General features: G+C 63.3%; 52 protein-coding genes (2 of these 52 running past the window's edge). 24 read left to right on the plus strand and 28 right to left on the minus strand.

Features of this window, described 5'->3' with window-relative positions; genetic code table 11:
* The 3 genes from O6W96_RS13920 to O6W96_RS13930 form a co-directional block, all read right to left on the minus strand.
* A protein-coding gene (locus O6W96_RS13920) for a hypothetical protein (RefSeq protein WP_353470132.1) crosses the window boundary here: on the minus strand, positions 1–397 show its beginning. Its footprint begins 626 nt before the window's first position; the window shows 397 of its 1,023 coding nt (coding positions 1–397); the start codon lies at positions 395–397; its stop codon lies beyond the left edge, outside the window.
* Entirely contained in the window at positions 394–1,689 is a 1,296-nt protein-coding gene (locus O6W96_RS13925; RefSeq protein WP_353470133.1) for a hypothetical protein, read from the minus strand. The genes O6W96_RS13920 and O6W96_RS13925 overlap by 4 nt, the downstream gene beginning before the upstream one ends.
* A 226-nt stretch (positions 1,690–1,915) precedes the next feature.
* On the minus strand, positions 1,916–2,653 hold the full coding sequence (locus tag O6W96_RS13930; RefSeq protein WP_353470134.1) for a hypothetical protein: 738 nt from the start codon (positions 2,651–2,653) through the stop codon (positions 1,916–1,918).
* A gap of 82 nt (positions 2,654–2,735) precedes the next feature.
* Here O6W96_RS13930 and O6W96_RS13935 point away from each other — a divergent pair, with 82 nt between their 5' ends.
* Complete coding sequence (locus O6W96_RS13935) at positions 2,736–3,305, plus strand: hypothetical protein (RefSeq protein ID WP_353470135.1); 570 nt, start codon at positions 2,736–2,738, stop codon at positions 3,303–3,305.
* Positions 3,306–3,441: 136 nt separating this feature from the next.
* Here O6W96_RS13935 and O6W96_RS13940 read toward each other — a convergent pair whose 3' ends face one another.
* Complete coding sequence (locus tag O6W96_RS13940) at positions 3,442–4,059, minus strand: hypothetical protein (RefSeq protein WP_353470136.1); 618 nt, start codon at positions 4,057–4,059, stop codon at positions 3,442–3,444.
* A 326-nt stretch (positions 4,060–4,385) separates the two neighbouring features.
* Here O6W96_RS13940 and O6W96_RS13945 point away from each other — a divergent pair, with 326 nt between their 5' ends.
* Entirely contained in the window at positions 4,386–4,712 is a 327-nt protein-coding gene (locus tag O6W96_RS13945; RefSeq protein ID WP_353470137.1) for a helix-turn-helix domain-containing protein, read from the plus strand.
* A 284-nt stretch (positions 4,713–4,996) separates the two neighbouring features.
* Here the strand turns inward: O6W96_RS13945 and O6W96_RS13950 are convergent, their stop codons facing one another.
* The 5 genes from O6W96_RS13950 to O6W96_RS13970 form a co-directional block, all read right to left on the minus strand.
* On the minus strand, positions 4,997–5,701 hold the full coding sequence (locus tag O6W96_RS13950; protein WP_353470138.1) for a hypothetical protein: 705 nt from the start codon (positions 5,699–5,701) through the stop codon (positions 4,997–4,999).
* Positions 5,698–7,185, minus strand: a complete 1,488-nt coding sequence (locus tag O6W96_RS13955) for a TM0106 family RecB-like putative nuclease (RefSeq protein WP_353470139.1) — start codon at positions 7,183–7,185, stop codon at positions 5,698–5,700. The genes O6W96_RS13950 and O6W96_RS13955 overlap by 4 nt, the downstream gene beginning before the upstream one ends.
* Before the next feature lie 22 nt (positions 7,186–7,207).
* Positions 7,208–7,888, minus strand: coding sequence for a sensor histidine kinase (locus tag O6W96_RS13960; RefSeq protein ID WP_353470140.1), 681 nt, complete (start codon positions 7,886–7,888; stop codon positions 7,208–7,210).
* Positions 7,889–8,440: 552 nt separating this feature from the next.
* Entirely contained in the window at positions 8,441–8,641 is a 201-nt protein-coding gene (locus tag O6W96_RS13965) for a hypothetical protein (protein WP_353470141.1), read from the minus strand.
* A gap of 452 nt (positions 8,642–9,093) precedes the next feature.
* A complete protein-coding gene (locus tag O6W96_RS13970; protein WP_353470142.1) occupies positions 9,094–10,068 on the minus strand; it encodes a DUF2971 domain-containing protein in 975 nt (324 codons plus the stop codon).
* Between the two features lie 314 nt (positions 10,069–10,382).
* On the opposite strand from O6W96_RS13970, the gene O6W96_RS13975 reads away from it, so the two are divergent.
* The 5 genes from O6W96_RS13975 to O6W96_RS13995 all read left to right on the plus strand — a co-directional run bounded on the left by O6W96_RS13975 (position 10,383) and on the right by O6W96_RS13995 (position 18,040).
* On the plus strand, positions 10,383–11,165 hold the full coding sequence (locus O6W96_RS13975; RefSeq protein ID WP_353470143.1) for an oxidoreductase: 783 nt from the start codon (positions 10,383–10,385) through the stop codon (positions 11,163–11,165).
* A 114-nt stretch (positions 11,166–11,279) separates the two neighbouring features.
* Positions 11,280–15,629: an NACHT domain-containing protein gene (locus tag O6W96_RS13980; RefSeq protein WP_353470144.1), complete on the plus strand. Its 4,350-nt coding sequence runs from the start codon at positions 11,280–11,282 to the stop codon at positions 15,627–15,629.
* A gap of 214 nt (positions 15,630–15,843) precedes the next feature.
* Positions 15,844–16,170 (plus strand): hypothetical protein, encoded by a 327-nt coding sequence (locus O6W96_RS13985; protein WP_353470145.1) that lies wholly within the window; start codon positions 15,844–15,846, stop codon positions 16,168–16,170.
* A gap of 164 nt (positions 16,171–16,334) precedes the next feature.
* A complete protein-coding gene (locus tag O6W96_RS13990; RefSeq protein ID WP_353470146.1) occupies positions 16,335–16,772 on the plus strand; it encodes a MarR family winged helix-turn-helix transcriptional regulator in 438 nt (145 codons plus the stop codon).
* Positions 16,766–18,040, plus strand: a complete 1,275-nt coding sequence (locus O6W96_RS13995) for an MFS transporter (protein ID WP_353470147.1) — start codon at positions 16,766–16,768, stop codon at positions 18,038–18,040. Before O6W96_RS13990 ends, O6W96_RS13995 begins: the two co-directional genes overlap by 7 nt.
* Here O6W96_RS13995 and O6W96_RS14000 read toward each other — a convergent pair whose 3' ends face one another.
* On the minus strand, positions 18,041–19,228 hold the full coding sequence (locus O6W96_RS14000) for an RES family NAD+ phosphorylase (RefSeq protein WP_353470148.1): 1,188 nt from the start codon (positions 19,226–19,228) through the stop codon (positions 18,041–18,043).
* 206 nt (positions 19,229–19,434) lie between these two features.
* Here O6W96_RS14000 and O6W96_RS14005 point away from each other — a divergent pair, with 206 nt between their 5' ends.
* A complete protein-coding gene (locus O6W96_RS14005) occupies positions 19,435–20,208 on the plus strand; it encodes an SDR family NAD(P)-dependent oxidoreductase (protein ID WP_353470149.1) in 774 nt (257 codons plus the stop codon).
* A gap of 43 nt (positions 20,209–20,251) precedes the next feature.
* Here the strand turns inward: O6W96_RS14005 and O6W96_RS14010 are convergent, their stop codons facing one another.
* Together O6W96_RS14010 and O6W96_RS14015 are read right to left on the minus strand one after the other, a co-directional pair.
* Positions 20,252–20,707 carry a M13-type metalloendopeptidase gene (locus O6W96_RS14010; protein WP_353470150.1) on the minus strand — a complete coding sequence of 152 codons (456 nt, stop codon included), beginning with the start codon at positions 20,705–20,707 and terminating at the stop codon, positions 20,252–20,254.
* A complete protein-coding gene (locus tag O6W96_RS14015; protein WP_353470151.1) occupies positions 20,637–20,801 on the minus strand; it encodes a M13-type metalloendopeptidase in 165 nt (54 codons plus the stop codon). Before O6W96_RS14015 ends, O6W96_RS14010 begins: the two co-directional genes overlap by 71 nt.
* 218 nt (positions 20,802–21,019) lie before the next feature.
* Between O6W96_RS14015 and O6W96_RS14020 the strand changes: the two genes are divergently transcribed.
* Together O6W96_RS14020 and O6W96_RS14025 are read left to right on the plus strand one after the other, a co-directional pair.
* Positions 21,020–21,445 (plus strand): cysteine hydrolase family protein, encoded by a 426-nt coding sequence (locus O6W96_RS14020; protein ID WP_353470152.1) that lies wholly within the window; start codon positions 21,020–21,022, stop codon positions 21,443–21,445.
* A 316-nt stretch (positions 21,446–21,761) separates the two neighbouring features.
* Positions 21,762–22,052, plus strand: a complete 291-nt coding sequence (locus O6W96_RS14025; protein ID WP_353470153.1) for a putative quinol monooxygenase — start codon at positions 21,762–21,764, stop codon at positions 22,050–22,052.
* 134 nt (positions 22,053–22,186) lie between these two features.
* Here the strand turns inward: O6W96_RS14025 and O6W96_RS14030 are convergent, their stop codons facing one another.
* The gene (locus O6W96_RS14030) at positions 22,187–22,474 is read right to left on the minus strand and encodes a hypothetical protein (RefSeq protein WP_353470154.1); all 288 of its coding nucleotides are present in this window, start codon (positions 22,472–22,474) and stop codon (positions 22,187–22,189) included.
* Between the two features lie 107 nt (positions 22,475–22,581).
* Here O6W96_RS14030 and O6W96_RS14035 point away from each other — a divergent pair, with 107 nt between their 5' ends.
* Positions 22,582–23,190, plus strand: coding sequence for a hypothetical protein (locus O6W96_RS14035; protein ID WP_353470155.1), 609 nt, complete (start codon positions 22,582–22,584; stop codon positions 23,188–23,190).
* A 226-nt stretch (positions 23,191–23,416) separates the two neighbouring features.
* On the opposite strand, the gene O6W96_RS14040 is transcribed toward O6W96_RS14035, so the two are convergent.
* A complete protein-coding gene (locus O6W96_RS14040; RefSeq protein WP_353470156.1) occupies positions 23,417–23,830 on the minus strand; it encodes a hypothetical protein in 414 nt (137 codons plus the stop codon).
* Between the two features lie 58 nt (positions 23,831–23,888).
* On the opposite strand from O6W96_RS14040, the gene O6W96_RS14045 reads away from it, so the two are divergent.
* Together O6W96_RS14045 and O6W96_RS14050 are read left to right on the plus strand one after the other, a co-directional pair.
* The gene (locus O6W96_RS14045; RefSeq protein WP_353470157.1) at positions 23,889–24,914 is read left to right on the plus strand and encodes a hypothetical protein; all 1,026 of its coding nucleotides are present in this window, start codon (positions 23,889–23,891) and stop codon (positions 24,912–24,914) included.
* A 24-nt stretch (positions 24,915–24,938) separates the two neighbouring features.
* Positions 24,939–25,136: a hypothetical protein gene (locus O6W96_RS14050; protein ID WP_353470158.1), complete on the plus strand. Its 198-nt coding sequence runs from the start codon at positions 24,939–24,941 to the stop codon at positions 25,134–25,136.
* 192 nt (positions 25,137–25,328) lie between these two features.
* Here O6W96_RS14050 and O6W96_RS14055 read toward each other — a convergent pair whose 3' ends face one another.
* Entirely contained in the window at positions 25,329–26,636 is a 1,308-nt protein-coding gene (locus tag O6W96_RS14055; RefSeq protein ID WP_353470159.1) for a tyrosine-type recombinase/integrase, read from the minus strand.
* A gap of 1,256 nt (positions 26,637–27,892) precedes the next feature.
* Between O6W96_RS14055 and O6W96_RS14060 the strand changes: the two genes are divergently transcribed.
* On the plus strand, positions 27,893–28,636 hold the full coding sequence (locus tag O6W96_RS14060; protein ID WP_353470160.1) for a hypothetical protein: 744 nt from the start codon (positions 27,893–27,895) through the stop codon (positions 28,634–28,636).
* Between the two features lie 1,871 nt (positions 28,637–30,507).
* Here O6W96_RS14060 and O6W96_RS14065 read toward each other — a convergent pair.
* The 3 genes from O6W96_RS14065 to O6W96_RS14075 all read right to left on the minus strand — a co-directional run bounded on the left by O6W96_RS14065 (position 30,508) and on the right by O6W96_RS14075 (position 32,688).
* Positions 30,508–31,029 carry a hypothetical protein gene (locus O6W96_RS14065; protein ID WP_353470161.1) on the minus strand — a complete coding sequence of 174 codons (522 nt, stop codon included), beginning with the start codon at positions 31,027–31,029 and terminating at the stop codon, positions 30,508–30,510.
* A 230-nt stretch (positions 31,030–31,259) separates the two neighbouring features.
* Positions 31,260–31,826 (minus strand): hypothetical protein, encoded by a 567-nt coding sequence (locus O6W96_RS14070; protein WP_187502673.1) that lies wholly within the window; start codon positions 31,824–31,826, stop codon positions 31,260–31,262.
* 625 nt (positions 31,827–32,451) lie between these two features.
* Positions 32,452–32,688 carry a YozE family protein gene (locus tag O6W96_RS14075; protein WP_187502589.1) on the minus strand — a complete coding sequence of 79 codons (237 nt, stop codon included), beginning with the start codon at positions 32,686–32,688 and terminating at the stop codon, positions 32,452–32,454.
* A 135-nt stretch (positions 32,689–32,823) separates the two neighbouring features.
* Here O6W96_RS14075 and O6W96_RS14080 point away from each other — a divergent pair, with 135 nt between their 5' ends.
* The 4 genes from O6W96_RS14080 (at position 32,824) to O6W96_RS14095 (ending at position 38,594) form a co-directional block, all read left to right on the plus strand.
* On the plus strand, positions 32,824–33,027 hold the full coding sequence (locus O6W96_RS14080; protein WP_187502590.1) for a hypothetical protein: 204 nt from the start codon (positions 32,824–32,826) through the stop codon (positions 33,025–33,027).
* 3 nt (positions 33,028–33,030) lie between these two features.
* Positions 33,031–33,507 carry a LexA family protein gene (locus O6W96_RS14085; RefSeq protein ID WP_214654922.1) on the plus strand — a complete coding sequence of 159 codons (477 nt, stop codon included), beginning with the start codon at positions 33,031–33,033 and terminating at the stop codon, positions 33,505–33,507.
* Positions 33,504–34,772: a Y-family DNA polymerase gene (locus O6W96_RS14090; protein ID WP_187502591.1), complete on the plus strand. Its 1,269-nt coding sequence runs from the start codon at positions 33,504–33,506 to the stop codon at positions 34,770–34,772. The genes O6W96_RS14085 and O6W96_RS14090 overlap by 4 nt, the downstream gene beginning before the upstream one ends.
* A 1,374-nt stretch (positions 34,773–36,146) precedes the next feature.
* Complete coding sequence (locus O6W96_RS14095; RefSeq protein ID WP_353470162.1) at positions 36,147–38,594, plus strand: alpha/beta hydrolase family protein; 2,448 nt, start codon at positions 36,147–36,149, stop codon at positions 38,592–38,594.
* 206 nt (positions 38,595–38,800) lie between these two features.
* Here the strand turns inward: O6W96_RS14095 and O6W96_RS14100 are convergent, their stop codons facing one another.
* The 4 genes from O6W96_RS14100 to O6W96_RS14115 form a co-directional block, all read right to left on the minus strand.
* Positions 38,801–39,859 (minus strand): NAD(P)H-dependent flavin oxidoreductase, encoded by a 1,059-nt coding sequence (locus O6W96_RS14100; RefSeq protein ID WP_353470163.1) that lies wholly within the window; start codon positions 39,857–39,859, stop codon positions 38,801–38,803.
* A gap of 243 nt (positions 39,860–40,102) precedes the next feature.
* Complete coding sequence (locus tag O6W96_RS14105) at positions 40,103–40,756, minus strand: TetR/AcrR family transcriptional regulator (RefSeq protein ID WP_353470164.1); 654 nt, start codon at positions 40,754–40,756, stop codon at positions 40,103–40,105.
* 68 nt (positions 40,757–40,824) lie between these two features.
* Positions 40,825–41,598, minus strand: a complete 774-nt coding sequence (gene fabG, locus O6W96_RS14110; protein ID WP_353470165.1) for a 3-oxoacyl-ACP reductase FabG — start codon at positions 41,596–41,598, stop codon at positions 40,825–40,827.
* The gene (locus O6W96_RS14115; RefSeq protein ID WP_353470166.1) at positions 41,595–43,289 is read right to left on the minus strand and encodes an AMP-binding protein; all 1,695 of its coding nucleotides are present in this window, start codon (positions 43,287–43,289) and stop codon (positions 41,595–41,597) included. Before O6W96_RS14115 ends, fabG begins: the two co-directional genes overlap by 4 nt.
* A gap of 245 nt (positions 43,290–43,534) precedes the next feature.
* On the opposite strand from O6W96_RS14115, the gene O6W96_RS14120 reads away from it, so the two are divergent.
* The gene (locus O6W96_RS14120; protein ID WP_353470167.1) at positions 43,535–45,151 is read left to right on the plus strand and encodes a flavin-containing monooxygenase; all 1,617 of its coding nucleotides are present in this window, start codon (positions 43,535–43,537) and stop codon (positions 45,149–45,151) included.
* Positions 45,144–46,088 carry an alpha/beta hydrolase gene (locus O6W96_RS14125; protein ID WP_353470168.1) on the plus strand — a complete coding sequence of 315 codons (945 nt, stop codon included), beginning with the start codon at positions 45,144–45,146 and terminating at the stop codon, positions 46,086–46,088. The genes O6W96_RS14120 and O6W96_RS14125 overlap by 8 nt, the downstream gene beginning before the upstream one ends.
* A 1-nt stretch (position 46,089) precedes the next feature.
* On the opposite strand, the gene O6W96_RS14130 is transcribed toward O6W96_RS14125, so the two are convergent.
* Genes O6W96_RS14130 through O6W96_RS14155 form a run of 6 tightly spaced genes read right to left on the minus strand, consistent with a single transcriptional unit; the run spans position 46,090 to position 51,948 of the window.
* Entirely contained in the window at positions 46,090–46,851 is a 762-nt protein-coding gene (locus O6W96_RS14130) for an SDR family NAD(P)-dependent oxidoreductase (protein ID WP_353470169.1), read from the minus strand.
* Positions 46,852–46,861: 10 nt separating this feature from the next.
* Positions 46,862–48,055, minus strand: a complete 1,194-nt coding sequence (locus O6W96_RS14135) for a lipid-transfer protein (RefSeq protein ID WP_353470170.1) — start codon at positions 48,053–48,055, stop codon at positions 46,862–46,864.
* Positions 48,052–48,462, minus strand: a complete 411-nt coding sequence (locus O6W96_RS14140; RefSeq protein WP_333929795.1) for a Zn-ribbon domain-containing OB-fold protein — start codon at positions 48,460–48,462, stop codon at positions 48,052–48,054. Before O6W96_RS14140 ends, O6W96_RS14135 begins: the two co-directional genes overlap by 4 nt.
* Before the next feature lie 5 nt (positions 48,463–48,467).
* Positions 48,468–48,989 (minus strand): MaoC family dehydratase, encoded by a 522-nt coding sequence (locus O6W96_RS14145; protein ID WP_353470171.1) that lies wholly within the window; start codon positions 48,987–48,989, stop codon positions 48,468–48,470.
* Entirely contained in the window at positions 48,986–49,435 is a 450-nt protein-coding gene (locus O6W96_RS14150; protein ID WP_353470172.1) for a MaoC family dehydratase, read from the minus strand. Before O6W96_RS14150 ends, O6W96_RS14145 begins: the two co-directional genes overlap by 4 nt.
* Positions 49,435–51,948 (minus strand): TonB-dependent receptor, encoded by a 2,514-nt coding sequence (locus O6W96_RS14155; protein ID WP_353470173.1) that lies wholly within the window; start codon positions 51,946–51,948, stop codon positions 49,435–49,437. Before O6W96_RS14155 ends, O6W96_RS14150 begins: the two co-directional genes overlap by 1 nt.
* 188 nt (positions 51,949–52,136) lie before the next feature.
* Between O6W96_RS14155 and O6W96_RS14160 the strand changes: the two genes are divergently transcribed.
* From O6W96_RS14160 to O6W96_RS14175, 4 genes are all read left to right on the plus strand, one after another.
* The gene (locus O6W96_RS14160; RefSeq protein ID WP_353470174.1) at positions 52,137–53,297 is read left to right on the plus strand and encodes an acetyl-CoA C-acetyltransferase; all 1,161 of its coding nucleotides are present in this window, start codon (positions 52,137–52,139) and stop codon (positions 53,295–53,297) included.
* A 487-nt stretch (positions 53,298–53,784) separates the two neighbouring features.
* The gene (locus tag O6W96_RS14165) at positions 53,785–54,936 is read left to right on the plus strand and encodes an amidohydrolase family protein (RefSeq protein WP_353470175.1); all 1,152 of its coding nucleotides are present in this window, start codon (positions 53,785–53,787) and stop codon (positions 54,934–54,936) included.
* Positions 54,929–55,279 (plus strand): metal-sulfur cluster assembly factor, encoded by a 351-nt coding sequence (locus tag O6W96_RS14170; protein WP_353470176.1) that lies wholly within the window; start codon positions 54,929–54,931, stop codon positions 55,277–55,279. Before O6W96_RS14165 ends, O6W96_RS14170 begins: the two co-directional genes overlap by 8 nt.
* Positions 55,280–55,311: 32 nt before the next feature.
* On the plus strand, positions 55,312–57,192 hold the 5' portion of the coding sequence (locus O6W96_RS14175; protein ID WP_353470177.1) for a TonB-dependent receptor. Its footprint extends 495 nt past the window's final position; 1,881 of the gene's 2,376 nt are visible here — the first part of the coding sequence; it begins with the start codon at positions 55,312–55,314; its stop codon lies off the right edge, out of view.

Here is a 57,192-nt window from a genome sequence, read left to right on the forward strand (position 1 = left end):
CCGCACCGGCCCACACGAAACAGAGTCTCCGCATGCGGCGGTAGTGCTGGAACTCCGCGTGAATTCGCGGCGCTGGCACCCGCTCCACCCACGCGTCGAAGTAGTCTGCAAGGTCCCGGTCGATGTCGAACAGCACGAAGTTGTACCAGTCGTCGCTGTGCTCATCGCACCGTTCCAGCACCCCCGCATCTATCAGGTGGTGTATCGAACGCTTGCAGGAACCGGTCATGGCGGCCAGCGTGTTCATCGAGATCGGGATCGAGCGACCCCGGTACGGTGAGATGTCGAGCTTCACGGACATGTGGACGCCGCGGCGCGATGCGAGCGGTAGCGCGCCCGCAGGCACGACGATCGGGCCGAACGCCCGACACGCGGCACGGGAGATGATTTGGGTCATGAGAGCTCCGCCAAGCGACGTTCGGTCGCGGACATGGTTTCGGTGTCGGGAGAACTGGCGACGTCGCCCTTCTTGCGGGCCTGCCGGGCGTCGGATCTCGTCACCTTCATGAGTTCCGAGCGCTTCTCCTTGAGAGGCCCGACATACCTCTTGAGGGCTGACTTCGACTTGATCGACACGTCACCGCGGAGATTGTCCTCGTCGACCTCGATTTCGCGATCCGTCCGGTTCGGACGGTAAATGTGATCTGCCTCCTCTTGGATCCGCGCATGGCGCAGGCGGTGCGCAGTCGCCCGAGAGATGGAGGTTTCGGACCTGATCGTCACGTCGCCTGCTTCCATCGCAGGTCGGAAGTAGTCGTTGTTGAACGTGTGGTAGCAGTAGGGTCGCCCCTGCCTGCTGGGAAACAGCGGTATCGCCTCGAGCGCTTTCCAGTCCCTGGCCGCGAGAAGACGCTCCAATTCGGCGAAGTCCGGCCGGTCCGGATCGTCATCGAAGCTCTGCTTCAGCTGGGCGACGGTCTCGAGCGTCACCATGATCTTCTTCACCCGGACGCCGTCGGATCCCTTGTTCGGCGCCATCAGCGTCCGGCCGTACCTCGACGCCAGCGCCCAGTCGGCCGCGGTCAGGTCGTAGGTGTCAACCCAGCGCCCGCCGTCGTCGTCCATCACGGTCACTTGGTCGTAGATCGCGGGGGGCCAGCCGAAGGCCCGTCCAGCTGCGAGCACGAGCGCGCCCAGGCCCAGTGCGTCTTCCATCCTCACCGCGTAGCTTGGAGCGTCGGTGATGACGTATCGCGAGCCGGCGTAGTTGTGGTGCTCGGCCAGATTGCTTCCCAGGCTCTCCTTCATGTCCCTCCGGGCCTCAGGCGACATGGTGTGCCAGTTGTCGATTTTGCCGGGGTTGGCCTTCGGGCGCAGGAGCTTGACCGCGAGGCGACGGTAGAATTTGCCGAGTGCCTTGAGCTGGCAGGCGAGCGCCGACATGCTTCCGGCATCGCCGATTTTCACTAGCATCGCCTCATCCTCGCGGTCTCCCTCGATTACCTCGAAGCCAAGAGCCTCGAGGAATGCCTCGATCCGTTCGCACGCGATGTGGATACGCTCCGCGACGAACGCGTCGTGCGGCTCGCCCTCGAAGCATTCGAAGTTGAAGAAGCGCTCGAAGAACAGTGCCACTTTGCGCTGGGTCGACAGCGCCTTCCTGCGGATCGCGCGGCGGAACGCGTCAGTGAGGTCGGGATCACGACGCCTGCCGTAGATCACAAACCATTGGCTGCCGATGCGGGCCACTCTGTACTGAAATCTAACCATCACGAGCTTCTGGGAGATAACCAATTATCTCCAAAGTGGTTTCGTGCGGCTGGGTCGATTATTATGCCAGCGTGTTGTTTCGGAATGAGATTTTCAGGATGGCTGAACGACATCTGATAGTGCCAGATGCCAGAGGCCCACGGGATGGCGAGCTTTCCGTGGGGGTTCTGGCATGTGGGACTACCAGATAGTCACCACCATCAGGTCAGTCGGACCGCCCGCGACCCAGCGGGTGCCGCCTGAACTGCGCGAGGTGCTCCCCGAGTGGTCCGGCGCGGCGAATGTGATCGCCCAGAGCGCGCCAACCCTCCAGCACCGGGCCGGCCTCCGAACGGCGATGCGCGAGATCGTGGAGGAACACAAGGAACGTGACGGCGACGTCGACCTCCCCTTTCCGCGCGGATCGCGACCCGGTGCCGATGCCTGCGTTGGCGACCTCGTGCGCGACGGGGATCCCGAGGCCGGCGGCAACGTCCCTGAGCTTGAACCATTGCCCGCCGGCGGCGATCGATTCCGTCATCAGATCGCGGTGCTTGATGCGCGCGAGCGCCGCTACACCCTGCAGTTCGAACATCATGTGGGCCGCAGCGCGCATACGGATCATTACTAGGTCATGGCGGTTTCCATTGTAGGTGATGAGCGTGCCGCCGCTTTCGGATATCGCCAGGATCGCCTTGTCGATAGCGATGATCACGTCGATCTCGTCGAGATCGTCGCTGATGCGGACCGATCCGACGGAGGCGACGCGCCATCCCCCCGTGGTCAATTCGTCAGCCTTGAGCATTGAAGCGACGGCGATCCGGTGGGTTGCCGACGAGCCCTTGGTCCGCTCGCGCGGCGCGAGGAGGCGCAGTGCCATCGGATCGGGTGCGGTCTCGAGGTCGAGCACGAGGACGTTGCCCAACGGGCGCTCGGTGTGGCCATTCACGGTGGCTTCTTTCATGGTGCTTACCTCGCTAGGCAGGTGTGGACTTGGGAGATGAGAGCTGACGACGTTCGGGATCGATGAGCTGGCGGAGATCGTCGTGACGACCTTCGATCTGGGCGCTGCGCAGACGCACACCGTCCGCTCGCGGGTGAAGCACATGCAGCTGCTGGGCTTTCCGAAGAAGGGCGTGGGCAAGGGGTTCAAGGCGAGCTACTCGATCGAGGACGTGATGAAGGTCGTGGTGGCGTTCGCGTTGCTGGAGGCGGGGATCCCTTCGGTCCGGGCACACGAGCTGGTTACCTCGGCTTGGCCAGAAGTGGCTAAGGCAATGGCGACGGGAGACACCGACGGGCCGGGGGCCGGCGCAGATCGCAATCAGTGTCTGATCGTCGAGCCGCATGCCCTATCTTCGCTGGGTCGGCCGATCACTGCCGAGCAGATTAGACGGGAGCAGGTCAGCGTTGGGTCGCGGCCAGCGGAGCCGCGGCTGAAGGCTTATTCGGCGACCGCGGTCACCGTCGATCTGCCCCCACTCTCGAGGCGACTGTGCGAAGTGATGTCGGGAAAGGTGCCGGCGGCAAGGAGGACCGATCACTTGGCTTTGCCGGAGCGGACGCTGGTCCCGGGAGAGCGATATTGGACCGAGGCTCGCCTTCTCGTCCGGTAGATGCCGATCCCGTGTTTGCGATCCCTGCCGAATTGACGTCAGGATGGTTTCCGGCTCGCCTCGAAAAGCTGCTGAGCGCTAGCACTGGGCTGACGCCAGGTAGGCGCGGGCGGCCGCGGACGCCCGCCCGCGCCGGTCACGCGGCGAGCCGTAGCGGTCGCGTGAATATCTCCTGCCCGACGTTGCTCACGACCGTCGCGAAGCCGCGCTTGGGCGCGGGGTCCGCCTCGGCCGTCTTCAGCAGACGGTCCATGCGGGCCTGCGTGCGGCGCAGGCCTGCGATGAAATCGCCAGGAAGCGGCCCCTCGACCCGGCGGAACGGCTGACCGCGGCGGAATGCGAAGTATCCCGCGTGCTCACCGCCCTTGGTGGGCACGAGCAGGGCGCGACCATCGCCGAGCGGCGACCAGAGCTTGCACAGCCCGTAGCAGGCGACGTGGTCACCTTCCTTCCGGAATAGGCCGGTCCCGATCGGCGGACCCTGGGCGTCGTCGATGTCGAACGCGATGTATATGCGCTCGATACCGTCGCGACGCGGCAAGGCCGCTAGCAGCCTCTCCTCACCATCGACGAGGCGAAAGCCGGCGCCGACGAGCGGCTCACTTGGAGAAGCGTCGATCCCTGGGCGCCCCGTCAGGAGCTTCGTGAATGCGGCCACGTGCCGCAATATGTTCGCCTGCGCGAGCGGATCGGACGCGGACAACGTCTGCAGTCCGTGCCGTGCTTCGCGCATTTCTTTCGTCGCGTTGATCATTTCTTAACTCCTTGCTGGTTAGGCGAAGCCTGCGGGGCCGGGCCTGGCCTCCGCCTTTTCCTCTCCCACTTGCTTCGCACCTGCTCTTCAGCTGGAGTGTCTGCGCCTCGCCGTGAAAGGCGGGCCTCGCCGCTCGCCGGCGCTCGGTTCCGGTTTATGGCTGAATATGGGGCATTCTGACGCACCCAACCGCAGAGCCGAGGCGATGACGTGACTGGCACGAAACCACTGCTGCGCTGCTGGTTCGACCACCGCATGGTTTCGGAATCGATAGACGGTCGCCCGTTTGGGTTGGCGGTAGGGCATCGCCATCCTACAACCGCCAAATGCCCCGAACACAGACGAAGACCGAAACGTCGACCGACCCGCTGTCGCAGGCGTTCGGCCGGCGCGTCAGTGAGTTGCGCACGCACGAGCCGATGATGACGCCGCAAATCCTGGCCGAGCGGCTCGGGGTTTCGGTCCAGTATCTCTGGCGCATCGAGACGGGTCGCCAGAACGTCAGCTTGCGAACGGCGGCGCGGATCGCGACTGCCTTCGAAATCACGCTTGCCGAACTTTTCGAAAACGTGGAGATGCCGGAAGTGGCCTTGGAAAACAGGCCTTACACGAAAGTGGCCGACGACGCCGGGACCGCGCCGCCGAGTGCCTAGTGGGTAGTGGGTAGAGTTCAGGCCGGCATAGGCTCTCCCGTCACGGCCTCGTTTTCGCCTTTGATGGATGATCGTCTGGTTCGACCGCGAGACGTCGACGCGCTGAATGCGCATCCCGTATCTGAAGAGCTGATGACCCAGAACGGTCGACTGGGACCTGCCCGTAAGCACGTTGCTGCTGTAGAGATTTCTCCAACCATCGCGCCCTTGACGCGTCATACCGCTGAAAACGAATGGGGTTGAGGCGTGAACCCATTAGACGAGGTCTACAACGGTGGTGGGCATCAGCCCCTGCCTGCGGTTCCGACCCCAACCACGAGATCGCCAGCGACGATGGCGGCTTTGCATTCAACCGTACCGGTCAAGAAGCTGATGCCAGTCCATCCCTCGTCGAACTGCTCGACCGCGGTCACTACATAGTGTCCCTTCAGCAGTGGGTGTGAGACGATCTGCCCGATCGTCGCGCCAGGCATGGCCGCTGCTACGGTCGCCGGGATTGTCGCGTCGAACATGAGGTGTGCGTTCGCTCCCGCGGTCCAGAGGACGTGGTCGCCGATGGAAACCTCGACATTGAGGCAGCCAGATCGCAGGCGGATGCCGAGGCGGCCTAGCGGATCGGTGGGCCAGCGCTCGATCACTCCGAGCCTCCGGTGTCTCAGGCGGAAGGCCCGCGCGTGCTCGCTTGGACTGGGCGGGTCGGCGGACGTTGGAGAGGGCGTAGCCCACCACGGCTTGGGCTTCGGTTGGCGTTCGAACGGCGGGTTCATCCAGTTTAGCGTGAAGGAGAGGTCGAGTCCGCTCTCGCAAAGCGCGGCGACGATGGGCGAGGCCGCCTTGATGGCGGGCGCAAGATGGCGACGGAACAGGGCGAGATGCTCGGATGACTGCTCGCAGATCAGCCTGCTTCGTGCCTCTGCATAGCCGGGCAGATCGGCACCGTGCTCAGACTGCCGTGCCGCACCCTGCCGGGGAGGATGATGGCCGGTCACATCCGCGACCCCGTCGGAGGCCAGGCCGGCGGCGGCATGACCGGCAGCGCGATCAGACCGTCGAGCACCGCGGCGGAAGCGCGGACGTCGTCCATGTTGTAGATGACGATGCGCTCGCGGATCGCGGGATCGCCGGAGCGTATATAGTCGTCATACCAGACTATCGACGATGCTCCGGATGCATCGACGTCGCGCCAGTCGAATCCGACATAGCGCGCCAGCGTCTTGATAGAGACGTTGGAGGTCGGCCATTCGGTATGCGGCATGATGACGTCGAACAGCAGGTCGATCGCGCGCTTCGGATCGAATAGACGCTCGATGTCCTCCGGCGAGCAGACCTCCGGATAGCGCGACTGCAGCAGGCGGAAGGACGTGCGCTCGTATTTGCTGTAGTAGTAGATCATCGCCGACTGGTCGGCGGTCAGGAAGTCCATCGTCGCGGCGAACGCGTCCCGTTCGCCGGTGGGACCGTCGGCGAAGAACTGGACGTATTCCTCTGTCTGGCCGTCGGGGCCGAGACGCCGGTCGAGGATGCCATGCAGATATATCAGGTTGTCCCTCGACGGATCGGCCTCGATGTCGAAGTGCAGCTCCCGCGCCGCACGCGCCAGTCCTAGCGGCCTGCGGGCGTATGGCTGCGCGCCCGGCGTGAGGAGAAGTCGCGCCCGGTCCTGGAACCTGCGCAGGCGCTCAATTCCGACGCCGGCCACCGGGCTCTTCGCCGTGGCGGCTGCGGGGATGTCGAGGTCTGCGAGCGCGCGCACCGAGGGTGCGATCGGCAGAAGCGCGTCGCGGACGCTCCGGCCGACGCCGGCGATGAGCGTGGCGTCGCCCGCCTCCTTCAGCTCGGCCTTGCAGACCGTCTGCCAGTGGCAGAGCTTGCAGATCGCCGACAGCGCCCCGCGGGACTCCGAGTTTCCGTCGCGGATGCCGCGCGCCCGGTCGGCCAGCGTTGCCGTGATGTCTGTCAGCGACGCGCCGTCGCGGCGCCATCTGGCCGAGAGGTCGTAAAAGGTGCGTTCGCCGTCGCGCCCGATCACGAAGCCGGCGTTGGGCGAGCCGTGTCCGAGATCCGCGAGCAGCTCGGCGTAGTGCGCCACCTGGACCGCGTATTCGAGACGCGGCCGCTTGCCGTCCGCGTCGAGCGCGCAGCCGGACTTCACGTCGCCTGCGACCCACTCGCCGTCGTCGCGCTCGATGATGTCGGGCAGGCCCAGCCGGTCGTCGACCTCGAGCCGGCCGCCGAGGATGATGCGTGCGTCACTCTCCAGCGCGTCGATGGTGGCGACGAACCTGTGATCGGGATCCGCCAGATCGCGAAGGTCGACGACGCCTTCACCAATGGCGGCGAGAACGACCTCCTCGTGCTGGCGGCCTCCTTCCCAAAGGAGCTGGACGAATGCCGAGACCGGGTCCCGTCCGGCGGGGTCGCCGTGGAGGTCGTGACGCGCGCGCCGCTCGCAGATGGCGACGTCGCGGATCATGGATCCCGTGATCCTGACCGGCTCAGTCACGGGCGCACCGGGCTATCACGCTCGGGTCGAAGGGGAGCGACACGTGGATCGTGGAGCCGTGGGGACTCGAATCGCACTCCATAGAGCCGCCGGCTCGTGCGATGATGTCAGAGACGATGCCGCTGCCGAGACGGGTGCCGGCCGTGCGGGAGGACGCGAAGCCCGGCCCGTCGTCCGCGACGGTGAGGACGAGGTTGTCGTCGAGCCGCTCGAGGACCACTTCCAGGCTGCCTCCGCGGCCATCGAAGGCGTGCTTGAGCGCGTTGTTGACCAGTTCGTAGCAGACGAGCTGCATCCGGTGGACCGCTTCGCCAGGCGCTTCCAGCAGCGGCAGCCGGAGAGTGACGTGGGTCGGAGCGTTGGCGGTGCGGGCGGCCACCACCGCGCGGCAGAGCGCCTCTATCGCGGCGCCGGCGTCGGCGATGGCGGGAATGCGGGCGGAAAGCAGTCGCTGGGTCTCGCCGAAGCCTTCGAGACGATCGATCGCGGTCTCGATCAGACGGCGACGCACCTCCGGACTGCGGTTCGAACTGGCGAGGCGCATGGCGGCGAGCGCGGCGGCGACCTCGTTGCAGGTGCGATGCCGTTCCTCGTCGAGCAGCAGCCGCTCCTCACTGCGGCGCGGGACGATGCCGTCCCCCCGGTGCCCCCCGTCTCCTTGCATCAAAGTCATGTCATGTCTCCCTGGCCGGACCGGCACGCGGACTATCTAGGAATGCCGCTTTATACTTTAAAGTATAAAGATGAAATGTCACGCGTCATCGGCGCCCCACCGCTCCGCTTCGGGTCGCACTTGGCATCGGTTGATTGACAGTCTTTCGGTAACGGGATCGGTTTACGGACCTCGACTGGTTCACGCCGGCGTAGCTCCAACCTTTTCGCCGTCCTAAAAGTTTTGACTAAGGATCCTGCGTCGAGATCTTGGCGAATGGGCGATGGCGAACGGCTGGTCGCCCTATCGTCCGTTGCAGGATTGGATCGCGGCAGCGCGACGGACGCCGTACCCGCACCTGGAAGATTGTCCCGCGGATGAGGGCGGTACTTGTGCAAGGATCGCGGCGAACGCGTTCCCGACAGAAGGTGCCAGCCCGTCTCTGACACCCCGGACCTGCCTGAAAATGTCAGCCCTTCACGGGTGGGGTGGCCAGCAGTTCGGGGAAGGGCAGACGTGGCTACAGAAACGTCCAGATACGCTGTTCCGCCGCAGCGCGCCCATGTCCGCAGACTATGCGGAAGCGGCCGTCTGCTCCTCCACGGCCTCGTTACGCGCCTTTACGCATAGGTCGTGGAAGGCCGGATGGAGTAGGCGCAGTGCGAGGCCGACGCCCCATCCGTAGGAGATGCCGAACGTGTATCGCAGCGGACCGTGCGTGAGCGTCGAGCCGAGGAACTTGGTCAATCCCGTCCGAGGTGAGAAGTGGGTCATCAGTCCGCCATGGGCTGCGTGTTCTGCGTCTCCGGTCCCCTCACACCAGAAGCGGTACTGAGGATCCTCGCCCAGCGCGACCGTAACCGGGTTTGTATCGGAGCGCCCGATGGCGAAGTCCGTGAGGGCTGCCATGCGGGGTTGCATTCGCCGCAGATGCGGGAGTGGAAGTGGAAGGCCTTCGATGTGGAACTCTGGACCCGGCAAGGCCTGCTTTGTCCATCGAACGTCCCGACCACCATCGGCTCGCCCGAGAAGAGCGATCGGATCGCGGATCCCTCGACCTCGTGCTCGCCCGTCAGGTCGTCGATCGATCCGCACAGGCTTCACCGATCCGGGTGTTCGTCTCCAAAGGATTAGCCATCTGATACGTCCCCCCAGCTTCGATGTCGGCATGTCCATCTCTCTCACGAACGACTGGCTACTCGCGCCGTGTCGGAGGGACCGCCTGCCTACACGCTTCGAAAAGGTATCCCGCAGCTTACGACGCGATCCTTGGCACGCAGGATCCCAGCTCCCCCAAGTAGGTCCACCAACCGCTCGATGGTCTCACCGGAATTGGCGACCGGTCCCACGATGATGCGATCGAGCGCTTCGTTGAGTGTCGAACCCCAGATCCCGGCCTTCTCGTTGTTTTCGAGCTGAAGGTGGTAGACCAGCTCCTCCTTGCCGTTGACCGTCACCTTTTCCGATGGTGGGTCTGGGCGGAAGTCGCTGTGCTGATGGATGATCCTCCACTCGACCTCCTCGTGGAAGCCGCGATGCTTTGTCGACAGAACGGCGAATTCCATAGCGCGCACTATATCGGCTTGGACTACGGCGGGGTCGAGCGATGACAGCTGTCCGGCACATCGTTCGAGGCGCTGGATGAGCGCCTCGAACTCTCGCTTGAATTCGGCGGCTCCGCCGTAAAGGACGGGGCTCAGCACCAGTTCCCAAGCGGTCTGGTAAGTCAGGAACGGCTGCGTGTTGAAGACCAGACAGACGTTCTGAGGCAATCCATAGGCGCGCCACATCGAGAGCTTTCCGGATAGCGCCTCCTCTCTCGAGTGCAGCGAGAGGGACGTCAGATAGGACCGATCCGCGAGATATGCGCCCGACATCATCATCGGAACCATGATCTTAGCACTCATGTCCGGGTGGATGGCGTTCAGGGCCCGCTCGAAGCGCCCATTCAGACGCCAGTCGTCGAGCGCGTCGTTCAGGCAATCCAGTCCGTGACTCACTTCGGAGAAGTCGTTCATGCCCTGCGAGTTGCGCAACCACAGGTTCCTGGGCACCAGCTCGGTCTCAATGATCTTCTCGGCGACCGCGAGGCTGGTGTAATGTGCAAACCGGTCGTCGGGCCTGATCTGCCTAGTCCGCTCAATCGAATAGGCGAACAACGCCTCGTTGAGCATTCCCGAAGCGAGCTGTTGTGCGAACATGGCGCCGATCTACCGTGTCGGCGTCATCGCAGCCAGCACTAGGTCATCGAATATTCACCTGGGCTTTCCACGATCGTGGATCGCCATCGGAATACGCCGCCGTCTCGAACTTGTTCTCTAATGTCCCATCATAGAGGATCAGGCGCCTGGGTCCGCGCGGAAGTCGTCGACACAAACCCATGTATAGGAAGATGCGCGCGCTCCCAGGTCGCATCGATTGGTCAACGGTCCACAGCCGACACGCTGTCAATCGAAGCCCGGAGCGTCCGGGTGGGATCCGGGAGCCAACCACCATGAGCGCAGATGATCGGATGATGACCCACGCGACCGGCGCCCCGGTCGGCGCGGCGATAGCGGTCCGTCTGAGCGCGAATGGCTACCAGGTGTTCGGCACCAGTCGCAGTGGAGTTCCCGAAGGAGCCCGGTTCGAATTGCTCCGGCTCGACGTAACGGACGATGCGTCAGTCACCGCGTGCGTCGGCGATGTCCTGCGCCGGGCCGGACGTATCGACGTCCTGGTGAACAACGCCGGTGTCAGCATGATCGCCGCCTTCGAGGATGCAACGGTGGCGCAGGCGCGTGCGATGTTCGAGACGAACGTGTTCGGCGCCATGAGGATGACCGCCGCCGTCCTTCCGTCGATGCGGGAGCGGCGTTCGGGGAGGATCGTAAACATCAGTTCGGTCGCCGGACTGATCCCGACGCCGTTCTGCAGCCTTTATGGTGCGACCAAGCACGCGCTCGAAGGATTTTCGGAATCTCTCGATCACGAGCTGCGCTCTGTCGGCATCCGCTCGATCCTGATCGAGCCCGGCTTCACCAGGTCACGAATCCAGGAGAACGCCTTGCGCCCCGATGCGCCGCTGGACTTCTACGCCGAGGACCGTCGCAACATGGAGGAGGTGTTCTCGGACCTGATGGCGAAGGCACCGGATCCGGACGTGGTGGCGTCGACGGTGCTCAAGGCGCTCGGCGATCGAGATCCCTCGGTCCGCTACCCGGTCGGACGCGAGGCGGCGCTTCTAGCCCGGCTGCGCCGCTTTCTGCCGACCTCGGTGTTCGAGCGGTCCTTCAGGAAGCAGTTCCGACTGGATTGACGAGCCGGCCGCGGCGAAGCCAGGATCGGCGCGGCGCCGCCGTCAGCCGATGTCCTGCCCCCCCGAGGCTGGTCTGTCGGATTCCTCCACCGGGCGCGCGGAGTCCTCTGTCGCATGCCTTCCAGATACATCCCCCTAGCTCGCCGCTTCACGCCGCTCGACGCGAACAGCGCCTTCGCGATCACCGACCAGGACTATCTGGGCCTCGGACTGTCGAAGGACCTCGCCTGGCCCGACCTTCTGGCGCGGCGCAGGGTGGTGGTGCTGGCAGAAGCGTCGGCTGGAAAGAGCCGAGAGTTCCAGGAGCAGCGTGCCGCGCTCGCAGATGGAGGCAAGTTCGCCTTCTTCATCACTCTGGAGGCGCTTGCCGCGACCGGCTTCGACGGATCACTGAACCGCCAGGATGGAAGCGCCTTCGAAAAGTGGCTCGCCTCCGGCGAGGAGGCTTGGTTCTTTCTCGACTCGGTCGACGAGGCGCGGATCAACCGCCGGGATGTCGAGGTCGCACTCAACCGCTTCGCGCGGGAGATCGACCGGGGATTTGATCGGGCCCACGTGCTGCTGTCGTGTCGGGGAACGGTCTGGGACGGCGCGGATGACCTGGCGCTCGTCCGCCGGGCCCTGGGAATTCCCACCAGGCCGACGACGACGCGGTCCGCCGATGACGCGCTGTTCGAGGTTAAGGCCGACCGCGCTGTGGTGGAGGAGGACAAAATGGTCGAACCGGACGTGACCGTTGTCGCGCTCAATCCGCTCAATCTGGCACAGCGTGCCACCTACCTCGTCCAGTCGAAGGTCAAGGACGTGGAGAGATTCGAACAGGCTCTGTTCCTGCAGAACCTCAACCAGTTCGCGCAGCGTCCCGGCGATCTCGCGATGCTTGTTCGCTACTGGCTCGCGCACCGTCGGTTCGATGGCCTTAGGGAGATGATGCAGCTCGGCATCATCACGCGCCTCGAGGAGGTGAGCCAGGCCCGTCTGACGATATCCAGGCTGTCCCTCGACCAGATTCTTGCCGGAGCTGAGCGTCTCGCCGCTGCCATGACGCTGGAGCGAACGATGGACCTTCTCCAGCCCGACCGGTTGGAGGAGCAGAACGGGGTCGATCCCTTTGCGGTGCTGATGGACTGGCCGCCTGCCGAGGTCGAGGCGCTGCTGCAGCGGGGGTTGTTCGTACCCTCGACTGAGGGTCTGGTCAGGTTCTTCCACCGCTCGGCGCAGGAATATCTCACGGCCGGCTGGTTCTCGCGCATGGGCGACCGTCTGACGGACTTCGAACTTCTCCGGGTGTTCGAGTCGGAGGCGTTCGGCGTCGCCACGATCCCGCCGTCGCTGAGAGCTGCCTCGGCATGGCTCGCGCTCGACCGCCCGGTTCTGCGGAACCGCATACTCGAGCGGGAACCCATCGTGCTCCTGCAGCATGGGGATCCGGCGAAGTTGTCGCTCGTCGACAAGGAGCGGCTCCTCAAGGAGTACGCCTGCCGACAGCACGCCGGTGAGATCTCCTACGCCCGTATCGACGCCCGATCGTTATGGATGTTCGCCCAGCAGGAGCTGGCGCCGGCGATCAACGCCGCGATGACGCAGAACGCCAACCGAGACTTCCAATACGAGATGCTCACCCTGATCGAGCAGGGCCGAATTTTCGAATGCAGAGCTCACGCTCGCGCGACCGCCGCCGACGGGAACGCCTACAAGTACAGTCGCATCGTCGCTGCCCGGGCGCTGAAGGCGATCGGCGACGCTGAGGGTATGACGGAACTCGCGGACGCACTTCTGAGAGCGCCGGGGGATCTCGAGCCCGAACTCGCCCCCCACATCGTCGAGCCCTTGTTCCCCGACCATCTGACCGTCGAGCAGCTGTTGAGGCTGGTGAGTGAGAGCACGCCGGCGCGAGAGCATCACACCGAAGGCTTTGCGCCAATGCTGCCGGACCTGTTCGAACGCTGCAGGACGTCCATGAACCGCCTGGCCTTCCTGGCCGGGGTTGCCGACCTGGCGGACGTTGGTCCCTTCGAGGACTGGCCGCAGGTCTCGATCCGGTATCGCGAGTTGCTGAAGGGTGCCGGGCCGCTCGCCGCCGCCGCCATCACGGCCGGAGACGCCGCCCATCATGCGGAGGTGGTCCGGCTTCTTGCGGTGGCGGAGCGCATCGGAAGCGATCGCATCCGCGACGAGACGCCGAAACTCGAAGAGCTCGTGCCCTCGATCCCGGAACTCAACAGGGCCCTGTTCTGGAAGGATGTCCGGATCGCAATGGACGAGGATCGGAAGGTGCGGATCAGCTCGGTGCGACAGATCCTGATCGGCGCTAACACCTTCTGGCGCATCACCGAGCGCGACCGGCCTTGGATCGAGGAGGCGCTAACCCGGCCTGACAAGCAGGAGGCGGCGATCGCGCTCAGCGTCCTGGTCCAGCTTGCCCGCGCAATGCCCGATATGGATGCGGAGCTGGCGCGGCTGGAGGGCCTCGTGGCTGCCGATCCGCAACTCTCGGCCGATCTGAGCTCGGAACGACCACCGGAGACCGACCCTGAATGGCTCGTCAAACGTCGGACGCGCGAGGCCGAACAGGCTCGCACGTCGGAAGCCCGCGAGGAGGCGAGGCGACGTGACCTGGTAGAACTTCGAGACCGCCTCCAGGCGGACCCGTCGACGCTCAACGAGGTCGGGCATCTCTCCGGACCGATGGGCTTCCGTGATCTGAGGCTTCTCACCAAGTGGCTGGCGAAATCCCAATCCACCTCGTTCACGGAAGGTGGACGCCATTGGAGAAGGCTCGAGGAGGCCTTCGGTCCTGTGACGGCGGCGGCGTATCGGGAGGGAATGACGACCATCTGGAAGGTCACCGCGCCTGAGGCACCCAAGGTCGACAAGGATGGCCGGCGTACGGTCAAACATGCCTCGATGCTCTCCGAGGCGGGGCTCGCACTGGACGCGGAGCAGCCCGGATGGGCGGCTGGGCTCACCTCCGAGCTGGCGCAGCGGGCCGTCGAGCACGCCTTCATCGACGACTTCGGCATTCCGGCATGGCTCGGCGATGTCATCGATGCCCATCCGGCCATCGTCACGCCGTTCGTACTCGCCACGCTGGACCGGGAATGGTCTGCACCCGCCCAGGCGTATCGCCCGCTCATCGAGCGCTTCGCCCACACTTTCCCGATCCCGCCGGCGGTCCGCAGCGCGCTCCTCGACCACATCGGGGGCGCGGCTGCGGCGCGCGTCGACATGGCGGACAGCGTCGCCCTCATCATAGGTAGGCTCGAGCTCGACGACGCTGAGCGCCTGACGCTCGCGGCCGTCGTCGACTCCCGCATCGACGCCTTCCTCGCCGCCCGGCAGATCCCCGCCGCAGTCAGCTCTCTGGCCGGTCTCTTCGTCATCGATCCGGACAGGGCCGCCGGCAAGCTCGAGGCTTGCATCAAGACTGAGCGTCGCCGGCGGCACAGGTCGGAGGCCCACACGCTGATGCGGGGCCTGTTCAGCCGGCACCGCGGAGCGGTCGGGAACCTAGGCGACCTCTCCGTGGACCGGCTCGCCCACATCATCCGGGCAGCGTATCGGGAACGGGACAAGCCGCTCGTGCAGCTGACGGCGCGCGGAGACGAGGACGGCTATGTCGCCGACCGGTTCGACGAAGCCGGGGGAAGCGCACTGTCCGCGCTGATCGACGACGATGGCGAGCCAGCGTTCACCGCCATGGTCGAGCTCGCGAAGGATCCTGCGGTCGGCTCAAGTGCGCGGCGGTTGCGCGAGCTTGCCCATCAGATGGCCGAACGGCAGTCGGAGAAGCCTGCCTGGCCGCCGGCGAAGCTGATCGCCTTCGAGGCGAGCGCGCTCGCGCCGGCGAGCACCGGGCATGATCTCTTCCAGCTGATCTCACGGCTCCTCGCCGACATCGCGGCGAGCTTCCAGAACCTCGACATGTCCGCTCAGGATGTGGTCGAGACGGCTCCCGACGAGGCGGCGGTGCAGAATTGGCTGGGCAACGAGCTCAACCTCCGAAGCGGCGGGCGCTTCCACGCCCACAAGGAGCCGCAGATCGTGCACAACGACAGGCCGGACATCTTGATTTCCTCATCGACGTCGTCCGCCGAGCTGGCGATCGAGATCAAGCACGGCGGGAAGAACTGGACGTTCCCCGACCTGGCTTTCGCGCTCTCTGATCAGCTTGCGACGCGATATCTCCGCACCCCGGTGCGCCGGCATGGCATCCTGGTCATCAGCAACCACCGCGAGACCAGATACTGGCGTGACAAGGCGTCCGGAGTGACGATGCGCTTCCCGGCCGTCATCGACGCTTTGAAACGACAGGCCGAGACCATCTCGGCGAACGATACCGGCCAGATCGAGGTCGGCGTGTGCGGCATCGATGCGAGCGCGAGACGCTCGAGGCGGTCGGTCAGGGAGGGGAGCAAGTCCGATCCCGAACATCAGGTCGAACCGGGTACCGCGGATCGGTGAAGGGACCCGAGGTTGGCCTGTCTCACCTTCATTCGCGCTCGACCCTGGCGAACGTGATCGCGGAGCTCCGAGCCTTGCGCGCAGGTAGGCCACGTCAGTCATGACGGCATTCGCGCGGGCACCCGCGGGGTCGAAGCCAGGCTAGCGCCTCGAAGCCCGTGAGCAAGGCTTATTCAACGTCTTACCCCCAAAGCGGGTGAAAGGGAGATTCATCGTGACGATTTCGATTAGCGGCATCACTGGGGTAGGTGTCTCCAGCCTTTCCTCGAAAGTGTCGGGTGCCGCCCCGACTTCGGATTTCGACAAGATTCTCGCCGACTTCCAGAAGTTGGCGAGGCAGACGCCGGCGGAACGGGCCCGCGAAGCCGTCCTCAAGAAGCACAACCTGTCTGAGGACAGCTATAAAAGTCTACAGGGACCCGCCCGAGAGGCGATCGACAAGGAGATCGTCGAAGCGGTTAGGCAGACGCTCAAGGTTCACGGCCAGGATCAGGCACGTGCTCAGGGCGTCACCATGACTGCCGGCCTCAAATTCGGCTGAGTCGACGATCGGGACCACTGCGGGTCGGCGAGTTCTGGTCTGCGCTGTGCGATGGGGACCGGACGAAACCGTCGACTTCCAGCAACGGACCATTCAAGTTCGCTGTCTGGGGAGAAGGTCCGAATTGGATTGTCTGCGCCAGTTGATGTATATACATCAACTGCATGCCCGATGCCAGTCCCTGTGTATGCACCGCTCTTCGAAAGGCCTCGCGCGCCCTCACGCGTCGCTATGACGAGCATCTCGCCGACAGCGGCATGACGATCACCCAGTTCGCGCTCCTGCAGAACATAGCGCGGGCTCCCGATCTGCCATTGAGCCGGCTCGCGGACGAGCTCGTTATGGAACGAACCACTCTGTATCGCACGCTTGCGCCCCTCGAACGGCAAGGTTGGCTATCGCTTACGACCTTGGGCACGACCCGGGTGAAGACCGCGGCGCTCACCGACGCCGGCCGCGAAGCGATGCAGGCCGCCGTTCCCGCTTGGAAAGCCGCTCAGGCCGAGATCGTGAAGGGGATGGGCGAAGCGGATATGCAGATGCTGGCGATAGAGCTGCGCAACCTGGCGGCACTGTCTGAAGGCTTCGTCTTCCGATGCTGACGGTCGTCCGGGTTCTGCCTCGCCGCTCCATCGCTCTGCTCGTCGTCGCCGTGACCTTCGTGGCGCTGCTCATTTCCGCCGGCATGCGGGCCACCCCGGGCGTGCTTATGGTTCCGCTCCAGATGCACTTCGGCTGGAGCCGGGCGACGATCTCGTTCGCGGCGGCGGTCGGTATCTTCCTGTACGGTCTGGTCGGCCCGTTCGCGGCCGCCCTGATGGTGTCGTTCGGCATCCGCCGGACGATGATGGTTGGCCTTGCATTGATGTCGCTCGCGACCTTCTCCAGCCTATGGATGTCGCAGGCGTGGCAATACGTCCTGACATGGGGGGTGCTGTCGGGCGTCGGTTCCGGGTGTGTTGCATCCGTGCTCGGCGCCGCCGTCGTCAACCGCTGGTTCGCCACTCGGCAGGGCTTGGTGATGGGACTTCTCAGCGCCAGCACCGCGACGGGGGCCCTCATCTTCTTGCCCCTGCTGGCCTGGTTGTCCCGCGAGGGCGATTGGCGGCCGACCGTCCTCGCGGTCAGCATCGCCTGTGCGGCGCTGCTGCCACTGGTGGCTTTCCTCATCCCGGAACGTCCGGACGACGTCGGGACGGTCCGGTTCGGCGAGACGGCCGAGAGCGCCCCGAGTCCCCCGCTCAAGCAGGCATCGACTGCGACGCTTGCGTTCACGGTACTTGCCCGTGGTGCAAGACAGCCGACCTTCTGGCTGCTGTTCGGCTCGTTCTTCGTCTGCGGACTGACGACCAACGGCCTGATCGGCACGCACATGATCGCGTTCTGCGGTGATCACGGCATCGCGCCGGTGGCGGCCGCCGGTCTTCTGTCGACCATGGGCTTCTTCGACCTCATCGGCACTTCGGCCAGTGGTTGGCTCACCGACCGCTACGACCCACGTAGGTTGCTTGTCATCTACTACGGACTGCGTGGCCTTTCACTGATAGCCCTGCCCTTCATCGACTTCGGCCCGGTCAGTCTCGGCGTCTTCGCGATATTCTACGGGCTCGACTGGATCGCCACGGTGCCGCCGACGCTCAAGCTGTCCAACATTGCGTTCGGCGAACGTGACGCGCCGATCCTATTCGGATGGATCATGGCGGGCCACCAGCTCGGTGCCGCCACCGCGGCCTTCGGCGCAGGGTTGGTGCGCGAGCAGACGGGTAGCTACTTGCCCGCGTTCGTAGTGGCGGGTGCGATGGCCGTCGTCGCCGCCGTCGTGATCTCCCGCACCCGGACCGCCGGCCCGGGCATGCCAGCGCCTGCCTGATCAGGTGCTGGTTGGCGATGGGTTGAGTTCCTGGTCGCCGGGTCCGGGCACCAGGAGCGACGGCACCACCGGGTCGGCGTACGTGACGCTCTCTATGAAGTGCACTTCCGAATGCCCTCCGACGAACCTGCCCGCATTGGGGTTGAACAGGCATATGTTCACCCCGTCGGACACCGAGCTGCGATACCGGACGCCATGGAAGCCCCGACCCTGCAGGACCTCCGCGAGCAGCTGGGTGACCAGATATCCGGACTTGTCGTCCGGTGTGACGGGCGTGCTCATCAACCGATCGAACGCCTGGATCACGGCGTAGAGTTCGAGGCGGAGGTCGTTCGCCGAGAACAGCGCGATGTCGGGATCGAAGTCCGCCATGCGGAAGTCGGAGACCGTCTCGAACCCGCCGATGGATACGTAGTGGCCGGGATGCGGTCTGATCTCGGCGAGAGCGGTGTATGCTTTCGATGCCAGGTATAGGACCGGCAGGCCTGCGCGGTTCAGCCGGCCCAAGCCCGCGATGCTCGCCGGCGGCGCACCGATGTCCAGCTGGGTGTAGGGCTGACGCACGATGATGGTCTCCCAGCCGTCCGACCGCTGGTACAGTTTCTCGACGCCCGTCCGCGCGCGCAGCCAGGTTCCGCCGGCCGGCAGCACGAATTCGATGTCCGGAAGGAACGGGTCGATCAGCGCCTGGACCGCTGGGGCGACCGCGGCGAAGTCTTCGGTGAGCAGGCGGGCCCGGATCTCGCGCAGGCCGCCGGGCTCGCTCCTCGATGTCTTGAACTGTACGTGCCTAATGCCTTCCTCGTCGTTGCCGGCGTACAGCGCGATGCCCTTGTCGATGTCAGGATAGACCGGCTCATCGAGAAGGAAGCCGAAGTCGTCGAGGTAGGTGTCGGCGACGGGCGGATTTACCACGGGGTTGTCGGCGTCCGCGAACAGGTCGAGGACCGAGTTGCCTCCCCAGTGCGGGTTGTACTCGAACTCGTCCCAATTGACGCGGATCAGCGCCCTGATGAGCATGACCATGGGCTCGGCGTCGTCGGGATCCCGCACGACGACGTCCTCACGGCAGCAGAACGCGCAGACGCCGGCGACGCTCTTCTCTTCGATGACCTGCTTGAGGCTCGGATGGCGGGCGCAGTTGATGCACACGCTGACCTTCACCTCTTCCTCGACGCTAGTGACCATCAGACCCTCGACCCCGTTGTTGTTGTCCGCGTTCGTGGCGCCGGCTCTTAACGATCACAAAGCCGCGGCGCGCCCTACGCTTCGATGCAACGCGCATCAACTCATACCAAGAGCTGAATTTTTACCAGAACCGGCAGTGTGCGAAGGTCCCGCGTGGTCCAGCACATCTGGAGGGACAAACGGGCGCCCCCCGTCGGAGACAATATATGCGCTTTTCAGGCAGAACCGTCCTCATCACCGGTGGCAGCAGCGGCATCGGAATCACGACCGCGCGCATGATCACGCGGGAAGGTGGCCGCGTCGCGATCACCGGTCGTGACCAGGGCAAGCTCGATGACGCCGCCAGGGAGATCGGCGGCGACACGGTCGCGATGCGTGTCGACATGCTCGACCCTTCATCCATCGAACGCATGGCGGCAACGATTGAAGATCGTTTCGGCTCACTCGACGCGGTGTTCGCCAACGCAGGCATCTCGGGCCCGACCCCGCTCGGCACCACCACGGCCGAGGCGATCGATCTGATCCTCCGCACCAACGTCACCGGTGTGTTCCTGACGGTGCAATCCGTCCTCCCCATGATGCGCGAGGGTGGTGCCGTGATTCTCAACGGATCGGTGATGCGTCAGTTGGGCAATCCCGGCGGGTCCGCCTATGCGGCTACGAAGGGCGCGGTCACGGCGATGGCGAAGGTGTTCGCGTCCGAACTCGCGCCACGAGGCATTCGTGTGAACACGGTGATCCCGGGTGCGACGCGGACGCCGATCTGGACGACCGGCGCGCGGGCGAACATTCCAATCGAGGAGACGCTTCGCTCCATCAATCTCAGCATTCCGATCGGTCGGATTGCCGAGCCCGAGGAGATCGCCGAGGCCGTCATGTTCCTGGCGTCCGATGCGTCCCGGGGGATGACGGCCGCAGAGATCGTCGTCGACGGCGGAACGACCGGCGCTCCGTATGGCGCACCCGCCTACCGGAAGTGAGCGGCGCAGGGACCTGCGGATGCGGGTCGACGCGCTAGATGCACTAGGGCGACGACCTGGTACGCCATGGACCCGTAGCTTCCGGCTCCACCCACCAGATCTTCACCCTGTCATCCGCCGGTTTGTAGAGTTTGTCAGTCGGTTTGATATCGAAGGCCCGGTACCAGGCATCCATGTTACGAACGATGCCGTTGACGCGGAACTTCTCCGGGCTGGGGAAGTCCGAGACCACCTTCTTGCGGGCGGCCACCTCTCGGGTCTTCACCCGCCAGATCTGCGCCCAGCTCAGAAAGAAGCGTTGATCCCCCGTGGTGCCATCGATCACCGGAGCGGCACGGCAACCCAGGCTTGCGTGATAGGCGTCGAGGCTCAGGGCTAGGCCACCCGCATCGGCGATGTTCTCCCCAACGTCGCCTTTCCCTGCACGTTCAGGCCGGTGCGACCTCGTAGGTGTCGAACTGATCGGCGAGCTTGGCGGCCCGCGACTGGAACTGAGCATCGTCCTTTGCGGTCCACCAGTCGCGCATCAGCCCGCTGGCGTCTGCGTTCGGGCCCTGGTCGTCGAAGCCGTGCGTCATCTCGTGACCGATCACGGCGCCGGTGCCGCGCTGGAGATCCGATGCGAGATCTGGCGAAAGGCGCGCCGTCGCGGGATCAGACCTAAAGATAGGTTGTTTGGAGGCCCGCTCAGGACGAACTCCTTGGTTGGTTCGGCGGCGTGGCCGGTCCGACCTACGGTGCGGAGCTGCGATCGTTCCCCATACTGCCCGGACGTTAAGGATATCCGGGACGTCAAGGAGATACCGACGTCATGAGTGCGTCCGCCGATACTACCGCTCTGCTGCTCCTGGATCCCTACAACGACTTCATGAGCGAGGGCGGCGAGCTTTATGGCTGGCTGAAGGACGTGGCCGATGCGGTCGACTGCTGGGGCAACCAGCGCAAGGTGCTGGCGGCGGTCCGGGCAGTTGGCATCCAGGTGTTCGTCGTTCCGCACCACCGCTGGCGCGAGGGGGACTGTGCCAACTGGAAGGCAATGAACCCCTCGCAGATCATCAGCGACGACATGCAGGTGTTCGCCGCCGGAACCTGGGGTGGCGAGTGGCATCCGGAATTAGCGCCGAAGCCGGGCGACGTCGTCATCACCGAGCACTGGTCGCAGTCGAGTTTCGCCAACACCGATCTCGACGCTCAGCTGAAACAGCACGGCATCCAGAAGATCGGGTCGTCGGCATGATCGCAACACATGTATCGAGAGCACGAGCCGGTTCGGCATGGAGCTTGGGCATGGCGCGGCGCGGCGCGGCGCTGAGTTAATTTCCGGTCCTATGCGTCCGGGAAGCCCCGACCTCCTCGACCCGGCTAGCACGGTCCATCGTACGCGAGGCGTCAGGACGCTCGGCAGCGTTCGGAGACATCCGCCGGAGGAATGCCGAGTGCTTGGATGTGCGTGATGCGGACGTCTGCGCCCCGGCGGTTCCGCGAACGGCATTGTGCATTCGTCCGGGCGGGCCCACCTCGAAACATCAGCGTTCCAGGAGAGTCGCACGCCCGTGAAGGTGGTTGCATTGGTTTCGGTGAAGCCCGGTCAGGACGAGGCGTTCGTCGAAGCGGCGAGGATCTGCGTCGCCGCTTCGCGGGCTGAGCCCGGCGTGATCCATTACGAGCTGTGGCAGGAGGCCGAAGGCGAACGGAGGTTCGTGTTCAACGAACTCTACGTGGATGACGCGGCGGTGGCGAGCCACATAGCCTCGGATCACTTCAAGGCCTTCGGCCTCGCGGTCCGCGATCTGGCATCGGCTAGGCCGACGATCATACCGACCAAGCCGGTCGACATCGGATAGGCGGACGTCGCCGGCCGGCGACGGAGATGGGGGTTGGCCCGGAACAGGATCGTGGACACGTTGGGCCAGCGGCTCGCATGGCTCATCATGAGTGGTGGGCCGGCGGCGTGGCCATGGAGCCGCGCGGCTACCGATCATCCGAAGTCGCTGGTCGCCAGATGGGTATGCCTCTCCTCCCAGTCGAGCAGATCGGACAGGCGGTACCTCACGCTGCCGAACTTGACCCTCTGTATGTAAGGCGGGGAGTCGATCCCCGAGGACCGACGCTTCTCGAGAAAGCCGGGTGCCCGCTTGATGAAGTCGTTCGCCTCGGCGGAGGTGAGCAGCCGTTCGCCCCCCTGACCTCCGCGTCTGTCGGCGGAGGCCGGCGCGATGCTGGCCGGCGGGATCGGTCGCTCGCTGATGGACGTCCCACGGATCATTTACGCGCCTCTCTAAAAGTTGACCAATCAAGCAACTTTAATTCTGTTGCCATCTGTTTCCTTATGCGTCAAGCGAAAGTGCCTGATCGGTCAACTTCGGAGGGTGTGTGCCGGAATTCCTGTTTTCGCGTGCGACGGCGTTCAACATGCTGTCGTTTGCGTTCGACATTCCGCAGGACGGGTTGAAGGCGATGACCCCGCGCGTACGGGTGCTTTCGACGCTTGGCGTTCCGAGCAAGCCGCGAAGCGATCCGAACGTCCACTTCAAGTACGGTCTTAGGGAAGTCTCGGAGCTCGCCGTCGCGTTCGCTCTCATGGACGCGCATATGCCGCCGACACTGGCGGCCCGCTATGTCACCGAGGCGTGGGACCAGTTTAGGGTGTTCACGCTCGAAGGGATTAGAAACGGCCTCCCGGACCACATCGCGGGCGAGTATGAGCAGTCGAGCAAGGCTGGGCCGATCGCCGTGGTGGCAGGGAATGCGATCTCCTCGCTGGGCGTCCGGGCGGTTCGGGACAGCAGTTCGGCCCTGAATCTCGCTCCGGTGCTCCTCTTCGCCGATGCTGTCGGTGCGGCTGAAGCGATGACCGCGCCATCGTCGATCGTCCTGAACGCCAGGTCGTTTATGACCAAGATCATCGGTGCTGTCCTGACGTTCACCCCGGAGGACGAGGAGCTGCGAGCCTCTCTGGACCGTCTTTGCGGCATCGGTTGAGTGTTCCAGAATGCTCACGCGGAATCGGGCATGGTGTCTGCAATGAAGTCGGTACCTAGGTTGTTCGTAGAGAAGTCGACGCCCAGTCCCCGACTGACTTGCATGTGGCAGAAACACATGAAGAATCGAAGGGACCTCCCGCCTGCGCAATGCGATCTGCAGGATTGATGCGGCTACGCCGAAGCGGCGTAATGATCATATCTGTACCTATACTTCTTCATACTGGTCACGAGCCGCTTGCGCGCGGGCTGATTCCGTAACAGACTGACGCTCTGATCTGTGCATTCGGGGGGGATGACGTGATGATCCGGCTTTTGATGGTGGCGTCTGGCACCCTGATGCTTTCGAGTTGCGCGTTTCCGACCCAGGTCCAGCGGTTCGGCGTCGAATACAACGAGGCCCTTGCCTCCATGGCGAACGAACAGGCTCTCCTCAACATACTGCGTGCCAGCAGGGGGATGCCGACGCATTTCACGTCGGTTAGCAGGTTCACGGGAACGCTGTCCTTGAAGGCCACGGGCAGCGCCAACGGGCAGTTCCGTGGCTCAGGGCTGACGCGGACCGCAACGAACGGCGGCAGCCTTTCGACCGCGACCACCGTCGGCACGAGCGTCGCCCCCGTCGGCACGACGGCGAGCAACAGCGTGGTGTCGACGCCGGGTTCGTCGAGTTCGATCGTCGAGGCGGTCGCTGAGGGCGTGGACCTCTACACGCCGCAGGTCGGGGGGGAGCTCAACTCGGGAACGGCCTTCGACGTGCAGGTCTTCGACCAGCAGAAGTTCTACCAGGGCATCCTGAGCGGGGTGAAGTTCTCCACGGTTGAGATGCTGATGAACCAGGGGTTCGAAGCCGACCTGATCGCCAACCTGCTGATCGCCCGCGTCGACTTCTATGAGAAGGATGCCGCGACGAAGGGCAAGATCGGAGACGCCGTCGCGAGCTATCGGAATGACGCGAGCGACCGGGTCCGCTTCCAGAACCTCGTCGACTGCAACGCGCTCGACGTCGCGGAGACCCGGTCGCCGGACACGAAGATCGCGCCGGTGTCGCGCCTCGAGTTGAACAAGGACGCAGCCAGGGGTCGCGTCTCGCTCGCTGACCTCGCGCTCTTCGACGGCGGCAAGTTCGGCCTTTCGGGGGGCCAGGGCATCAGCCCGGACGGCTCGACCGATTCGAAGGTGTTCGTCGTCAAGCCAGGCACGACGAGTCGGATTCCGCGCCTGATCGGGCGTAGCTGCCCAACTCCTAGCGCTCCAAGAACTCCCGGTGGGATCGCCTTCGAGGGCGTGTATCTCAACAACGAAAAGGCATACGTCGGCAAGCCGGACGCTCACGGCGTGATGGCTGCGGTTCCGACGGACGTGATCATGGAGATCACGTTCCGGTCGCCGGAGGCGGTGATCCGGGCCGTTGGCGACATCGTTCGACTCAGGCCCCCTGTTGCTTCCTCGACGGTCTCCCCGCGGCTTCCGCGCCTGGCCGTGTGCTCCGATGGCGGCACTCTCTGCAAAGCCGTGGCTAAGCACTACGAGCCGGTGTTCGAAATAGAGGCGGTGCGCGATCGCGCGGCGCTGCTGAGCACCCGGTTCATGAACACCGACTACAGCGTTCCAGCCCGCAGCTTCCGGTCGATGCAGGTGATCTCGATCATCGAGCAGCTGATCAACCTGCAGAAGGAATCGTCCGAAAACGCACTCAGCATCCCCGTGCGCGCAGTTCCGTGAAGCCCTTTCCGATTGGAGCGACCGATGACCCAGGATGTATCCACGATTGATGTCGAGACGCTGAAGACCAAGGAGCTGCATGACCTCATGCTGGCCATGCCGGTGATGGACGACCAGTGCCGGTTCTACGGCGGCTACGTCCTCAAGGGCCACAAGGCGCGGTTCCCGGATGGTACGATGCACACGTGCATCGACACGGAGACCTGGGACCCAGCGGAGTAGGAAGCGCCTCGGGCGCGGCGATACCCACGCGGCGCACGCGGTCCAGCCTCCAAGCGCCGGCAGCACGAGCACAGGTCCCGTGCTGAGTAGGGCGCTACGTTCCCACGGCCACGAGTGTACGTGATGCCATCGTCGGCACACCGACCGCCGATATCCCGTAGAGGCTTGCCTGCGGTGGAACGTCTGGCACGATTATGGAAACGGCACTGCGTGCTTCTTCATGATCTTCTCCAGTCGCTTCTCCCACTTGGTCAGCGCCTGCCGCTTCTCCTTTGCGTACTGATACAGCCAGTACGTACCGGCGACGCCGTCCAGCGTGCCCGACACGTGGTTAAGGAGAGCCTCCGCATGGGCGATCGGGATGCTCATCTCGCCGCACATCGTCGATAGGGTGCGGCGCGTGTCGTGCCGCACCCACGGCGCGAACGGCCCATGGCTACGCCAGCTGTTCTCGCCGAGGGCGGCGGCGATCAGCCCGTCGATCTCCGCCTTCGACTTGCTGAACCCGGACACGGCGGTCCTCCCATTGGATGTGAGGAGCAGTCCTGACCTGAGCTCGGGGTTCGGCTCGATGGTCGTGAGCAGCCGCTCGAAGACCGGAAGGATCGGTACCAGGTGATCGCGCTTGTTCTTCGTCCTCGCACCCGGGATGATCCACTCCTTGCGCTCCAGATCGATCTCCTCCCAACGGATGCCGCTCACCTCTCGCAGCCGCAGGCCTGTGAGGATGAGGATCCGCATGTGCATGGCGAACTGCCAGGCGAGCTGCGGAAGCACCGACCAGAGAAGCGCGATCTCCCACTCGGCGAAGGTTCGCGTGCGCTTGCCCTCCTTGAAGGGCCGCTTGAGCCCCAGCATCGGTGACGACTCCAGACCGTCATGCTCGATGCCCCACATGAGCGCGGCGTTCAGCCACTTGTGCGCCTTGTTGGCGGCCGACTTGCTGCGCAGTCCGATCTGCGAGCGCAGGTCCTTGCAATCCTGCTTGGTGATCTGACGGACTGACTTGCCCTTGAAGAAGGGTCGCAGGTCCCGATCGAATGTGCCTTGGATGTCGGAGAGGCTCCGCAACTCGTTCGCCTTCACGTGCTCCTCGATGTAGCGGTCGGCGAACGCGTCGAACTCATAGTGGCGCTCCTCCAGCGCGGCCTGTTCCGCCGCCACCTCCGCAGTGCGCCTCTGCGCGATGGGATCGATGCCGCGATGGACGAGGTCGAGTAGCGAGCGGGCCTCTTCGCGCGCCGCGTCGGGCGACCAGGGCGAGCCGTACTTGCCGATGGTGTATGTCTGCGTCTTGGCGCCCTTCGCCTTCATGCGGTACTGCACCACGAAGACGACTGTGCGGTTCGGATTGACGCGGATGCCGAAGCCCTTGAGCTGCTTGTCCCACTGGACGCGCCGGCCCTCCTCGCTAGAGGGGAAGGTGATCTTGTTGACGAACCCCTTGTTGATCGTGACGGTCTTGTCGACCTCGGGCTCGTGGGTCTCGGGTGCTGGCAATGGCTTCGTCCTGGCAATCATCTGGCAAGCAGCTGAATGGAAATCAGCGGCAAGCCAGGGAAACAGAACGTCCATCTAAATGACGGTTTTCCGCGGGAAAACCCAGCCACGGTAACACACGGTAAGGGACAGAAACCGCAATCCGATTATTGGTAAGGCTGAGGTCGTGAGTTCAATCCTCACCGGCAGCACCATTTTCTCCGTTGTTTCAGTTCGTGGGCGATCCCACCCCTCAGGGGGCGTGGCGCCGTAGCGCGGGCATCACGGCGCATCACCAAACTAGCAATGGTAAGGCGTCAGCTATGTGACTGCGCGGCCGATGGTTACGTCGAGTTGCCCACAGAATGCCTCGTATCGATCGTTGGGCGGGACCGACCATTGCGTGTCGCGCATTGCGCCTCTTGTCCCGATCTGAACGGTCGAAAATCTCCCGCTTTCCTAAGGCGTGAGATAGGTCATGCGCAGCCCCGCCAAGCCCCGGGCCACACACCGTAAAACATTGGAGAGCACCGCTCCCGCAGATCGCTAGGCAACATGGCTAGAGACTGACCAGGGCTCGACCGAGATCCCGCGCCGAGGCCTTGGCTACCGCGTCCGCCGCACGCTACGGGTCCGCGGGCGACCACATCCTCTGCGGCAATCGCAATGTCGACAATGCCGGCTATCCCGCGGCCGGCGTTGTGAGCGGCAGTCGCCAGGTTTGTCGTTAGCGCAGCACGGGTGCCGGCACCGCCCCTTCGCCCAAGTCATCGAGTCTCTGGCCGCCCACCGATCAATTCGGCGACAGAGTTCGACTGATGCCCCGGCCGCGATCCCGGAACGCGCGTGAATTGCATTCGTACCAACCCACGCGCGACCGGCCGCCGGCCATTTCGCGCGACTGGACTGGCCTGCGAGACGGTGGCTTCGGCATCACAGTCCGCGACCTATCATGACCCAATACGCTCTGGTGCGCTACTTGGCCAACTACAGGTATAATACTTGGAAAATGGTGCCGCTTACAGGACTCGAACCTGTGACCCCCGCATTACGAACGAAGCCGTTAGCCCGGTATTCCAACGTTTTTGCTCGGGAAACAATTGAGGCCCACAGCTTCTAGCCCGCAGAATTCCGTAATCGAAAGCGGACTGCACCGGAACCGTACCGGAGCTGAAAATCATCGACATAGAGCCCTCGGGCTCATCGCAACAGCACTCGCCCGGACGCATCAGCGCCGGCCAAATGCTTGCCATCGACTTCCTTCGGGAGCCGACAAGATGTCGAATTCACTGCCATTCGTGACGTCCGCCCGCGCATACTCCGGCGCGGGCAATATCGCCCGCTCATTTAGCGAGATCACAACGGGAGTCCGCGAACGCGCGCGATCGAACTCGCATGTTCGCCGTCACAGTAAGAACGCTGGTGGTGCCGAGGTTTCTCTCTGGCGCACGCACAACACATTTCCAAAGACCGAGCATAACGCGCGTATGCGCGCGGCAGAGGCGTTCGAGCATGAGACCAAGCTACCGGGCAAGCGCAACGGTGCCCTAGGCGGGATCGGCCTCGATGTCCTGCGCTGCCTTCTTCGGCTGCGAGGCCGTAAGGACGGCCGGCTCGATCCGACTTATCAGTGGATAGCCGACAAGATTCATAGATCGCGTAGTGCCGTCGTCGAAGCCGTCGCGCGCTTGAAGGCGTGCGGCTTCCTCGACTGGATCCGGCGATGCGTGCCGATCGAGGGCGCCCAGCCCGACGAGCAGCAGAGCGAGCAGATCTCCAACGCCTTTATCCTGTTACAACCCCCAACGGCGCGTGAGTGCGTGCGTCGTATGCTTCGCAAGCCAAGCGAGTTTGTCCGCGCGATTGCTGAGAAGCTGGCACGCCGGAAGAAGCTGGACGCCGCAACGGTTGATGACGTGATTGCCGAGGTCCAGAGTCCCGAGCTGCGCGCCATCCTCGCCCGCGTCCGTGCTTCTGTAGATAGTGCGAATCCGCCGAGCGGTCACACAGAGGCCCTGTAAGATTTAATGATAAGAGGAACGCCTATGGCGTGAGCATATTGAAGCTCCATCAAGCCCTCACAGGCCCTGAACCCAACAGGTTAATCATCCGGCGACCGCGGGTGAGCGCTCCGGCTTGCGCCGTCCCGTGCATCCTGGGAAGGATAAGTGGATCCCTTTACTCAGCGCATTTGGTTCTGATGGAAGAGATGTTGGCCCTGCCTGGCCAACACGACCCTGACGCTGGCGGCTGCATGGCTGACGATGGCAATCGACGCGATACCTACTGGGCGCGGTCACGGGTAGGACCGACGATCGTTTCGATTTCGTTGCTAACTGGTTGGGTTGGCCACTTGCGGGTTCCCGGATCGCCGGCCTGAGCGTCCGGCAAAGAGAGGATTGCAGACGGTCCGCTTTGGGCGATGCAGACGTCGATAGCCGACACTGCGCGGCGTTGCGTCGTTGTCGAAAAGGATCGAATTTCGAGAAAGCTTGCGCTTAACGGCAGGTGGTTTCACTTCGCAGTCGGTCGAGTATATTTGTGCTTATGCAAAGCCAAATGACATACTGCAAATCCTGGTTTCGGGCCCGAAAGCAGCCTACGGAAATTTGGCCAGAGGAATATGCGCGGTCAGCACACCTAAATAAAAAACTCTATGGTGTTATAGTGGGTCCTGTAGATCGCCCATTTTGCTTTCTAGAAATAAATAAAGGTTTTGTAGGCGTCGGATTCCTTGACATCCTGTCTCGAGAATATCTTTATTACGCTTTTAAGGAGGTCAGATTTGGGACGTTATTTCTTAGTATGACTACTTACCGGGAGCACGACGGAGCTACCGATAAGGTTGAGAATGGTACAACCTATCTTTTTCAGGAAAACGGTACAGTCGAAATCGAGAAACAGTTTTTCAATCCGTTAGTGACTCAAAATTCGAGATCGTCTCACGACGTAGCAAAGAACTACGATGTTTGGCCTGAATTTGGTCAATACGATCATCTTATCAAATTAGAGCGCGGTTAGTCGAAATTCATAAATCGATTAATGCCGTCAACGAACACCGAACTGGCTTGTAGCACCAAAAGCCCCACGGCGTAGCCGGCGCGGATCCCTCGTACCCGTCGAGATCGATTTTCGGAAATGACCGGGTCGGGAAGGAAAGCGGAACGACAGCTTTCGGGAACGTGCTGGCGATCGCCGACATTCCGTGGCGCCGCCTCCTTTTGCAGGAGGATCTATCGTTACATTCACACGCTCGGCGGCCTGCTACGATCAAACTCCATTTGGAAGGTTCCGTCAGAACTCAAAACATAGGTGCAATGATGCCAGTCTTCCTGACGTTCTTTAAGCATGTCACGCCTTAGGGCGGATAGAGCATCATTGACGGATCGGTCCATGGATCTCTCACCTTCCACCCCCTCAACAAGCTTACCGTTGCGCACGACATCGTAACGCCTCTGTATCCAATCGTCATGAACTTCTGCTACAACCCAAACTTCGGACACAGAATTCTCTAGCATTGGGGCAATTGCGAGAGCGATACTCTCCAGCTGACGGCTACTTTCCATTTCTGCATTTACCTCCAATGCCAGACTATATCAGCACAATCGCTTTCGCGATCAATTTTTGCGTGCTCGGCAGTGGCAGCAACTGGACAACTTTACCGATCCAGGGCGCCCCGATTGCAACCTATGTCTGGAAAGTGCCCCGGAATCGCAATGAACAAATGGCTACTCCCGGGGCCCCGAATTACTAACCCAAGCGTCCGGGTGTGGGCGGTAGCCGTCCGCAGGCGCATCTTCCCTCCTGTACCGGAACGGAAACGTTCAGGATAAATTAGGGCGTCCCGTCACCGGAACGCCCCTTTTAGATGCAAACTTAAGGACGTCGGCGGTTACGCCATCGCCACCTTAGTGCGCGTCGAGGTATGTCCGCCTGAACGATACAGCATATCGGCGGCATCTTCTGCGCTGATGCCCGCTGCACTTGTATCAACAGACACGAACACACCACCTTCGTTAATGCGCCCCTCGTAGTAGCTGGCATCAACGCGGCTAACGCCGTGATCGGTCATCACCTTCTCGAGGCCACCCACAGCGCCGCCAAGAGCCGCGCCGGTAACTGCAGCAGCCGGGATAGCGGCCGAGGCGATTGCCCCCGCGGCAACCAACGGACCGACCCCGGGGATAGCAAGGGCAGCAATACCCAAGAGAGTGCCAATGCCAGCACCAGCCGCGACCTTGCCGACAAACTCCTGCGTGTCGTTGCCGCTGCCGTCGGTAGCCGTGTTCTTCCCATCATGTTGAGCTACGACAGAAATGGCGCTGTCATTGACACCTGCGGCGCGAAGCTCGGATACAGCGCGCTCTGCTTCGGTATGATTATCGAAAACGGCAGATACTAGGTTCGTGCTCATTATGATTCCTGTCGATGTCTTGGGTTGCAGATGCCCCTAGAAGCGGTGTCGAAAGATGATCGTTCCGTATATTGAGGGTTAGCGGTGCGGTAACCTTGAATAGTTTTGCGCGGTCAGGCTTCGTCCGTAGAGATCGGCTTGCGGGCGGCCGTCTGTACCGGCTTTGCCGATGACATCGCGACCAGGTGGCGACTGTCTGGACGTCAAACATGAACATCGGCCGCGACGAACTAGGAGTTGTTTTTTGACTTTCGCCATTGTCGCAATGCTCCGTCGTATGCCTGACGCGCCCCTATGACGGCAGCTTCTGCCGCCCCCACCTCGCCGTGCTGCCGCGTTTCGAGATTGCGCCGCTCCCGCGCCAGTTTCGCCTCCCGACTCGCCAACGCCTTCATCCTGCCGGCGTAGTCGGCCGTCACTGTTTCCAGCGCAGTCTCCGCCGCCTCGAGCTTGGCGCTGCTAGGCTTCGGCTTCGGTGCCGGCTTTGGTTTCCGTGGCTGCTCGGACGCTTCGGTGTGATCCGAGCCACCTCGATGTGTTGTTCTCGGTTCGGGGGCCGGCATGGCCTTGATCTGCTCGGCAGTCGTGCCCCGGGAAAGCTTCACGACCACGCCTGGCGACGCCAATGGCTCTGCGGTCAGTGCCGGGTCTGTGACGAGCTCTGCGATTCCTCGCGCGAATAGGTCCCGCTCGCTGCCCCAAGCCTCCAAAGCAGCTTTCTGACTGGGGGCAGCGACATACGCGTCGTTGAAGCCTGCAACCGTCCGATAAACTTTTAGCTTTTGCGCACGTGCCATAACGATCGATACCGCGGTGTTATTAAGAGGGGAAGTTAGCGGCACTCACCCATGCGATACTGACGCAGTATCGATCCCAACGAACCGCCGCCCCGGACGCGATCGCAGCACACGACAACGACCTTCCGTCCGGCAGCGTGCACCGGGCCACAACGCGGCTGTAGCTCTTACCGGTCGCCTCACATGTCAACGTTCTGCGGAGGACCAGACGTTCGATGATCTGCTGGCTTCGCTGCGCCGCCGTGTTGTTACAGCGATAGTTTACCCGCCTCGGGTCTGCCGCGCGACGAGGCGATGCGCTTTCGAAGTCGGGCGCCTGGACGCCGGCAATCCGGACCTTGACGCCGTTCGAGCACCATATCGGTCCGTCGCCGTCATGTACGCGCGTGACCGTGCAAGAGGACGTCGACGCTGGTGCAAGCGCGATCATCGAACCACTCGGATCAGTGCTTCGTCCGACCGGCATCTGCTACAGCGTTCAGGCAGTCAGCTGAAACCTCCCACTGTCGGTACTGCTACGGCTGCCCTGGTGGCGTCTTCTGCATACCGGACGCGACGAACTGGCACGCACCCAGCTGCCCATGATCAGCCATCAGCGCGAAAGCCTGCTGCCAAGCGTCCTGCATCAAGCGGACAACCAGTCGGACTCGGCATCGTCGACCGCGGCGAACATATCCCCTTCGGCCTGCATGGCGCTGAGATGCTTACGCACCGCTTCCGGATTCCCGTTGCGGGGAAAGCGGCGATCGGCAACGGCTCCGGCCGCGAGCTGACCGACCAGATCGCTTCGGTCTTTTTGCGTGATAAGCCACTGGCCGAACGCGGGCTTGGGCTCCTGCTGGTCGTCGTCGTAGTCGGCCATCATCCTGTCCTTCGTATCGTCGGCCTGCTCATCGCATCAGATTGATGTTCCCGCAATGTTCTTGCGAATCAATCTGGATCAGGCCTAGCTAGGGACACGCCACGACCGGCGACTCGATACTGACGGAGCAACGAAATGGAGCACGATCTGCGGCTGAGAGCAGCTGCCCGCGTGATATACGACAACGTCTATCCACCTGCTGCCACGGTGCAATTCAGCTTCGACGAGGCCGAGCGGTTCGGGACCGTAGAGTACCGCCAAGCCGTTGGTGCAGCCCAGGATGCCCAGTCGGTTCTAGCCGCCCAGCATGATCAGCTCTTCTTCGCGGCGATCCTTTAGACCGTGTCTGCGACAAATCGAGATCGCTCGGTAGTCGTCCCGCTGAACCGCCCTAACGATGCGCTACGGCTTCACGACGTCGCGTTCGAACTGGTGCCGTGCGAGGTGCCCTTCTTCCTCGTCCATACGCAGGCCGGGTTTCCCTCGCCTGCGCAGGACGACATGCAGGAACCGATCGATCTGGGGGCTTGGCTCGTCGAGCATCCAGCCGCGAGTTACATCATGCGGGTCGATGGCCAATCAATGTCTGGCGCCGGGATCAACGATGGTGATCTGATCGTCGTCAACCGCGCCAAGAAGCCGAAGACCGGCGCGATCGTCGTGGCGCTAGTGCATGGTGATCGGACGTTGAAGCGGCTGCGCTATATCGATGGCCGACACTGGCTCGTCCCCGAGGCCGAAGGGTTTTCCGACATCCTCGTGGACGAACATGTTGAGATCTGGGGTACGGTCGTCGGCGTTGCGCGCAAAATGGCATGAACACGCCGATCGCCCTCATCGACTGCAACAACTACTACGTATCCTGCGAACGCGCCTTCGACGCCAGTCTTGTAGGCGTGCCGGTCATCGTCCTTTCGAATAATGACGGCTGTGCGATCGCACGATCCGCGGAAGCCAAGGCGCTCGGGATCAAGATGGGCGATCCGATCCACCACCTGCGCGACAAGGTGAAACAGCACGGCATCCAGGTGCGGTCGTCGAACTATGCGCTGTACGGCGATATGCAGCGCCGGGTGATCGCCGCCTGCGAGTCCTTCGCCCGCGACTTCGAGATCTACTCGATCGACGAGACGTTCCTGGATCTTGCCGGTTTCGAAGGGCGCGATCTCGTCGTCCACGCCAATGCGATGCGTGCCCAGGTCCAACTATGGACGACGATCCCCACCTGCGTCGGCATCGCCGACACCAAGACGCTGGCGAAGCTCGCGAATGCTGTGGCTAAGAAGGACCCGCAGTTCGCTGGCGTGGCCGATCTCCGGGACGACGACGTACGGCGCGATGTCATGCACGCCTTCGCGGTCGGAGACGTGTGGGGCGTGGGCGGTGCGACGGCACACAAGCTGACTGCTCTCGGTATACACACCGCTGGGGCGCTTCGTGACATGCCGATTAAGCAGGCGCGTGCCGTCGGTACCGTCGTGCTCGAGCGTCTGGTTGCCGAACTGCGCGGCGTCCCGTCCAACGCGGTCGAGGCAGTCGAGCCGCGCCGGAAGGGCATGGCCGTCACCCGATCGTTCGGTACGCCGATCTGCGACTTCGAGCAGATGATGGGAGCGCTGTCGCAATACGCGCTGCGGGCTGGCGAGAAGCTGCGATCACACGGGTTGGTTGCGGCCCGCCTAACGGCGTTCTTCCACACGAACAAGCACAAGCCCGACCGGCCCCAGTACGGTGCATCGCGCATGGTGACGTTGCATCCGATGACGAACGACAGCCTTGAGCTGATCGCGGCGGCCAGGCGCGGCGCCGAGAAAGCATGGCGCGATGGCTACGCCTATACGAAGGCCGGCATCATGCTCGACGATCTTCTTTCAGAGGATGAACGGCCGCGAACGCTGTTTGAGGAGGACACGTTAAAGCGTGACCGGCTGATGAGCGCGCTCGATGCGATCAACGGCAGATTTGGCACTTGGACGGCAGTGACTGCGTCGCAGGGGTTTAAGCGCGAGTGGAAAATGCGATCGGAGATGCGATCGCCGGCGTGGACAACCGACATCGCACAGGTGCCAACAGTCCGGGCATGAAGCCGTTTCTTGCCGTCGAACGAACGGCTGGTTTGGGAAGGTTAGCGGACGGTCCGCTTTTTACGGTCGCGGTGTTCCCGGAATGCGGTCCACACGAGCAATACGGCAAGGATGAGTATGGCTCTCGTAGGAAGATGACTGACGGCGGGGTTTAAGTCGCTGTTGATCCAGTCGAATGCGAACTGTCCGACCAGTACCGGCAATCCGACCTTGAGGATGAGGTATAGGACGCGGCGCTGCATCTGCTCATCGTATACAAGCCCCGAATGTCTGCAAGTGGGCGTTCAGGGCAGTGCGGCGGTAGTACGCGCAAGGCCAACCGAACGGCTGAGCTATCCCCGCGCACGGTGCCAGCCGCTTCCGTCGCTTCACGAGCGACGTCGACAGCGAACTTTACGAGCGTTCTTTCTCGAGGATCTAGTGGCATTCCATACTCGAAAGCACGAGCAGGGGGCGGCTCGCAGAATATAAAGTAGGGCGCGGGAAAACCCTAACCTGCCTAACATCGGCGGATTTCTGCGGTTTTTGGCCTAACCTTTACCCTAACATTACTATAATCAGATTATGACCAATGACCGAGATAATCCCGGTTAGGAAAATCGTTTATTTTCAATGGCATTAGGTTTTCGGGATGAAAAGGTTAGGTCAGGTAAGGGTCCGACCCTGATTAATATATCGTGCTATCGTAAACACTTATGCGAGATATGCCGGATAGATTAGGGAGATTAGGGTTTTCCCGCGCGGCAGGCTGGCCTGATGGGAAAGCGTGGTCGCAAAACGCCACAGCTCAGACCGATTCTAGCGCGATTTTGCGACTAAAAAGGCGGCAGCGCGGGCGTGTCCACGCCATGTCGAATATCTGCATCTAGGTGCAGCAATCTGCATCCAACCGCCACGCTCGAAAGTGCCCACAAAAGCTAGGTTTTCGCCGGGCTGCACCAGATCCGCGAACTGCATCCTAAGCCACCTAAAAAGCGCGCGGGCGAGGCGGGGGTTCTTGCGCGGTATTTGGGGTTGTGGCGCCCTAGGCGGGCTCGACCGAGCCGCTCCCGCTTAAGTAGCGAGTCGATCGGCGCAATATGACCTGTGAGGTGGGCAGCGAGACCATACGAGTTAGTCACCTTCAGGTCTTAGCAGCAGCCCGCGGTCGCTTCTTGATCGCGAGAGCTACCGACCCAATGTCAGCCGTTCAACGGCCAGCAGTCGCTCTTCAGGACCAGACGTTCGTTCATGTTGGCTGAAGAGATCCCGAGGCTGGGTCCCAACAACTTGCCCCACGACGAAACTCACGTAAGCTCTGACCTCTCGCCGTGTTGGCACCGCCTACCAAACCCTGGCGCTAAACGGCTTGGCGATAGCGACAAAGGAATTCGAATGCTCGCCGGTGTCTGTCTGTTTGCTCTGCTTCTCACCACCACCGCCTACGCTCAGACGCCCGGCGACAGCGCCTACCATCGCGCACCCGACGCAATCGCCAAGGCGCTGGAAACACCGCCCACCCCCGGCGTCGCGGTCAGCCCCGATCACCGCACGCTCGCTATCCTGGGACGCGAGAATTTGCCGTCGATCGCCAATCTGTCGAAACCGATCCTTCGGCTGGGTGGCTACCGCATCGATCCCGCCACCAACGGCCAGGCCGAGGTGCGCGTGCAATGGCTGAACGCGCTCAGTTTCAAGGACGTGGAGTCCGGGCGGACCGTTGCGGTCACGCTGCCCGCCGGCCTGCGCTTCGCCGCGCCCGATTGGTCGCCCGACGGCACGCGGCTCGCCTTCTACGCGCAAGAGGCCGACGGCCTGTCACTATGGATCGCCGAGCGCGACGGCAGCGCCCGCGCGGTCGCCCGCGGGCTGAACGGCACGTTCGGCTCGCCCTTTGCCTGGATGCCGGATGGCAAGGCGCTGATCGCCTATACCGTACCCGCCGGTCGCGGCGCGGCGCCCGTCGCGAGCAGCACCCCGACCGGCCCCGTCGTACAGGAAAGCGCCGGGCGCACATCGGCGGCGCGGACCTATGAGGACCTGCTCGGCGATGCGCATGACGAGGCGCTGTTCGACCATTATTTCACCGGCCAGCTGGTCCGGGTCGATCTCGCCGGCGCTACGACGCCGATCGGAACGCCGGGCCTGGTCACCGATTTCAGTGTCTCCCCGGACGGTCGCTATCTGCTGACCGAGCGGCTCAAGCGGCCTTATTCCTATCTGCTGCCCGCCCGCTTCTTCCCGACCCAGATCGCCGTCTCGACGATCGACGGCCAGCCGGTGAAGACCCTGGTCGATCGCCCGCTCGCCGACGATTTGCCGGTCGATTTCGACGCCACCGTCAAGGGGCCGCGCGAGGCGGTTTGGCGGTCGGATGCGCCGGCGACGCTGGTCTGGGCAGAAGCGCTGGACGGCGGCAATCCGCGCGCCAAGATCGCGTTCCACGACAAGGTGATGATGCAGGCGGCGCCGTTCGCTACGGCACCGGTGGAACTGGCGCAGACCCCGGCCCGCTATGCAGAGACCCTTTGGGGAGATGATGGCTTCGCGATGGTCATCGATCGCGAATGGCGTACGCGCACTGAGCATCGCCTGGCCGTTGCGCCATCACGACCGGGCCAGACGCGGACGGTATCGACGCTCAACTATCAGGATCAATATGGCGATCCCGGCGAACCGCTCGTCGAAGAAAATGCCGCCGGCAAGCCGGTGATGCGCTTCACGCCCGCGCATGACGGCGTGTACGTCACCGGCGACGGCGCGACCACGGCGGGGGCGTTCCCCTTCCTGGCGACGATGCCGCTTGCCGGGGGCGAACAGACGCGACTCTGGACCGCCAAGGCGCCCTATTACGAAACGGTCGTCGCCTTGCTCGACGAGCGCGGGCAGCACATCCTGACGCGGCGCGAGAGCGCGAAGCTTGCGCCCAATTACATGATCCGCGGCGCGAAGGGCGGCAGCGCCAAGGCGGTCACCGCCTTCGCCGATCCCGCTCCGGTCTTCGCCGGCGTCACGCAGCGCACCATCACCTATCCCCGCGCCGACGGACTGCGGCTGTCGGGCTCGCTGTATCTGCCCGCCGGCTACGACGCGAAACGCGACGGGCCGTTGCCGACGCTGCTTTGGGCGTATCCGGCGGAGTTCACCGACGCGAAGGTCGCCGGCCAGACGGTCGATCAGGGCAACCGGTTCGTTCGCCCGCGCGGCATCAGCCACCTGTTCCTGCTGACGCAGGGCTATGCGGTTCTCGACAACCCGTCGATGCCGATCATCGGCGAGGGCGGCGCGGAGGCCAACGACACCTACGTCAAGCAGTTGCAGCAGGATGCGCAGGCCGCGGTCGATGCGGTGGTCAAACTGGGCGTCGGCGACCGCGCCCGCATGGCGGTCGGCGGGCACAGCTACGGCGCGTTCATGACCGCCAATCTACTCGCGCACACCGACCTGTTCCGCGCCGGCATCGCGCGGTCGGGCGCGTACAACCGCACGCTGACGCCGTTCGGCTTCCAGGCCGAGCAGCGTACCTATTGGCAGGCTACGCCGACCTACACCGAGATGAGCCCGTTCACCTATGCCGACCGGATAAAGGCGCCGATCCTGCTGATCCATGGCGGCGCGGACGACAATAGCGGTACCTTCCCGATCCAGTCGGAGCGCATGTACGCGGCACTGAAGGGCAACGGCGCGACAGTCCGCTACGTCGTCCTGCCCAACGAACCGCACGGCTATCGCGCGCTGGAATCGACCGAGGAGACGTTGTGGCAGATGACCGACTGGCTCGACCGCTACGTCAAGCCGAAACAGACCGGATCGACGGTGGCGGCGGTAGCCGCGGAAAAGTGATCGATGCACCGGTGACGGTCCGGAAGTAGGCAGGCAATTTGACCCAGTTGCGGCCATTCGCGACCCCTTTTCGTGTTTCCAATTTTGGCCATTCGTTCATTTCGATCTCACGGCCCTTTTCGGTGCCCTAGACGACTCGCTTAAACGGCTCCAGGTGGAAGAAACGGCCAGTCCGATCTAGGAACGGCGCAAGGCCCGACCGGACCTCAAACCCGTCGCCGTTCGAGTTCCTCTCGCAGCGCCTCAACCAAGGCTGCTGCCGGCATCGCACGGGATAGCGGCGCACCTTGACCTGCCCATTGTGCCCCGAACCCATATTCTCCCCCAGCTTTGGCGGCCGCGTGCAGCGCCTTTCCTGCATCATAGGCGATGGGATAATCGGGCGGTCGGCGCTCACTAACCAACTCGCTCAAAGCTGTGAACCGGTTGGCCAGCGCACGCGCGGGCCGGCCAGAAATAAGCGACGTGAGGACGGTGTGGTAAGCGCCCGCACCGGTGAGGGCCGTCCGGTATGCATCGTCTGCGGCCGACTCCGGGCAGGCGATGAAGGCTGTTCCCAATTGTGCTGCCGACGCGCCGAGGTCGAGCATCGCGGCGATGCCGGCGCCGTCCATTATTCCGCCGGCTGCAATAACTGGTAGGTTGTTCTTGCGCACCAGGAGCCGGGTCAGCGCGAACACGCCGAGCGCGTCATCGGGCGCGGTGGGGTCGAAGACACCCCGATGCCCGCCAGCCTCAATCCCTTGCGCGACGACCGCGTCGATCCCAGCCGCCTCGATCGTGTGTGCTTCGTCGAGGCTGGTTGCGGTCGCCATGAGGTAGATACCACGTGTCCGCAACGCCGAGATCACGTCGGCGGACGGCAACCCGAAGTGGAAGCTGACCACTGGCGGCGCGAGGTCCAGCAGTACCGCCAGCATGTCGGGATCATCTGCGAAGCTCTTGTAGATGGTCTTGAGCGCTCTCGGGGGTTCTGCGCCGTACGCGGCGAACAGCGGGGCAAGCCAATCCAGCCACTGCGCTTCCCGGGAAAGATCGGCCTTTGGGCCAGCGTGGACGAAGAGGTTGACGTTGAACGCGCGGGTCGTGCGGCTGCGCACATCCTCGATCATGGCTCGTGCGCCGGCCGCGTCGGTCGCGCCCACTCCGATCGACCCCAAGGCTCCCGCCTCGGATACCGCTGCCGCCAGCAAAGGTGTGGCGACGCCCGCCATCGGCGCTTGAATCAAGGGCACCGAGAGCTCAAACAGATTGATGAGAGACATACCCACGCAGGATCCGATCGTGAACGATTGTCCGTGTATGACGACGCCAGCGCATTAAGTTAATGGCGCCAGGTGCGCTGAGGCGTATCCCTGCGTTTAAATCACTACGACCCAGACCCGGACATTCGCCACACGTGTCTCACTTGCCGATTTCGGTCATTCGTTCATTCAAACAACGTACGTTGAGTATGTTAATCTCATCGTACATGTACGATTTTCCTGACTCCGCCTGGCGTGGCGCAGTCAATAGGGCGATTCGAGCCCGCTCAGGATCATCTCGGCAAACACCTTGCCGATCTCGTCCGCGGATGCCCCACGATCCGGCTTGTACCAGCGGTGCGACCAGTTGAGCATGCCGAGGATCCCGTACGCGACGATCCGCGGCACGCCGACCCGGCGAAAGCTCTTATCCGCATAGCCCTGCTCGACGATGTCGATCACCGACTGCTCGATGTTGCGATTGAGGTGCCGCATGTGTTCGGACCAGCTCGATCGGGTGTCGCTGACGTGCGTCAGGTCCTCACGGATATAAATATATAGCAGCGGATAATTTGAACCGTAGGAGTTCATCAGCGCGGTGATCAGTTCGCGCAGCTTGCGCGCCGGACTGATCGGACTGTCGGCGATTCGGCGCGCCAGTTTGTCGTTGCTTTCCAGGACCGTGCGGACGATCTCGTCGAACATCTGTTCCTTCGACGAGAAATAATAATATAGCGTCGCGCGATCGACGCCAAGCTCGGCCGCGACCGCGCTGACGCTCGCGGCGCTGTAGCCGAGCCGGTGGAAGACGCGGATCGCCGCCTCGGAGATCTCCTGACGGCGGTTTTGATAGGATTCGCGCGGCTCCTTGCCCGCGGCGGATCGTCGCTTGCCGATCAACGATGGTTGCTTTGCCACTCTGATGCCCTTCGATACGAGATGCCGGACTAAGGGCTCGCGTCGCGCTTGGCGAGGGCGCGCGGGCCTTACCCCCTCGGTGCGCCGGCGACATAGAGCACCTGCCCCGTTACGAAGCCGGACCGTTCGTCGGCGAAGAACGCGACCGCTTGCGCGATGTCGTCGGGCACGCCGGGGCGCCCGACATGGATCCCGGTCATCATCTCGGTCACCATATCCTCGAACGGCATGTTCATGCGTGCGGCAACCGCGCGCGTCATGTCGGTAACGACGAAACCGGGGGCGACCGCGTTGGCGGTGATGCCGTGACGGCCGAGTTCGATCGCCAATGTCCGCGTGATGCCCTGAACCCCGGCCTTTGCGGCCGCATAGTTCGCCTCGCCGATCACGCCGAGCGCGGCGATGCTCGACATATTGACGATCCGGCCCCAGCGCGCGGCGCGCATATACGGCTGCACCGCGCGGCACATCAGAAAGACCGAGCGGAGGTTTACCGCCATCACGACCTCCCAATCGTCCAGCGCCATCTTCGCCAGCGTCCGATCGCGGAGGATGCCGGCGTTGTTGACGAGGATTGTGGGCGCACCGAGTTTCTCGACGACGCGCGCAACTCCAGCGACGACCGCATCCTCGTTCGATACGTCGACGGCGACCGCCAGCGCGCGGTGTCCGGTCGCCTCAATCCGGCCGACCGTCTCGGCGCAGGCGTCGGCGTCCAGATCGAACACCGCAACGTCGTGGCCATCTGCCGCAAGGCGCGTGGCGATCGCCGCGCCGATGCCCCGCGCGCCGCCGGTGACGATCGCGATCTTACGGTCGGGGGCAGTGAAGATCGTCGTCATGGCAGCTCCAGGATATGCAGGGCCTGTTCGGTCAGCAGGAATTTGCGCGCCCGGCCGGACGCAGTGGTCGGTATGGCTGCCGCATCGACGAGCAGGATGTGTCGTGGTACCTTGTAGCGCGCGAGACGGTTGGCGATCAGGCGCTGCAACTCGGATCGGTCGAGCGTCGCGCCCGGCCGCGCGACGACGAACGCCACGCCCACTTCGCCCATCCGTTCGTCGGGGATCGGCACGACATGCGCCTGCGCCACGTCGGCATGCGTCGTCAGCAGATCCTCGATCTCGGTCGGCAGGACCTGTTCGCCGCCGCAGCGGTAGGACTCTTTGGTGCGGCCCAGCAGCGTGATGTAGCCGTCGTCGTCGATCCGGCCCAGATCGCCGGTGCGCAACCAACCCTCGGCATCGAAGGCCGCCGCCGTCGCCTCGGGCTTGTTGTAATAGCCGGGCGTCACGCCGTAGCCCTTGGCGACGAGTTCGCCGGTCTCGCCATTGTCCAGGAACGTACCCGTGCCGGGATCGACGACGCGGTAGGTGACGAGCCGCCCGCCGTCCTTCGGATCGCCGGCGACGCCGACGTCACGCTGGCGGCCGTTGGTGGTCAGCAACCGCTCGACCGGATCGTCGGGACGGGTGACCGTGGTCGATGCGGTCGTCTCGGTCATGCCGTAGCCGGTGGTGATCTCGTCCACCCCCAGCACCTCGCGGATCCCCTGCCAGACGCGTTCGGGTGCGCGTCCGCCCGATGCCAGCACCGAATGCCATCGCGACAGGTCGTACGTCCCTGCCCCCGCCGCATCGAGCACCGCGAGCGACATTGCCGGGATCAACAAGGCATCGCTGGCATGATGCCGGGCGATCGCCTCCAGCGTCGCCGCGGCGTCGAAGCGCAACTGCGGTATGATCGCGCCACCGACGAACGGCACGGCGAGCAGTCCTTCGACATAGCCGAACACATGATACATCGGCAGCGAGAATAGGATGCGGCGGTCATCCTCGAACGCACGCGCATAGGCGCTGCCATACGCGGTACGCATTAGCATGTCGTGCGTCAGCAGCACGCCCTTTGGCGGTCCGGTCGTGCCCGAGGTGTAGATGATGTCGCAAACGGCGAGCGGATCGACCTGCATATCCGCCCAGGCGTCGTCGGTCTCAAGCGACGAGAACGTCCGTGCGGAGTTACGATCCGGCGCCTCCCCGGTCGGCAGCACCACGACGTGGCGTAGGTTCGGCAAGCCATCGCCTCCGCCCGCGTCCTCCCATCCCGGCGCGATCTGGTCGAGCATGTCGAGGTAATCGACGCCGCGAAACTGGTCCATCGTGACGAGCAGCACCGCATTCGATTGATCGAGCAGATAGCGGAGTTCGTCGCGGCGATTGAGGATGTTGATCGGCACGCAGACCGCGCCGATCCGCGACACCGCATATCTGATCGCGACGAATTCGGGATAATTGGCGAGTACCAGCGCGACCTTCTCGCCGGGCGTAACGCCGAGCGCGACCAGCCCGGCCGCGAGCCGCTTCGACCAAGCGGCGATCTCGGCATAGGTCCAGCTTTGGTCGTCGGTGATCACGAACGGGCGATCCGGCGTAACGCGAACTGCATCGTCGAGCACCGCGTGCAGCGTCCGGGGCTTCCAGACAGGCATCGCGGCCCGCAACGCCCGCTGCCGATCGGCGACCGAACCCATCATCTCCTGCGTCCCTCGCCATTGCCGGTCCGGATACGGCGCGACGCCATACCGGCCGGAGGTCAATCCTTGGTCGACCCGAGCCGACGACCGCAATCTAATCTCGCGCAAACGCGATCGTCAATGTAGTCGTGGAAAATCGATCAGGTTCGCGGGACGAATGCGATGGAACCAAGTGGCTATAATATTCCACACAACCGTTGACGAGCATGGAGAAATGAGGGATTACCGGCGCACAGGAGAGGTCCATGACGACGTTCGTTGACGCATTGGTGGTCGGTGCCGGGTTCGGCGGATTGCGCACGTTGCATACGCTGCGCTCTCAGGGGTTCTCGGTTGCCGTCCTCGAAGCGGGCGACGATATCGGCGGAGTCTGGCAGTTCAATCAATATCCCGGCGCGCGCTGCGACGTCGAAAGCTATGATTACTCCTACCGCTTTTCGCCCGAACTCGAACAGGAATGGCGCTGGAGCGAACGCTACGCGACGCAGCCGGAGATCCTGCGATACATCAACCACGTCGCCGATCGCTTCGACCTGCGTCGCGATATCGAACTCCGCACCAGCATGGAACGCGCAACGTTCGACGAAGCGACCGCACGCTGGATCGTCGAGGCGAGCGACGGGCGACGCTGGAATGCCGAAAAGCTGATCCTCGCGGTGGGACAATTGTCGACGCCCAAGGATACGCGGTATCCTGGTCAGGACGACTTTACCGGGCGCGTCATCTCCAGCGCGCGCTGGCCGAAGGACAAGGTCGATTTCGCCGGCAAGCGCGTCGCGATCATCGGCACGGGATCATCGGGTGTTCAGATGACGCCGGTGATCGCCAGCGACGCAGCACACCTCACCGTCTTCCAGCGCACTGCGAATTACTCGATCCCCGCCGCCAATGCACCGGTCACCGATGCCGAGGACCGGGCGGTGAAGGCTGGCTATCCCGCACGACGCGAGGCGGCGCGCAATTCGCCGAGTGGTCTCGGCTTCGTGCCCGACAACCGCGCGGCGATCGACGTGCCGGAAGCGGAGCGTAACGCCGCGTTCGAGACCGCGTGGAACCGGCTAGGCTTCGGCTTTGCACTGACGTTCAAGGATATCCTGCTCGACCAGCAATCGAACGATACCGCGTCGGCGTTCATCCGCGGCAAGATCGCGGAACAGGTCGATGATCCAGACCTGCGCGCAAAGCTCACGCCAGGCGACTTCCCGTTCGGAACGCGCCGCCCTTCGGTCGACAGCGGATATTTCACGGCGTTCAACCGGCCCAATGTTTCGCTCGTCGACATCAGCGAAACCCCGATCGAGCGCTTGACCGAGCACGGCATCCGAACCAGAGATGCCGAATATCCGTTCGACATCGTCATCTACGCGACCGGGTTCGACGCATTTACCGGATCGCTGCTGAAGCCGGAGATCGTCGGTCGCGGCGGGTGCACGTTGCGTGAGAAATGGTCGGCGGGGCCGGTCAGCTTTCTCGGGATCGGGGTGCACGGCTTCCCCAACATGTTCGTGATCGTCGGACCGGGCAGCCCGTCATTGCTGAGCAACGTATTGCTGTCGACCGAGGAGCAGGTCGACTGGCTAGTCGCGTTGTTCGACCATTGTCGGCGTGACGGAATAAACGAGATCGAGGCGACCGAGCAGGCCGAACGCGACTGGGTCGCGCATGTGAACAAGCGGGCGCAGGAAACCCTCTACCCGAAGACGCCGTCCTATTATCTGGGCGCCGAAATGCCGGGTAAGCCGCGCGTCTTCATGCCGTATTCCGGGGGCGTCCGCGGGTATCGCCGCATCCTGGAGAAGACCGCGGCCAAGGGGTATGAAGGGCTGACGCTGCGCACGGTCGGCCAGCACGCCGATGTCTGACGACGCCCCCGATCCGGCCTTCGACGCACTACTCGCGGACCCGCGAATGGCGTTGCGCCGGCCACCGCCGCATGTGTCCCTCACCGGTCTACGCCGGGCCGCGAACGCGTTCCAGGCGAGCGCTCCGAAGCCCTTCATAGCGTCGACGGTCGATCACGTCGTCCCCGGGCCGGGTGGACCGATCCCGGTGCGGGTCTATCGCCCGACGCTTGATCGAACCGCAGCAATCCTGTTCTGCCACGGCGGCGGCTTCATCTTTGGCAACCTCGACACGCACGATTCAATCTGCCGGACACTCGCCTATGCGAGCGGCCGGACGGTCGTCGCGGTCGATTATCGGCTGGCCCCCGAACACCACTTCCCCGCTGCACTCGACGACGCGCAGGCAGCACTCGAATGGCTTCGAGCAGAGGCTCGGCTGCTCGACCTCTATTCCGATCGCATCGCCGTTGCTGGCGACAGTGCGGGCGGCCATATCGCACTCGGCCTCGCGCTGCGCTGCCGCGATGAGGGTGTCCCGCTCGACCATATCGGCCTGATCTACCCGCTGCTCGATCCTGCGAGCGACAGCGCTTCGGCGGTGCAGTTCGCGCAAGGCTATATGCTGACGGCCTCGTTCCTCGAATGGGCGTGGGACGCGTATCGCGGCGACGGCGGGGCGGATCCGTCATTCGATCTAACGCGCGCCGATTTGCAGCGGCTGCCGGCGACGACGATCGTCACCGCACAGTTCGACCCGCTACGCGACGAGGGCGAAGCGCTCGCCCGGCGATTGGGTGACGCGGAGGTCGACGTCGCGCTGCGTAGGTATCCGGGTATGATCCATGGTTTTGCCGGTCTGCCGCAACTGACGCCCGTTGCCAACGAAGCGATCGCGTTTGCTGCGGCACGGATCGCCGCGTCCCAGATCGGCGGCCCCAAGATCAGCGCCTCCTAGATCAGCGTGGGGCCATCCGGATCGCACCGTCGAGGCGGATAACGTCGCCGTTGAGCATCGGATTGGCGATGATCGACGCCACCAGCTGCGCATATTCCTCCGGACGCCCGAGCCGCGACGGATGCGGCACCTGAGTCCCGAGCGAATCCTGCGCGGCTTGCGGCAATCCCATCAGCATCGGCGTTAGGAAGATGCCCGGCGCGATCGTCATCAAGCGAATCCGGTGCTGCGCCAAGTCGCGCGCCACGGGCAATGTCAGCCCAACGATGCCACCCTTCGATGCAGCATAGGCCACCTGCCCGACCTGCCCGTCGTACGCCGCGACCGATGCGGTGTTGACGATCACCCCGCGCTCCTCACCGATCGGTTCGGCCGCCGCCAGACGCGCGGCGAATTTCGAGATCATGTTGAAGCTGCCGACGAGATTGATCTCGACCGTCTTGCGGAACAAGTCGAGCGGATGCGGCGTCCCGTCCTTGCCGACCGTCTTCACCGCCGGCGCGATGCCTGCGCAATTGATCAGCACGCGCGCGACGCCGTGCGCCTGTTCCGCCTCGGCCAGCGCATCCGCCACGCCCTGATCGTCGGTGACGTCGACACGCGCGAACCGTCCGCCGATCCTCGTGGCGGTCGCCTCAACGATCTCGGCGTTCAGATCGAAGATTGTCACGCGCGCGCCCGCTGTTGCCAGCATGGCCGCCGTCGCCTCGCCGAGTCCCGACGCGCCACCCGTCACGATCGCGGCAATATCCGTCATTCGCATAGTCTTGTCCTCACGCCTTCAGGATGACCGAGCCGCCGTTCGCGCCGAGCCCCAGTACCGCGGACATGCCGATGCGCGCACCGGGAACCTGATGCCCTTCGGCTTGGCCTCGCAACTGCCATGTCAGTTCGCAGATCTGCAGCACGGCCTGCGCGGTGGTCGCCTCGCCGAACGACAGGAACCCGCCACTCGGGTTGATCGGCAATGTCCCGCCGATGTCGAGTTCACCGTTCTCGAGCATCCAGTCGCCCTTGCCCGCCTCGTAGAATCCGAATTGCTCTGGCCAGGCGAGGATATGCCATGCGGTGTTGTCGGCCATTTCGAGCACGTCGACGTCTTCGGGCCCGATCCCCGCCATCGCGCAGGCCCGCGCGACCGCGTTGCCGACTTCGCTGGTATGCGTGACGCCCGCAAGCACGCACGAGGCGATCGTTGGAATGCGACGGCCGGGATCGCCGAAACTGCCCGTTGCGATCGCGCACCCCGCGACCTTTACGGCAAGGCGTCCGGTCCGCTTCATCCACGCCTCGCTGCCAAGGATGATGGCCGCTGCACCGTCGCTGACCGGGCATATCTGGAGCAGATGAAGCGGATCGGCGACCATCGGAGATGCGAGAACTTCGTCGACAGTCGTTTCTTTGCGGAACCGGGCTAAGCAATTCCTCGTAGCATTCCGCCGCATCAGCACCGCGGCACGCGCAAGAGTCTCTTCACTGGTGCCGAGCTCATGCATCCGCCGCCGTGCCTCGATCGCCCAATACGCGGGATTGGTCGCGCCCATTGCCACCCAGCGCAGGTAGTCGCTGTCCGTGATATCGTCCTGGCTGCCGGGCGGGCGCGGAATGAAACCCTTCGGCATCCGCTCGGCACCGATCACGCACACGACTTCATGCTCGCCGCTGGCGATCATCGCGTGCGCGGTGTGGAACGCGATCGCCCCGGCGGCGCAGGCGCCTCCGACGTTGACGCAAGGGATGCCCTGTTCGGCCACCGCCTGGACGATCTCGTTGGCATGCAGCCCCCACCCCATGCCGCCCTCGAACCGCGAACTCGCTGCGACGAGACCCTGCACGTCGGGCCAACCTAGCCCCGCATCGGCCAGCGCGAGATCGATCGCCTCCAGCGCTAGCTGCAATTGCGGCTTGTCCGGCCATTTGCCCCACGGATGCGCGCCGGCACCCAGCACGTAGACGGACTGGGTCATGCGTCGATCTCCCGCGCGAACTTGTAGGTCAGCACGGGGCCCCGCTCGGCCTCTGCATATAGCGACTCGGCGACCAGCCGCACACGCGTTCCGATCGCGATCCCGTCGAGCGCAAATCCCGAAAGCATGCCCATCACCTCCAGCCCGTCGCCGAGGTCGACCAGCCCGATCGCGTAAGGCTGCCAATCGTCGATCCGGAACAGCGCCGGCGGCTGATAACGCTGCACGGTGTAGCTCACGAGGACGCCGCGGGTCGGCAGGACCGCGCGCTCGACGGTCTTTTCCCGGCAGTCGGGGTTTCGACAACTCGGCGCCTGCGGGAAATACACCGTGCCGCACGCAGCACACCGCGTACCGATCAACCGCGGTTCGTCGCCGTGAAGCTCGAACAGCCCGTCTGCGACCATCGCGCTCACAGCGACAGGATATCCCGCGTCTCGCGGAAATAGAGCGTGCCGTTCGCGACGTCCTCGACCGTCACCGAATGCCGTACATACCGCCGCTCCCGCTTCACGTATTTTTCGGTGGCGCGCGTCGTGATCCGTACCGTCGCGCCGACCGGGATCGGCGCCACGATCTCGGAATCGTGATTGGTGTGGATCGATCCGATCGCAAACGGCCTGGTGTGATCGAACTGCACCGACAGCACGAAATGCGAGACCAGCAACGGCGGCACGATCGCACCGCCGAACGGAGATTCGCCGGATATCGTCCAGCTGTTCATCCGCCAGCCTTCGTACCACGGATTAAAATCCTCCACGCCGTCCGCATATAGGATCACGAGTTCGGGGCTGATCGTCAGTTCACGCGACAATTCGTCGCCGATTTCGACCATGTCCCAATAGGTCGCTGCACCAGCCTCGAGCCCGTCGATAAAGTCCCGCGTCTGCGCGATCTGGACCGGGGACATGGGACGCAACTGGTCGGTGCTCATGCGCGATCTCCCTTCACGTCGACATCGACATCGACTTCGACGAAGCCGACCGTCTTCTTCTCACCCTCCTCGTTGTCCGCCCAAACATCGACGACGAACCGGAAGCCATCGCCCTTGGCGATCTTTTCGCGGACCACGCCGTGCGTCGTGATGACCTCGTTCGCGAGCGTCGAGGCGATGTATTTGCACACGACGCGCGCACCGGTGAACATCGCTGCGCCGAAGTGGTTGACGCACATCTCCGCGATATAGGCGGACGACATTTCACCTGTCTGGATCGGTGCCTTCAGCCCGGTTGCGCCGGCATAGACCGGGTCCCAGTGGTTCGGATTGAACCGTCCCCATAGCCGCGATCCCATTAGCTGGATCGCCGCCTTCTTCTTGAGCGGTTGCAGTTCGTACCCGACCGGGGTGTCGCGCGTGACCAGCAGATTCTTCACATCCATCAGAATTTCCCCGAAAGCTGCAACGCGACTTCACGTCCGCGCGCGATGACACCGCGCTGTTCGCTGATCGCTCCCGGAACGCTCGCGCCCCCGGTGCGGTCCGCTGCGTAGAGCAGATAATATTTGTTGGTCAGGTTGCGACCGATCACCGACACCGACCAGCGATCGTCGATCTCGGCGACGCGGGCGCTTGCGTTGAAGCGCCAGAGCGAGCGCTGCAGCGTCGACGGCGCCATCGTTTCCGCCGCGAAGTAACTGCCGCTGTAGAATGCATCGCCCGTCACGGCCAGCTTGTAGGCGCCGAGCGGAATCGTGACTTCCGCACCGCCATTGCCGGCCCAATCGGGCGACCGGGCGGGCGCGCGGCCGTTGAAATCCTGCTGCAGGGTCAGCGCGGTCGCGTTGACGAACGAACAGTTCGCCGGGGCCGTGGCGGTCGCGCGTACCGTACCCGTCGGGAAGGCATAGCCATAGCATTGCCCGACGAAGTTGCGGAACCGGTTGTGCGTATAGGCGATCGCACCGTGCAGAGTAAGCGCCTGGAACGGCGAGTAATTCACCTCCGCCTCGCCGCCGCGCTGACGCACTTCGCCGGCATTGTTGATCGTGTAGGCGACGCGGGCGGGGTCGTAGGTGTTCACCTGCAGATCGGTGAACTTGTACGCGAAGGCCGCGACGTTGACGCGCAGCCGTCCGTTGAGGAACAGCCCCTTTGCGCCAGCTTCGAACCCGCGCGCCTTTTCGGAGTCGAAATCGGTATCGCCGATCCGTGTCCCCGTCTGGAGCGGGCTCGTCAGCCCGAAACCGCCCGACTTGAAGCCGGTCTTGTAGGCAATGAACAGCGTCTTGCTGCTGTCGGGCCGCCATGTGACAGTCGCTTCGGGCGAGACGTTGCTGTCCTCGAACTTCCCCTCAAGATAGCCGACCCGGCTCGATCCAGGGTAGACGGTGTTCAGCGTGTTGAACGTGCCGATGCCATAGAGGTTCTGCTTGCTAAACTGCTTGCGCTCCCGCGTGTAGCGCGCGCCGCCCGCGATCTCGATCGTCTCGACCGGCTTCACTAGAACCTGCGCGAACCCGGATAGCGTATTGCCGGTCTGGAGGCTGAAATCCTCATACGTCGAATAGCGATTGGCGGCGGCGTTGTAGTTGCCATCGTTCAGCTTGGTGTCGTTGTTGTCGTGCAATCGCGACGTCTGGTAAAATCCGCCGGCCATGAAATTAAATGGGCCTTGCAGGTCGCTGGTGACGCGAAGCTCCTGCGAGAACTGCTCCGCACGCTGTTCGTTAAAAAACGCCAGCTGAGAATAGCTCGTCTGGTCCAGCCCGGAGAAGAACCGGTATTTCGTGTAGTTGTACCCGGTCGTGGTATCGATCGACACGGCTCCTAGCTTCCAGCCTAGATCGATCGCTTGCGTCAGCACGGTGAGTTTGCCGTAGGGCGAACCATCCGCACTGCCTCCACGCATCGTCGTGGAGATCGCAGCGGGCAAGTTTCCGATCGTCGTCCGGTTGTCGACCACGCAGTCGGCTGCCGGATCGGCGATACCGTACATGCGCGGCGTCGCGCCCGTGCAGGGGCCGATATTCTGCGTTGCGGTGCCGGGGCCGGCATCCTTGTTGCGCGCAAAGAAGGATTTGGCCCGGAACGTGAAATTGTCCGAAGGCTCGCCTTTCAGCGTCAGGCGCGCCAGAATTTCCTTGTCGCCCGGCCGCGTGTCCTTGGTGCCGGGTAATTGTGCCGCCCCCGCCGGGGCGCCGGTGGCCGCGCGGTAGAACGGGTTCGCGATCGGCTGTGCGGTATTGCGCAGCCAACCGTCGAGACTGCGATAGCGCACTGCCAGACGCGCGCCGAACGTCTCGGAAAGCGGCCCGGAGATCGCGACGTCCGTCGTGCTTTCGTCGCCGACGAATTCATACGTCGTGCGCCCGCTGATCTCCAACCGGTCGGTTGGATCGGCGGTCGCGATCGAGATGACGCCGGCCGTGTTGTTCTTGCCGAACAGCAACGCCTGCGGCCCCTTCAACACTTCGACCTGCTGGACGTCGAAGATGCCGAGCTGTGCGATGCGGCCGTCGCTGGTCTGCACGCCGTCGATCGCGACCGACACCGCTTGCTCGAACCCGGCCTGGTTGGCGGGCGAGCTGATCCCGCGGATCGCGATCGATCCACCACCGTTCGACTTGTACGCGCCGATGATGACGGTCGGCGTCAGTTCGCCGATCTTGCTGAGGTCGGTCGCGTTGTTGTTGGCGATCTGCGCCTGGCCGATGACCGAGACGACCACGGGAACGGTGTTCAGCGTCTCGCTGCGCCGTCTGGCCGTAACGACGATATCGCCGGTCGAAGCTGGTTCGGTCCGCGCTTCTGTCTGCGCAGCCGCCGCTTCCGGCCCCGATGGCGTATCCGGCGCCGTCTGTCCCGTCGCAGGCAGCGCGAGCAGCGCCGATACCGAGATCCCACTCGCGAGCATCGCCCTGCTCATCGGAGCCCGCTTCATCATGCCGCGCATCGTCCGCCTCCTGTTTGCATCCTCGCCACGCCACCCTCGCTGGGGCGGTCGCTACGATAGAACTGACGCAGGCTTTGACGGCTGTCAATACATGCGTTGACGGATTGCGCAGGTCCGGTGATAGTGCCGTGCAGGGGATCGTTCCAACCGCAAGAGTCCTTGCGGCGCGTGTGTTAGGATGGAAATTAATGGCAGATGCTTTTGTCGTCGATGCGTTGCGCACACCGGGCGGACGTCGCAAAGGTAGTCTCGCCGGGGTACACCCCGCCGACTTAGGTGCAATCATTCTCAACGCCCTCGTGGATAGAACGGGGATCGATCCGGCGGCGATAGAAGACGTGATCGTGGGCTGTGTCAGCCAGGCTGGCGAGCAGGCGTTTGCGCTCGGGCGCAATCTCGTGCTGGCCTCGCGGCTACCCGACAGTGTTCCCGCCGTGACGATCGACCGGCAGTGCGGATCGTCGCAACAGGCGCTGCATTTCGCCGCGCAGGCCGTGATGTCGGGCACGCAGGACGTGGTGATCGCGGCCGGCGTCGAAAGCATGACGCGAGTCCCGATGGGATCGAACTTCCGCCTCCACGCCGAGGCCGGGCTCGGCACCGGTCCGTGGAGCGAGGCGATCCGCAATCGTTACGATGTCGCGGAATTCAGCCAGTTCACCGGCGCGCAGATGGTCGCAGACAAATACGGACTTACGCGCGCCGACATGGATGCCTTCGCGCTGGACAGTCATCGCCGCGCTGCGGCCGCGATCGAACGCGGCGCATTCGCGGGCGAGATCGTTCCCGTCGACACGCCGGCAGGCCCGGTGACGCAGGACGAGGGCGTCCGTTTCGACACGTCGATCGAGGCGATCGGTGCGGTCAAGCCACTGGTCGAGGGCGGCACGATCACCGCGGCAAATGCGAGCCAGATGACCGACGGCGCCAGCGGCGTCCTGATCGTCAGCGAGACCGCCTTGAAGCGCTTCGACCTTACCCCGATCGCGCGGGTACACACACTCACTGTGACCGCAGGTGACCCCGTAATCATGCTCGAAGAGCCTATTCGCGCCACCGCAAAGGCCTTAACCCGCGCCGGGCTGACGCTCGCCGATATCGATCTTTACGAGGTGAACGAAGCGTTCGCCGCAATCCCGCTGGCTTGGCTGAAGGCGACCGGCGCTGATCCCGCCCGTCTGAACGTAAACGGCGGCGCGATCGCGCTCGGTCATCCCTTGGGCGCAAGCGGGACGAAGCTGACGGCCACCCTTATCCATGCTTTGCGGGCCCGCGGGGGGCGCTACGGGCTTCAAGCGATGTGTGAGGGCGGCGGGGTCGCGAACGTGACCCTGTTCGAAATCCTGTAAGTCCAGCCGCGCCAGGCAATTCAACCAGCCGTAAGTGGCGTGTACGGTGCGCCGTTCGGCAATCAGGACGGGCCGGCCGCGGGCCGAAGGCGCGTTGGAGTAACGGCCATGTTCCGGGCCTGTAAAGAGTTGAACTGACAGGCGGCACCGCCGGGCGGTGCCCTGTCGCGGCAATGGGCCGGACGGACGCACCGCAAGCGAAGGGTGACACCTCGCGCTGATCCGAGGCGGGTTGCAAGTAATCAACGGACCTGTGGACTATTTTTCAACGAGGGTATTGACTCGCATTTTTTTGAAGCTCATCCAGATGCTCAGGCTACTAATAGACCGGAAACCGGCGGTAGCCTGACAGAGAGGATGACCCATGACTGGCTTGCGTGATCTTGCCGCATCGTCGGCTGACACTGGCGCCCGTGCTACACGTGGCGGAGTAGTCTTTACCTGAAAAATCTCACACTGCGTTTTAGCAGATATATCCCCATGATATATGGTTTCCACGCCAATAGGCTCGGCTTTTTTTGAAGGGACCGGCAAGATGATTGACGACTACTTCGTTCTCGATGCGGTTACTCACGCGTATAATCATCTCCCGACCAACTGGGAAGACCCGGTGCTGGGTCACGCCATGGTCGAATTGGCTTGGCACTTGGCCGCCGATCCGCCGAACTCTAAATATGCTTTCACGCGGGAACAGTATCTGGTCGACTGGCAGGTACCTGACGTTGCCAACTTCATCTTCCGCGAAAGCGACACCGACGTCGCGGTGATGCATCCGCTGGCCATTGCATCGTTCAAGGACGGCTATTGCTCGGTCCCCAAGGCGGTCGAGGCGCTGGATCGCTATCCATCTCGCTTCATCGGCGCCTATGCCTGCGTCGATCCGCTGAAGGGCAAGGATGCAGAGCGTTCGATGGCCGAACAGGTCGACATGCTCAAGCCGCTCGGGCTGAAGCTCTATCCGACCAGCTGGGACGGTAAGGGTCCGGTCAGCTGGCGGATGGACGATCCTAAGCTGATCTACCCACTTTACGAACAGGCGCAAAAACTCGGCCTCACGACCGTCGCGGTCCATAAGGCAGTACCGATCGGTCCGTTCGCGGTCGGCGATGCATATAATCCGAGCGACATCGAGAATGCCGCGAACGATTTTCCCGATCTCAATTTCGAGATCGTGCATGGCGGTCTCGCCTTCATGGAAGAAACCGCCTGGCTGCTGGCCCGCTTCGGCAACATCGCGGTCAACATGGAAATTCAGAACATCCTGGTCGAACGCCGGCCACGTGCCTTTGCCGAAGTGCTGCTTGGTCTCTGCCGTGTCGGCGGCACCGATATGCTCGATCGCATGTTCTGGGGATCGGGTGGGACGCTGGTCCATAACCAGCCCGCGCTCGAAGCTTTCGCAGCGTTCGAATTTCCGGACGATTTGCTGCAAGGTGCGGGCCTGTTTAAGCCGATCAAACAGATCACGCGGGAAAACAAGGCTAATATCTTCGCCCACAACTTCTGCCGCCTGCACGGCCTTGATGTCGAGGTGTTGAAGCAGGGCATTGTCGGCGACGAGTTCGATCGCCATGGCGCGGAATTAGCCGAGCCCTTCTCGACACTGCATGCGACGCGAAGCGAGACAATCTATGCTTGATATGCGCAACCGCATCCGCGCCGAACTCAACGAGATCAAGGATCCGTGCAGCATGGCGGCAGGCACGCCGCTCGGGCTGGATGAGATGGGGTTAATCCGCGATGTGATTATCGCGGCGAACGGCGATGTCACCATCGATCTACGTCTCACCTCGCCTTTCTGTCACATGATCGGCTTCTTCCAACAGGAGGCGACACGTCGCGTCCAGGCCCTTTGCGGCGCCGAACGGGTGACTTTGAAAGCGGATAACGGCCTTGATTGGTCGCCAAGCTTTTTGAGCCCTGCGGCCAAGGCGAAGCGCGCGGTCCATCTGGCCGCACAGGAGGCCTCGATCGCTTCCTGAACAAGCAGAATGGTCAACGAAAGGGGGACAAGATGTCCAGACGATTCTCTACGACGTCGATGGTGGCGCTGGCAACGTTCATGGTATGCGGCAACGCCTACGCGCAAGCGCAATCGGTCCCGCCGGACACTTCTCCCCCCGGCGCCGCCCCTTCCGATCCTGGCCCGGCAATAGTCGCAACCGACACGGGGGCGGAAATTATTGTCACGGCGCAGCGGCGATCCGAAACGCTCGAACGGACGCCGGTTGCCATAAGTGTCGTGTCGGCGGACACTTTAGTCGAACGTGCGATCACGACCGAAACCGATCTGCAATCGGCGGTCCCTGGCCTGACCGTGAAAACTGGGCAAAACGAGAACCAGCTCAACTTCTCGTTGCGCGGCCAGTCGGTCGATCCTTTCTCCAGCTCGCGCCCCTCTGTGCTACCCTATTTTAATGAGGTCCAGGTCGGCGGTGTTGGCGGTACCGCGCTGTACGATCTGTCCTCCGTTCAGGTACTCAAGGGCCCGCAGGGCACACTGTTTGGGCGCAACTCTACGGGCGGCGCCGTCCTCTATACCAGTCAAAAGCCCACCGTGGACTTTGGCGGATATCTCGTCGCACGCGTCGGCAACTTCAGCGCACGGCAGCTTGAAGGTGCGCTTAATGTACCGTTGGTGAGTGATGTCGCGCTGTTGCGGGTGGCCGGTCAGTTTCAGCGCCGCGACGGCTTCCAGCGCAATCTCTACCGCGACGAACGACTTGGCGAGATCCGCCGTGAAAATGTCCGTGTTAGCCTAACTCTGAAGCCGAGCAGCCAGCTCAGCAACGATCTGGTCGTCGACTACGGGCACAGCAACGGGAACAGTCTCAGCAGCGTGGTTTACAACGTCCTGCCGCTAGGTGCGCCTGCTTTTGTGCCGTTTAACTTTCTTTTCTCGCCCGCAGTTGATAGCGCCTTTGGTGGTGGCACCTGGGCGTCCTATCTGGCGGCCCATCCGAAGGCAGATCCTGACGGGTTGATCCCCTTTGCTGCCAAGCAGAAGGCACGCGGGCCTTACCTCGTCGATGTCGACTCCCCCAATTTCTACCGCCAAAAGAAACTGATCGTGTCGAACGTTACCGCGCTGGAACTCAGCTCGGCGGCGACCATCAAGAACGTGTTCGGCTATGTCCGTTCGAAATTCAGCGGTGCCGGTGAATTTGACGGGACGCCCTACGGCGGTGACGCGAACGGGCCGGATGGGCGCACCGGCGCGATTAAGCAGATCTCAGACGAGCTTCAGCTCCTTGGTAACATCCGTGGACGCCTTGACTATGTGGCCGGTGGCTATTTCAGTCACGAGACGGACAATACACGGTCGACCAGTGTCATATTCGATCTGGCGCCGGTATCTCCGCCGATCAATCAGATTAACAATGGAAAGTTCACTAACGATACCTATGCCGGCTATGCGCAGGGAACCTACGATCTTGGTCTGGCCGGACTGAAACTGACGGCTGGCGGGCGCTACAGCATCGAGAAAACGCGGTTCGTCCGCGCGGCTGACGACACTTATGTGACGGCTCCGCTTGCTGCCTACGATTTCAACCAGCGCGCAACATTCAAGAAGTTCAGTTGGACCGTTGGAGTAGAGGATCAGGTCACGACCGACCTTCTGCTCTACGCAAAGTCGCGGCGCAGTTTTCGCAGCGGCGGTTTCAACTATTTCGCACCGCCGACGACCGGCTTCGGCAATGCTTCCGGCGGCGCCTATCGTCCGGAAACCGCGACGGACGCCGAACTTGGCGCAAAATATCGCGGCCGCGTTGCCACGCTTCCCGTCAGGCTGAATGTCGCTGCCTACCAGATGTGGGTCCGCGACGTGCAACGCGCATTTTATGCCCAGATCTTCGGAAATCTCGCCTCGATTACCGTTAATGTTCCACGGGCC

Origin of the sequence: Sphingomonas faeni (assembly GCF_040407495.1) — a bacterium.
GTDB lineage: Bacteria > Pseudomonadota > Alphaproteobacteria > Sphingomonadales > Sphingomonadaceae > Sphingomonas > Sphingomonas faeni_D.

Excerpts from the sequence above, each read along its gene's own strand:
- O6W96_RS13930 (WP_353470134.1), bottom strand. The coding sequence starts at position 2,653 with ATGAAAGAAGCCACCGTGAATGGCCACACCGAGCGCCCGTTGGGCAAC.
- O6W96_RS13940 (WP_353470136.1), bottom strand. The coding sequence starts at position 4,059 with ATGATCAACGCGACGAAAGAAATGCGCGAAGCACGGCACGGACTGCAG.
- O6W96_RS13945 (WP_353470137.1), top strand. The coding sequence starts at position 4,386 with ATGCCCCGAACACAGACGAAGACCGAAACGTCGACCGACCCGCTGTCG.
- O6W96_RS13955 (WP_353470139.1), bottom strand. The coding sequence starts at position 7,185 with ATGATCCGCGACGTCGCCATCTGCGAGCGGCGCGCGCGTCACGACCTC.
- O6W96_RS13960 (WP_353470140.1), bottom strand. The coding sequence starts at position 7,888 with ATGACTTTGATGCAAGGAGACGGGGGGCACCGGGGGGACGGCATCGTC.
- O6W96_RS13965 (WP_353470141.1), bottom strand. The coding sequence starts at position 8,641 with ATGACCCACTTCTCACCTCGGACGGGATTGACCAAGTTCCTCGGCTCG.
- O6W96_RS13970 (WP_353470142.1), bottom strand. The coding sequence starts at position 10,068 with ATGTTCGCACAACAGCTCGCTTCGGGAATGCTCAACGAGGCGTTGTTC.
- O6W96_RS13975 (WP_353470143.1), top strand. The coding sequence starts at position 10,383 with ATGACCCACGCGACCGGCGCCCCGGTCGGCGCGGCGATAGCGGTCCGT.
- O6W96_RS13980 (WP_353470144.1), top strand. The coding sequence starts at position 11,280 with ATGCCTTCCAGATACATCCCCCTAGCTCGCCGCTTCACGCCGCTCGAC.
- O6W96_RS13990 (WP_353470146.1), top strand. The coding sequence starts at position 16,335 with ATGCCCGATGCCAGTCCCTGTGTATGCACCGCTCTTCGAAAGGCCTCG.
- O6W96_RS13995 (WP_353470147.1), top strand. The coding sequence starts at position 16,766 with ATGCTGACGGTCGTCCGGGTTCTGCCTCGCCGCTCCATCGCTCTGCTC.
- O6W96_RS14000 (WP_353470148.1), bottom strand. The coding sequence starts at position 19,228 with ATGGTCACTAGCGTCGAGGAAGAGGTGAAGGTCAGCGTGTGCATCAAC.
- O6W96_RS14005 (WP_353470149.1), top strand. The coding sequence starts at position 19,435 with ATGCGCTTTTCAGGCAGAACCGTCCTCATCACCGGTGGCAGCAGCGGC.
- O6W96_RS14010 (WP_353470150.1), bottom strand. The coding sequence starts at position 20,707 with ATGCTCAGTTCCAGTCGCGGGCCGCCAAGCTCGCCGATCAGTTCGACA.
- O6W96_RS14020 (WP_353470152.1), top strand. The coding sequence starts at position 21,020 with ATGAGTGCGTCCGCCGATACTACCGCTCTGCTGCTCCTGGATCCCTAC.
- O6W96_RS14030 (WP_353470154.1), bottom strand. The coding sequence starts at position 22,474 with ATGATCCGTGGGACGTCCATCAGCGAGCGACCGATCCCGCCGGCCAGC.
- O6W96_RS14050 (WP_353470158.1), top strand. The coding sequence starts at position 24,939 with ATGACCCAGGATGTATCCACGATTGATGTCGAGACGCTGAAGACCAAG.
- O6W96_RS14060 (WP_353470160.1), top strand. The coding sequence starts at position 27,893 with ATGTCGAATTCACTGCCATTCGTGACGTCCGCCCGCGCATACTCCGGC.
- O6W96_RS14065 (WP_353470161.1), bottom strand. The coding sequence starts at position 31,029 with ATGAGCACGAACCTAGTATCTGCCGTTTTCGATAATCATACCGAAGCA.
- O6W96_RS14070 (WP_187502673.1), bottom strand. The coding sequence starts at position 31,826 with ATGGCACGTGCGCAAAAGCTAAAAGTTTATCGGACGGTTGCAGGCTTC.
- O6W96_RS14075 (WP_187502589.1), bottom strand. The coding sequence starts at position 32,688 with ATGGCCGACTACGACGACGACCAGCAGGAGCCCAAGCCCGCGTTCGGC.
- O6W96_RS14080 (WP_187502590.1), top strand. The coding sequence starts at position 32,824 with ATGGAGCACGATCTGCGGCTGAGAGCAGCTGCCCGCGTGATATACGAC.
- O6W96_RS14090 (WP_187502591.1), top strand. The coding sequence starts at position 33,504 with ATGAACACGCCGATCGCCCTCATCGACTGCAACAACTACTACGTATCC.
- O6W96_RS14095 (WP_353470162.1), top strand. The coding sequence starts at position 36,147 with ATGCTCGCCGGTGTCTGTCTGTTTGCTCTGCTTCTCACCACCACCGCC.
- O6W96_RS14100 (WP_353470163.1), bottom strand. The coding sequence starts at position 39,859 with ATGTCTCTCATCAATCTGTTTGAGCTCTCGGTGCCCTTGATTCAAGCG.
- fabG (WP_353470165.1), bottom strand. The coding sequence starts at position 41,598 with ATGACGACGATCTTCACTGCCCCCGACCGTAAGATCGCGATCGTCACC.
- O6W96_RS14115 (WP_353470166.1), bottom strand. The coding sequence starts at position 43,289 with ATGATGGGTTCGGTCGCCGATCGGCAGCGGGCGTTGCGGGCCGCGATG.
- O6W96_RS14120 (WP_353470167.1), top strand. The coding sequence starts at position 43,535 with ATGACGACGTTCGTTGACGCATTGGTGGTCGGTGCCGGGTTCGGCGGA.
- O6W96_RS14125 (WP_353470168.1), top strand. The coding sequence starts at position 45,144 with ATGTCTGACGACGCCCCCGATCCGGCCTTCGACGCACTACTCGCGGAC.
- O6W96_RS14130 (WP_353470169.1), bottom strand. The coding sequence starts at position 46,851 with ATGCGAATGACGGATATTGCCGCGATCGTGACGGGTGGCGCGTCGGGA.
- O6W96_RS14135 (WP_353470170.1), bottom strand. The coding sequence starts at position 48,055 with ATGACCCAGTCCGTCTACGTGCTGGGTGCCGGCGCGCATCCGTGGGGC.
- O6W96_RS14140 (WP_333929795.1), bottom strand. The coding sequence starts at position 48,462 with ATGGTCGCAGACGGGCTGTTCGAGCTTCACGGCGACGAACCGCGGTTG.
- O6W96_RS14145 (WP_353470171.1), bottom strand. The coding sequence starts at position 48,989 with ATGAGCACCGACCAGTTGCGTCCCATGTCCCCGGTCCAGATCGCGCAG.
- O6W96_RS14150 (WP_353470172.1), bottom strand. The coding sequence starts at position 49,435 with ATGGATGTGAAGAATCTGCTGGTCACGCGCGACACCCCGGTCGGGTAC.
- O6W96_RS14155 (WP_353470173.1), bottom strand. The coding sequence starts at position 51,948 with ATGCGCGGCATGATGAAGCGGGCTCCGATGAGCAGGGCGATGCTCGCG.
- O6W96_RS14160 (WP_353470174.1), top strand. The coding sequence starts at position 52,137 with ATGGCAGATGCTTTTGTCGTCGATGCGTTGCGCACACCGGGCGGACGT.
- O6W96_RS14165 (WP_353470175.1), top strand. The coding sequence starts at position 53,785 with ATGGTTTCCACGCCAATAGGCTCGGCTTTTTTTGAAGGGACCGGCAAG.
- O6W96_RS14170 (WP_353470176.1), top strand. The coding sequence starts at position 54,929 with ATGCTTGATATGCGCAACCGCATCCGCGCCGAACTCAACGAGATCAAG.